The 55,664-nt window shown below is 69.6% G+C and carries 57 protein-coding genes and 1 pseudogene (2 of these 58 only partly in view); 29 read left to right on the top strand and 29 right to left on the bottom strand.

All coding sequences use genetic code 11. The features are described 5' to 3' along the window. On the top strand, positions 1-1,484 hold the end of the coding sequence (locus ABD156_RS35775; protein WP_344284467.1) for a TcdA/TcdB catalytic glycosyltransferase domain-containing protein. Its footprint begins 9,451 nt before the window's first position; the window shows 1,484 of its 10,935 coding nt (coding positions 9,452-10,935); its start codon lies off the left edge, out of view; it ends in the stop codon at positions 1,482-1,484. Beyond that, positions 1,477-2,058, top strand: a complete 582-nt coding sequence (locus ABD156_RS35770; protein ID WP_344284464.1) for a type VII secretion system-associated protein — start codon at positions 1,477-1,479, stop codon at positions 2,056-2,058. Before ABD156_RS35775 ends, ABD156_RS35770 begins: the two co-directional genes overlap by 8 nt. 21 nt (positions 2,059-2,079) lie before the next feature. Here the strand turns inward: ABD156_RS35770 and ABD156_RS35765 are convergent, their stop codons facing one another. Beyond that, positions 2,080-3,090 (bottom strand): helix-turn-helix domain-containing protein, encoded by a 1,011-nt coding sequence (locus ABD156_RS35765; RefSeq protein WP_344284461.1) that lies wholly within the window; start codon positions 3,088-3,090, stop codon positions 2,080-2,082. A gap of 168 nt (positions 3,091-3,258) precedes the next feature. On the opposite strand from ABD156_RS35765, the gene ABD156_RS35760 reads away from it, so the two are divergent. Beyond that, on the top strand, positions 3,259-5,151 hold the full coding sequence (locus ABD156_RS35760) for a putative Ig domain-containing protein (RefSeq protein WP_344284458.1): 1,893 nt from the start codon (positions 3,259-3,261) through the stop codon (positions 5,149-5,151). Positions 5,152-5,273: 122 nt separating this feature from the next. Continuing rightward, on the top strand, positions 5,274-5,558 hold the full coding sequence (locus ABD156_RS35755; protein WP_344284455.1) for a hypothetical protein: 285 nt from the start codon (positions 5,274-5,276) through the stop codon (positions 5,556-5,558). A gap of 18 nt (positions 5,559-5,576) precedes the next feature. On the opposite strand, the gene ABD156_RS35750 is transcribed toward ABD156_RS35755, so the two are convergent. Further along, positions 5,577-6,551 carry an ArsR/SmtB family transcription factor gene (locus tag ABD156_RS35750; RefSeq protein ID WP_344284452.1) on the bottom strand — a complete coding sequence of 325 codons (975 nt, stop codon included), beginning with the start codon at positions 6,549-6,551 and terminating at the stop codon, positions 5,577-5,579. A 175-nt stretch (positions 6,552-6,726) separates the two neighbouring features. On the opposite strand from ABD156_RS35750, the gene ABD156_RS35745 reads away from it, so the two are divergent. Further along, positions 6,727-7,308, top strand: a complete 582-nt coding sequence (locus ABD156_RS35745) for a hypothetical protein (protein ID WP_344284449.1) — start codon at positions 6,727-6,729, stop codon at positions 7,306-7,308. Between the two features lie 39 nt (positions 7,309-7,347). Here the strand turns inward: ABD156_RS35745 and ABD156_RS35740 are convergent, their stop codons facing one another. The 4 genes from ABD156_RS35740 to ABD156_RS35725 are packed head-to-tail and all read right to left on the bottom strand — an operon-like array spanning position 7,348 to position 11,068. Next, positions 7,348-8,265 (bottom strand): ribokinase, encoded by a 918-nt coding sequence (locus tag ABD156_RS35740; protein WP_344284446.1) that lies wholly within the window; start codon positions 8,263-8,265, stop codon positions 7,348-7,350. Next, entirely contained in the window at positions 8,262-9,296 is a 1,035-nt protein-coding gene (locus ABD156_RS35735) for a phosphotriesterase family protein (protein WP_344284443.1), read from the bottom strand. Before ABD156_RS35735 ends, ABD156_RS35740 begins: the two co-directional genes overlap by 4 nt. After that, the gene (locus ABD156_RS35730) at positions 9,289-10,284 is read right to left on the bottom strand and encodes a DMT family transporter (RefSeq protein WP_344284440.1); all 996 of its coding nucleotides are present in this window, start codon (positions 10,282-10,284) and stop codon (positions 9,289-9,291) included. The genes ABD156_RS35735 and ABD156_RS35730 overlap by 8 nt, the downstream gene beginning before the upstream one ends. A gap of 31 nt (positions 10,285-10,315) precedes the next feature. Next, entirely contained in the window at positions 10,316-11,068 is a 753-nt protein-coding gene (locus ABD156_RS35725) for a glutamine amidotransferase (protein ID WP_344284437.1), read from the bottom strand. A 113-nt stretch (positions 11,069-11,181) separates the two neighbouring features. Between ABD156_RS35725 and ABD156_RS35720 the strand changes: the two genes are divergently transcribed. From ABD156_RS35720 to ABD156_RS35705, 5 genes and pseudogenes are all read left to right on the top strand, one after another. Next, positions 11,182-12,171, top strand: a complete 990-nt coding sequence (locus ABD156_RS35720) for a LacI family DNA-binding transcriptional regulator (protein ID WP_344284434.1) — start codon at positions 11,182-11,184, stop codon at positions 12,169-12,171. Continuing rightward, positions 12,168-13,226, top strand: a complete 1,059-nt coding sequence (locus ABD156_RS35715) for a M20 family metallopeptidase (RefSeq protein ID WP_344284431.1) — start codon at positions 12,168-12,170, stop codon at positions 13,224-13,226. Before ABD156_RS35720 ends, ABD156_RS35715 begins: the two co-directional genes overlap by 4 nt. Positions 13,227-13,601: 375 nt before the next feature. Then, positions 13,602-13,703 (top strand): annotated as a pseudogene (locus ABD156_RS47905) (hypothetical protein); the annotation flags it as partial. A 58-nt stretch (positions 13,704-13,761) separates the two neighbouring features. Beyond that, positions 13,762-14,592, top strand: a complete 831-nt coding sequence (locus ABD156_RS35710) for an aldo/keto reductase (RefSeq protein ID WP_344284429.1) — start codon at positions 13,762-13,764, stop codon at positions 14,590-14,592. Between the two features lie 15 nt (positions 14,593-14,607). Then, positions 14,608-15,027, top strand: a complete 420-nt coding sequence (locus tag ABD156_RS35705) for an SRPBCC family protein (RefSeq protein ID WP_344284426.1) — start codon at positions 14,608-14,610, stop codon at positions 15,025-15,027. A 40-nt stretch (positions 15,028-15,067) separates the two neighbouring features. Here ABD156_RS35705 and ABD156_RS35700 read toward each other — a convergent pair whose 3' ends face one another. From ABD156_RS35700 to ABD156_RS35665, 8 genes are all read right to left on the bottom strand, one after another. Further along, on the bottom strand, positions 15,068-16,165 hold the full coding sequence (locus ABD156_RS35700) for an NAD(P)/FAD-dependent oxidoreductase (RefSeq protein ID WP_344284423.1): 1,098 nt from the start codon (positions 16,163-16,165) through the stop codon (positions 15,068-15,070). A gap of 35 nt (positions 16,166-16,200) precedes the next feature. Continuing rightward, the gene (locus ABD156_RS35695) at positions 16,201-17,664 is read right to left on the bottom strand and encodes a peptide MFS transporter (protein WP_344284420.1); all 1,464 of its coding nucleotides are present in this window, start codon (positions 17,662-17,664) and stop codon (positions 16,201-16,203) included. A 64-nt stretch (positions 17,665-17,728) separates the two neighbouring features. Beyond that, a complete protein-coding gene (locus ABD156_RS35690; RefSeq protein ID WP_344284417.1) occupies positions 17,729-18,319 on the bottom strand; it encodes a helix-turn-helix domain-containing protein in 591 nt (196 codons plus the stop codon). A gap of 313 nt (positions 18,320-18,632) precedes the next feature. Beyond that, positions 18,633-19,301, bottom strand: coding sequence for a GntR family transcriptional regulator (locus ABD156_RS35685; protein WP_344284414.1), 669 nt, complete (start codon positions 19,299-19,301; stop codon positions 18,633-18,635). 39 nt (positions 19,302-19,340) lie between these two features. Then, positions 19,341-20,507 carry an NAD(P)/FAD-dependent oxidoreductase gene (locus ABD156_RS35680; protein ID WP_344284411.1) on the bottom strand — a complete coding sequence of 389 codons (1,167 nt, stop codon included), beginning with the start codon at positions 20,505-20,507 and terminating at the stop codon, positions 19,341-19,343. Between the two features lie 32 nt (positions 20,508-20,539). Next, a complete protein-coding gene (locus ABD156_RS35675) occupies positions 20,540-21,325 on the bottom strand; it encodes an amino acid ABC transporter ATP-binding protein (protein WP_377927101.1) in 786 nt (261 codons plus the stop codon). Continuing rightward, entirely contained in the window at positions 21,322-22,215 is an 894-nt protein-coding gene (locus tag ABD156_RS35670) for an amino acid ABC transporter permease (RefSeq protein ID WP_344284408.1), read from the bottom strand. Before ABD156_RS35670 ends, ABD156_RS35675 begins: the two co-directional genes overlap by 4 nt. Before the next feature lie 36 nt (positions 22,216-22,251). Next, positions 22,252-23,175 (bottom strand): ABC transporter substrate-binding protein, encoded by a 924-nt coding sequence (locus tag ABD156_RS35665; protein WP_344284405.1) that lies wholly within the window; start codon positions 23,173-23,175, stop codon positions 22,252-22,254. A 224-nt stretch (positions 23,176-23,399) separates the two neighbouring features. Between ABD156_RS35665 and ABD156_RS35660 the strand changes: the two genes are divergently transcribed. Further along, complete coding sequence (locus ABD156_RS35660; protein ID WP_344284402.1) at positions 23,400-24,197, top strand: GAF domain-containing protein; 798 nt, start codon at positions 23,400-23,402, stop codon at positions 24,195-24,197. Between the two features lie 82 nt (positions 24,198-24,279). On the opposite strand, the gene ABD156_RS35655 is transcribed toward ABD156_RS35660, so the two are convergent. After that, the gene (locus ABD156_RS35655) at positions 24,280-24,549 is read right to left on the bottom strand and encodes a hypothetical protein (RefSeq protein WP_344284399.1); all 270 of its coding nucleotides are present in this window, start codon (positions 24,547-24,549) and stop codon (positions 24,280-24,282) included. Between ABD156_RS35655 and ABD156_RS35650 the strand changes: the two genes are divergently transcribed. From ABD156_RS35650 to ABD156_RS35635, 4 genes are all read left to right on the top strand, one after another. Next, complete coding sequence (locus ABD156_RS35650; protein WP_344284396.1) at positions 24,544-25,071, top strand: hypothetical protein; 528 nt, start codon at positions 24,544-24,546, stop codon at positions 25,069-25,071. The two genes, ABD156_RS35655 and ABD156_RS35650, sit on opposite strands and share 6 nt — an antisense overlap. Before the next feature lie 57 nt (positions 25,072-25,128). After that, entirely contained in the window at positions 25,129-25,263 is a 135-nt protein-coding gene (locus tag ABD156_RS35645; RefSeq protein WP_344284393.1) for a hypothetical protein, read from the top strand. Continuing rightward, complete coding sequence (locus tag ABD156_RS35640) at positions 25,263-26,660, top strand: DUF7125 family protein (RefSeq protein WP_344284390.1); 1,398 nt, start codon at positions 25,263-25,265, stop codon at positions 26,658-26,660. Before ABD156_RS35645 ends, ABD156_RS35640 begins: the two co-directional genes overlap by 1 nt. Positions 26,661-27,210: 550 nt before the next feature. Continuing rightward, positions 27,211-28,005, top strand: a complete 795-nt coding sequence (locus tag ABD156_RS35635) for a hypothetical protein (protein WP_344284387.1) — start codon at positions 27,211-27,213, stop codon at positions 28,003-28,005. A 10-nt stretch (positions 28,006-28,015) separates the two neighbouring features. On the opposite strand, the gene ABD156_RS35630 is transcribed toward ABD156_RS35635, so the two are convergent. Then, positions 28,016-28,921, bottom strand: coding sequence for a helix-turn-helix transcriptional regulator (locus ABD156_RS35630; protein WP_344284384.1), 906 nt, complete (start codon positions 28,919-28,921; stop codon positions 28,016-28,018). Positions 28,922-29,058: 137 nt separating this feature from the next. On the opposite strand from ABD156_RS35630, the gene ABD156_RS35625 reads away from it, so the two are divergent. The 4 genes from ABD156_RS35625 to ABD156_RS35610 all read left to right on the top strand — a co-directional run bounded on the left by ABD156_RS35625 (position 29,059) and on the right by ABD156_RS35610 (position 32,797). Beyond that, the gene (locus ABD156_RS35625; RefSeq protein WP_344284381.1) at positions 29,059-29,997 is read left to right on the top strand and encodes an aldo/keto reductase; all 939 of its coding nucleotides are present in this window, start codon (positions 29,059-29,061) and stop codon (positions 29,995-29,997) included. A gap of 91 nt (positions 29,998-30,088) precedes the next feature. Beyond that, complete coding sequence (locus tag ABD156_RS35620) at positions 30,089-30,301, top strand: hypothetical protein (protein WP_344284378.1); 213 nt, start codon at positions 30,089-30,091, stop codon at positions 30,299-30,301. A gap of 75 nt (positions 30,302-30,376) precedes the next feature. Then, positions 30,377-31,438 carry a serine hydrolase domain-containing protein gene (locus ABD156_RS35615; protein ID WP_344284375.1) on the top strand — a complete coding sequence of 354 codons (1,062 nt, stop codon included), beginning with the start codon at positions 30,377-30,379 and terminating at the stop codon, positions 31,436-31,438. Between the two features lie 135 nt (positions 31,439-31,573). After that, positions 31,574-32,797, top strand: a complete 1,224-nt coding sequence (locus ABD156_RS35610; RefSeq protein ID WP_344284372.1) for an LppP/LprE family lipoprotein — start codon at positions 31,574-31,576, stop codon at positions 32,795-32,797. Positions 32,798-32,883: 86 nt separating this feature from the next. On the opposite strand, the gene ABD156_RS35605 is transcribed toward ABD156_RS35610, so the two are convergent. From ABD156_RS35605 to ABD156_RS35585, 5 genes are all read right to left on the bottom strand, one after another. Beyond that, the gene (locus ABD156_RS35605) at positions 32,884-33,513 is read right to left on the bottom strand and encodes a cupredoxin domain-containing protein (RefSeq protein ID WP_344284369.1); all 630 of its coding nucleotides are present in this window, start codon (positions 33,511-33,513) and stop codon (positions 32,884-32,886) included. After that, on the bottom strand, positions 33,510-34,016 hold the full coding sequence (locus ABD156_RS35600; RefSeq protein WP_344284366.1) for a hypothetical protein: 507 nt from the start codon (positions 34,014-34,016) through the stop codon (positions 33,510-33,512). Before ABD156_RS35600 ends, ABD156_RS35605 begins: the two co-directional genes overlap by 4 nt. A 70-nt stretch (positions 34,017-34,086) precedes the next feature. Beyond that, on the bottom strand, positions 34,087-35,088 hold the full coding sequence (locus tag ABD156_RS35595) for a cupredoxin domain-containing protein (protein WP_344284363.1): 1,002 nt from the start codon (positions 35,086-35,088) through the stop codon (positions 34,087-34,089). Between the two features lie 29 nt (positions 35,089-35,117). Continuing rightward, positions 35,118-36,032 carry a copper resistance D family protein gene (locus ABD156_RS35590; RefSeq protein WP_344284360.1) on the bottom strand — a complete coding sequence of 305 codons (915 nt, stop codon included), beginning with the start codon at positions 36,030-36,032 and terminating at the stop codon, positions 35,118-35,120. A gap of 4 nt (positions 36,033-36,036) precedes the next feature. After that, positions 36,037-36,648, bottom strand: coding sequence for a hypothetical protein (locus ABD156_RS35585; protein WP_344284357.1), 612 nt, complete (start codon positions 36,646-36,648; stop codon positions 36,037-36,039). A 104-nt stretch (positions 36,649-36,752) separates the two neighbouring features. Here ABD156_RS35585 and ABD156_RS35580 point away from each other — a divergent pair, with 104 nt between their 5' ends. Together ABD156_RS35580 and ABD156_RS35575 are read left to right on the top strand one after the other, a co-directional pair. Then, a complete protein-coding gene (locus ABD156_RS35580; protein WP_344284354.1) occupies positions 36,753-37,523 on the top strand; it encodes a copper resistance CopC family protein in 771 nt (256 codons plus the stop codon). Positions 37,524-37,680: 157 nt separating this feature from the next. Then, a complete protein-coding gene (locus ABD156_RS35575) occupies positions 37,681-38,532 on the top strand; it encodes a formate/nitrite transporter family protein (protein ID WP_344284352.1) in 852 nt (283 codons plus the stop codon). A gap of 66 nt (positions 38,533-38,598) precedes the next feature. On the opposite strand, the gene ABD156_RS35570 is transcribed toward ABD156_RS35575, so the two are convergent. Further along, positions 38,599-39,969, bottom strand: a complete 1,371-nt coding sequence (locus tag ABD156_RS35570; protein WP_344284350.1) for an MFS transporter — start codon at positions 39,967-39,969, stop codon at positions 38,599-38,601. Between the two features lie 141 nt (positions 39,970-40,110). Continuing rightward, positions 40,111-40,770, bottom strand: coding sequence for a TetR/AcrR family transcriptional regulator (locus tag ABD156_RS35565; RefSeq protein ID WP_344284347.1), 660 nt, complete (start codon positions 40,768-40,770; stop codon positions 40,111-40,113). A 121-nt stretch (positions 40,771-40,891) separates the two neighbouring features. On the opposite strand from ABD156_RS35565, the gene ABD156_RS35560 reads away from it, so the two are divergent. Then, the gene (locus ABD156_RS35560; protein WP_344284345.1) at positions 40,892-41,791 is read left to right on the top strand and encodes a shikimate dehydrogenase; all 900 of its coding nucleotides are present in this window, start codon (positions 40,892-40,894) and stop codon (positions 41,789-41,791) included. Continuing rightward, positions 41,781-43,583, top strand: a complete 1,803-nt coding sequence (locus tag ABD156_RS35555; protein WP_344284342.1) for a sugar phosphate isomerase/epimerase and 4-hydroxyphenylpyruvate domain-containing protein — start codon at positions 41,781-41,783, stop codon at positions 43,581-43,583. Before ABD156_RS35560 ends, ABD156_RS35555 begins: the two co-directional genes overlap by 11 nt. 94 nt (positions 43,584-43,677) lie before the next feature. Here the strand turns inward: ABD156_RS35555 and ABD156_RS35550 are convergent, their stop codons facing one another. Next, positions 43,678-44,541, bottom strand: a complete 864-nt coding sequence (locus ABD156_RS35550; RefSeq protein ID WP_344284339.1) for a LysR family transcriptional regulator — start codon at positions 44,539-44,541, stop codon at positions 43,678-43,680. Positions 44,542-44,617: 76 nt separating this feature from the next. Between ABD156_RS35550 and ABD156_RS35545 the strand changes: the two genes are divergently transcribed. Continuing rightward, positions 44,618-45,796 (top strand): MFS transporter, encoded by a 1,179-nt coding sequence (locus ABD156_RS35545; RefSeq protein ID WP_344284336.1) that lies wholly within the window; start codon positions 44,618-44,620, stop codon positions 45,794-45,796. 6 nt (positions 45,797-45,802) lie between these two features. Here the strand turns inward: ABD156_RS35545 and ABD156_RS35540 are convergent, their stop codons facing one another. From ABD156_RS35540 to ABD156_RS35530, 3 genes are all read right to left on the bottom strand, one after another. Continuing rightward, positions 45,803-47,416, bottom strand: a complete 1,614-nt coding sequence (locus ABD156_RS35540) for a DHA2 family efflux MFS transporter permease subunit (RefSeq protein ID WP_344284334.1) — start codon at positions 47,414-47,416, stop codon at positions 45,803-45,805. A gap of 213 nt (positions 47,417-47,629) precedes the next feature. Continuing rightward, positions 47,630-48,451, bottom strand: a complete 822-nt coding sequence (locus ABD156_RS35535; protein WP_344284331.1) for an MBL fold metallo-hydrolase — start codon at positions 48,449-48,451, stop codon at positions 47,630-47,632. A gap of 228 nt (positions 48,452-48,679) precedes the next feature. Continuing rightward, on the bottom strand, positions 48,680-49,069 hold the full coding sequence (locus tag ABD156_RS35530; protein ID WP_344284328.1) for a nuclear transport factor 2 family protein: 390 nt from the start codon (positions 49,067-49,069) through the stop codon (positions 48,680-48,682). Positions 49,070-49,137: 68 nt separating this feature from the next. On the opposite strand from ABD156_RS35530, the gene ABD156_RS35525 reads away from it, so the two are divergent. Both ABD156_RS35525 and ABD156_RS35520 read left to right on the top strand, forming a co-directional pair. After that, the gene (locus ABD156_RS35525; RefSeq protein WP_344284325.1) at positions 49,138-49,713 is read left to right on the top strand and encodes a PadR family transcriptional regulator; all 576 of its coding nucleotides are present in this window, start codon (positions 49,138-49,140) and stop codon (positions 49,711-49,713) included. Between the two features lie 84 nt (positions 49,714-49,797). Continuing rightward, a complete protein-coding gene (locus ABD156_RS35520) occupies positions 49,798-50,625 on the top strand; it encodes a DUF1932 domain-containing protein (RefSeq protein ID WP_344284322.1) in 828 nt (275 codons plus the stop codon). A gap of 353 nt (positions 50,626-50,978) precedes the next feature. Here ABD156_RS35520 and ABD156_RS35515 read toward each other — a convergent pair whose 3' ends face one another. Together ABD156_RS35515 and ABD156_RS35510 are read right to left on the bottom strand one after the other, a co-directional pair. Continuing rightward, complete coding sequence (locus ABD156_RS35515) at positions 50,979-51,950, bottom strand: amidohydrolase family protein (RefSeq protein ID WP_344284319.1); 972 nt, start codon at positions 51,948-51,950, stop codon at positions 50,979-50,981. A 25-nt stretch (positions 51,951-51,975) separates the two neighbouring features. Then, positions 51,976-52,587 (bottom strand): TetR/AcrR family transcriptional regulator, encoded by a 612-nt coding sequence (locus ABD156_RS35510; protein WP_344284316.1) that lies wholly within the window; start codon positions 52,585-52,587, stop codon positions 51,976-51,978. Between the two features lie 172 nt (positions 52,588-52,759). Here ABD156_RS35510 and ABD156_RS35505 point away from each other — a divergent pair, with 172 nt between their 5' ends. The 3 genes in view from ABD156_RS35505 to ABD156_RS35495 are tightly spaced (at most 30 nt apart) and all read left to right on the top strand, a layout consistent with a single transcriptional unit that may run on beyond the window. Beyond that, positions 52,760-53,638 (top strand): alpha/beta fold hydrolase, encoded by an 879-nt coding sequence (locus ABD156_RS35505; RefSeq protein ID WP_344284314.1) that lies wholly within the window; start codon positions 52,760-52,762, stop codon positions 53,636-53,638. Then, a complete protein-coding gene (locus ABD156_RS35500; RefSeq protein WP_344284311.1) occupies positions 53,635-54,669 on the top strand; it encodes a VOC family protein in 1,035 nt (344 codons plus the stop codon). The genes ABD156_RS35505 and ABD156_RS35500 overlap by 4 nt, the downstream gene beginning before the upstream one ends. Before the next feature lie 30 nt (positions 54,670-54,699). Next, positions 54,700-55,664: the 5' portion of a bifunctional 3-(3-hydroxy-phenyl)propionate/3-hydroxycinnamic acid hydroxylase gene (locus ABD156_RS35495; RefSeq protein WP_344284308.1), read on the top strand. It continues 598 nt past the right edge of the window; only the first 965 of its 1,563 coding nucleotides appear in the window; the start codon lies at positions 54,700-54,702; its stop codon lies off the right edge, out of view.

Raw genomic sequence — 55,664 nt, 5'->3', positions numbered from 1 at the left:
ACATCGCGGCCGATCCGAAACTGTCGTCTCTCGTCCGCACAGTCACCGACCGCAGCAGCTACACCGGCGAGGTGCACGATGTCCCGCTGCCGCCGGCCGCCCGCGCGCTCCTGACCATCGACGACAGCCGCGTGCACTACCACCTCGGCGAGGTCCAGCGCGCCGCCACGATGCATGCCGCCGACGCCGTCCTGGTCGCGGATACCCCGCTGGAAAACCTGATCTCCCGTCTTCGTTCGACGGACGGCCCGGTCCCGCCGATCGAGGTCACCGGAACCGGGCCGGACGGCCGCGCGCACGCCACCGCCGCGGCTCGCGAACTCGCCGGGAACCTCGCCGATGCACTGGGCCCCGAGGTGCTGGACCGTGTCCCGGTGAAGATCCGAGTGTCCGAAGGGGACGGTCGCGTCAAGATCTCCCTCCCCACTGTCGAGATGTCGACTGGCACGCCACGGGTCTTCCGCGGCCTGGACGACGGCGCGGCAACCGCGACACCTCGGCCCTGGACGCACCGCGGCCGTACCATCGGAGTGCATTACGCACAGTCCGATGTGTCCGTCCCCAATGGACCGTCCATCTTGACCACCGACGCGACAGCCGTCCGAAACTTCACCGAGCAGTTGCGCACCGACGGCACCGACCGTCCAGCGGACGCGGTCACCGTCCGGCCGTCGGCTGCGGCACACCCGACCGCGGACTACTTGCTCAACGGAACCGCCGAAACGGACCTGCTGCTCCAAGAGCTGGTGCGAACCGCGACGCACCGCTGGTGGTTCCGCCCGACCCCGCCAACTGGGCCGATCGCGCTGAGCGACCGGGACGGCACCGCCAAACTGCTCGGCTGGGTCCTCGCGGAACTCGGCCGCGGCGAATCGGCGGCTTCGCTCACCGAGGACGTCGCCCGGCACGAACGGCCGGACCTGATCTGGACCGCCGCCCGCGAACTCGCCGCGCTCCAGGACGACCTCACCGAGCAGCACGCCGTCCTCCACCTGCACGGCGTGACCGACACGTTGCTGGGCAAGCCGGACGCCACCGAAGTCCTCTCCGACCTGGCCAAAGCGACCCGAGACGGCGCTGACGTCACCCGAATCGCCGAAGCTGTCGAGGTCCTGGAACGACACGGCACCCTGGACGCCGTCCTGAGCGCCCCCGGCGGCCGGGCCTTGCTGCTCGAAGAAATCGCCAGGATCAACGACCGTCCGAACCCCGACGGTTACGCCCGGGACCTGGCCACCGTCGTCCAGAAACTGACGGCGGAAGACCTGCCCGCGGACGCCTTCCGCACCGCACTGCGGAAGGCCCTCGACGGCCCGAGGACGCGGCCGACCCTGCACCGGCTGAGCGTCGTCGGCCTGGGCTGGCTGGACCGCTGGCACACGGCCGCCGCCATCCGCCGGTACCAGGCGGAGGAGCGCGCGGCGTCCGCTCGCCAGGCCGCTGAACTGGCCGAACTGGCGAACGGAGGTCCCGGCCATGAATGAGCCCAGGCCGGTAGATTCACCGGACAAGAAGGACAAGGAGGAGGTGCCGGCGATGCCCGAGGACCAGTGGGTGCTGCTGGTCGACCCGGCGTGGCAACCAGCGTCGACGGCCGACGGGGCCGAGGTCCCGAGCCCGCCGCCGCAGGCCGTGGTGGGCGGCTGGCTGGCGCGCGAGGACGGCTCGGTCAGCCGTTTCGAGCCCAACCCGTCCTACGAACCGGCGGCGGAGGACTCCCCGACCGACCCGCTGGACGCCGTGCTCCGCCTGACCGCCCGCGGCGAAGCCGACTTCGACCAACTGGCCGCAGTCTTCCGCGAATCGGCCTTCGCGGTGGCCGTGGACACCGGCGAATCCCCGCTCGTCGCGCCTTCGCCGGACAACATCCCGTGCCTGCTCGTGACGACCGCCCCGGCGCACCGCCGCCGAGTCCGCGCCGCCGGGTGGCGTCCGGCCGGACCCGCGGATCTGGTCCGGTTGCTGGACAGTTACGAGGACGTCGATCTGCTGCTCAACCCGGGCGCGCCGGGGTGCCTCCGGCTGCTGGCCGACAGCGTCCGGGAGATCACCGGCTGACCGGCACTGGCCAGCGGAGCCTCACAGCGGAACCGACCGGACCGGCGAGACGCCGGGCTGGCTGTCCACCGAAAGCCAATCATTCCGCGTCGCATGCAACGCCAGCTGAAACCGGTTCGCCGCCCCCGTCCTGGCCATCAGGTTCTCCAGGTACCGGAACATCGTCCGCCTGCTCACGCCGAGCACTCGGGCCACCTGGTCGTCCGTGAGCCCGGCGGCGAGCAGTGCGAGGAGCCGTCGTTCGCTGGGTCGGATCGCGGGGCCGGAGGTGTCGTCGGCGAGGCCCAGCGGCAGTGCGACCTGCCAGCACATGTCGAACAAGCCGGCCAGCGCGTCGAACAGGCCGCACGAGCGGATCAGCAACACCGTGCGGTCCGCGCCGGACAGGGCGGCGCAGTCGTCGACGATCAGGAGCTTCACCGGGACCTCGGGCAGGACCCGCGCCTCCTCGCCGCTTTTGCCGCAGGGCCGGATGTTCTCCGCGACGTACTCCGGCCGCTCCAGCGCGAGCCTGCCGTAGACGGCGCGGTAGCGGATGCCGCGGGCCAGGTTCTCCAACTCGATCTCGTTGGCGTCCGCGTCGGCGTAGTACGGCGGGGAGTCCAGTCCGCGGACCTCCGTGCGCGCCGATCGCTCCAGCTGCTGCACCCGTTCGGCCGCCGTGGTTCCGCTGACTACCTCGATCATCGGGTTGGCGTCGTCGCGGACCGAGTGTCTTCGGTATTGCTCGTACAGCCGGGTCATCGCCGCTCTCGCGCCGGCCAGTTCGGCTTCGCGTTGCCTGGTCAGCACCTCCAGCACCGGTTCCGGGCGCAGGGCGGACATCGGCGAACCGGGGCCGTCGACCGGGCCGGCCAGTCCGATTCCGGCCAGTACCGCCAGGACGCGGCGCACCTCGCCGGGGTCGCGGCCGGTGTCGCGCGCTAGCCGATCAGGCGGAACCGGTCCCGACGAAAGTAGGTCCAGATAGATTTCTGCTTCGTCCGCTTTCAGCCCGAGAGTCAGGAGATGGCCGATTGCTTCGGGAACCATTCGGAGGCACCTCCATCGGGCTGGCCGACACCATTGCGCCACTGGCACCAGCGCGTCACCGCCAGGGCTGAACGAACTGTAGACAACGGGGCACCGAATGGCCCGACGCCGTTCGCAGGAAATTCCCTGGGAGGGATCGTGTCCCGTTCAGCCCGAAGAATCCTTGCCATGGCCGGTTTCGCGGCCTTGGCCTTGACCGCCCCGGCCCTGCCGGCCGTGGCCTCGCCCGCCGCGGCGCATCCGACCGCCCGGGTCTGCGCCGAGAAGGCGAAGCCCGGCATGGTCACCTGTTTCGCCGAACGCCAGACCGACACCATGCGCGCGTTCCTCACGCCGGGCGCGCTGCCCGGCGGGTTCGGTCCTTCGGACCTGCGTTCCGCCTACAACCTCACCGCCGCGGGCAGCGCGTCGGCCACCGTGGCGATCGTCGACTCCAACGACGACCCGAATGCTGAATCGGACCTCGCGAGCTATCGCTCCACCTACGGGCTCCCGGCGTGCACCACCGCGAACGGCTGCTTCAAAAAGGTGAACGAAAACGGGCAAACCAGTCCTCTTCCGGCCGCGGATTCCGGCTGGGCGGGCGAAATCTCGCTCGACGTCGACATGGTTTCGGCGATCTGCCCGAATTGCCACATTCTGCTCGTCGAAGCGAATCAGCCGAGCATGGCCGATCTCGGCACCGCGGTGAACACCGCCGTGTCGATGGGCGCGAAGTACGTGTCCAACAGCTACGGCGGCGGCGAAGACGGCACCGAACCCTCCTCCGACTCCAGCTACTTCCACCACCCCGGCGTCGCGATCACCGCGAGCACCGGCGACAGCGGCTACGGCATCAGCTACCCGGCCTCGTCGCAGTACGTGACCGCGGTCGGCGGCACCTCGCTGAGCCGCAACAGCAGCGCACGCGGCTGGGGCGAAACCGCTTGGAGCGGCGCGGGAAGCGGTTGCTCGGGCTACGTGGCCAAGCCGTCGTTCCAGAACGTCACGACCAGCTGCGGCAAGCGCGCCGCCGCTGACGTCTCGGCCGTGGCCGACCCGCAGACCGGCGTCGCGGTGTACCAGACCTACGGCGGCAGCGGCTGGGCCGTCTACGGCGGCACCAGCGCGTCCGCCCCGATCATCGCGTCCGTCTACGCCCTCGCCGGCACGCCCGGCGCGTCCGACACCCCCGCCGCCTACCCGTACTCGCACACCGGCAACCTCAACGACGTGACCTCCGGCAGCAACGGCAGCTGCTCCGCCTCGGTGCAGTGCAACGCCGGCCCCGGCTGGGACGGCCCGACCGGTCTCGGCACCCCCAACGGCACCGCGGCGTTCAGCGCGGGCGCCCCGAGCGGCGGCGTCACCGCGGCCAACCCGGGCAGCCAGAACGGCGTCGTCGGCACCGCGGCGAGCCTGCAGCTGTCCGCGTCCGGCGGCAGCGGCGGTTACACCTGGACCGCCAGCGGCCTGCCCACCGGGCTGTCGATCAGCTCGGGCGGCCTGATCTCCGGCACGCCGACCACCGCGGGCACGTACTCGGTGACCGCGACCGCCAAGGACTCCTCCGGCGCGACCGGCTCCACCACGTTCAGCTGGACGATCGCCCCGACCGGCGGCGGCACCTGCTCCGGGCAGAAGCTGGGCAACCCCGGCTTCGAGAGCGGCACCAGCCCGTGGACCGCGTCCAGCGGCGTGATCAGCACGTCGTCGAACGGCGAACCCCCGCACAGCGGCACGTACCTCGCCTACCTCGACGGCTACGGCAGCGCGCACACCGACACGGTCTCGCAGTCGGTGAGCATCCCCTCCGGCTGCCACGCCACGCTCAGCTACTACCTGCACGTCGACACCGCCGAGACGACCACCTCGACGGCCTACGACAAGCTGACCGTCAAGGCCGGTTCGACCACGCTGGCCTCGTACTCGAACCTGAACCAGGCGACCGGATACCAGCTGCACACCGTTGACATGTCGGCCTACGCCGGCCAGACGGTGACGCTGACCTTCACCGGCACCGAGGACTCGAGCCTGCAGACGTCGTTCTGCCTCGACGACACGTCGCTGACCGTCAGCTGAAGCTGAACCACGAGGAGAGGCCGTCCCGTACGCGGGGCGGCCTTTTCCGGCTGCGCGAGGCTAAGGTTGGGCAGGCCCCTCGACGATCGGACTGGACCGGCATGACGGATTCGTTTTCGATCATGGAGGAGGCTGTCGCGTGGACCTCCGCTCGCCGCGAGGTGCTCGAAAATCGCGGGATGACCGTCGCTGTGGATGTGCGCCCTCCTAGGCGGGCCGTGTCGATCTCCATCGATCACCGGCATCTCCTCAGTCAATTGATCGTCTGGGAGAGCGGCGAAGCGCAGCTGATGCGGGCGAACATCCTTGACGACACGAACAGCGACGAGCACAGGGAAATCAGCTCGCGGGCCGACCTGACGCGGCTAGTGGACGAATTCGCAGCCTGGACCTCCCCAGTCAGCTGATCCGCGCGGCCTAGAACATCACCCGCCAGTACGCGGCGGCTCCGCGGCAAGCAGATCGAGCCCGAGCGGAGTGCACTCGTGGCACACCGCCTTGCCCTCCCGGCGCGACACAATCAGGCCCGCCTCCCGCAAAGTCTTGGCGTGCAAAGACGCCGCCGCGACCGACACGGACAGCTCGCGCGCCAGACCGGTCGTCGTGCGCCCGGTGATCAAGGACCGCAGCGCCCCCGCGCGGGTGGTGCCGAGCAGGGCGCACAGCGGGTCTGGTGCCCTGGCCGGAGCGAGCAGGGGCAGCGGGGTGAGAGCGGGATAGATCAGCGTGGTTGGCCGGTCGGCGTAGTAGGCCACCAGCGGGTATCCCGACCACAGCAGGGTGGGCCGCAGAACTAGGCCGTGGCCATGCAGGGTCAGGTCGAGGTGGCGGGGGAAATCCGCTTCCAGGGTCAGGCCGTTCCAGCGGAGCGTCGGGCGGAGGCTGGCGAACAGCGCACTGATGCCTTGGCGCGCAAGGATTTTCGCTCGCCACGCTGTTTCGGCGTCGAAGCCTGCCCGCAGGCTGTGCCAGCGTTCGGCGAGGACGCTCCGGTAGCCGGTGCGGAGGGCCTGGTCCAGCATTTTCCACGCCTCGCGGTCCTGCTCGGCGAGGCGCTTCGTCCAGGAGGTCAGCGGCCGGTCGATCGCGCATACCCGCTTCAGTTCGGCTCGCACCTCGGCGCGCGGGGTGGACAGCACTCGGTCCAGCCCCTCTTCCACGGTGCGGCTGGGCGGGTCGAGGAACATCGGGCCCGCGCCGGAGGGCGAGACGAGTTGCAGCAGCCGCCTGCCCTCGGCCGGCAGCTGGCGCGCGATCTGCTCGCGCCACGGGACGAACGCGGGATCCGGGTCGCGGCGCTGCAGCATCTGCATCGCGAGGGTCAGCTCGCCGAGCGGCGCCGGATGTTCGGCGATCGACACGTGCAGAAGATCCTCGGTCGTGCAGCGCAGCCGAAGCACGGAAACCCCCTTGTTTTGAGTTCTAGCTTAAACCATCGCGTCCGCGCGTCCGGGTGCGCAAATATTGGTTTTCCGGCAGGGGGCCGGGAAATCACCGGGCGGCAGCATCGCATTCGGCCTATCGGAATACGCCGTTCGCGGCCTCCTGGACAAATCCAGCGGAAGAGGGGTTTCCATGCGAGTAAAAATCGGCGCGATGCTCGGGGCGGCATTGGTTTCGCTTGCCGCCGCGGCAACGCAGGCGGACGCGTCTCCCGCCAGCACGTCGGCGGGCTTTGCCGCGCAACTGCGGGCCGCGGGGTTCACGGCCCAGCAGACCGCTGCGTTGCAAGGCGAGATCGACCGGGACCTGGCGACGCTGCACGGCAGACAGGTCGCGCCTAATCAAATCGTTACGGGCGACAATTCAGTCATCACTTATCCTTTGCCCGGCGATAAGTACGCGCACGCGTTCGGCGACGGGTCGAACGGCAACGACCCGCGCACTCCGTACGAACTCTGTTCCTACGGCGCGTTCTGCGGCTGGAAGGAAGCGAACTACGAAGGAAAGGGATTCACGCACGCGGCCTGCGGCGATTTCTACGAAATCCCGAACGGCTTCAACAGCGGCGGGTCCTGGATGAACAACCAGACGCACCACTACACGACCTCGTTCTGGGGCAAGGGATACACCTACCTGTCCACCTCGCCGAAGGCGTACTACGCCCAGCCGCACGGGAACTGGCATCCCGTGTGGTACATCTCGAACGACTGCTGACTGACGGCGGCGGCATCCGGCGAGGATGCCGCCGCCGGGTCACGCGTCGAGGACCTCGGCCAAGGTCGGCAGGGAAGGATGCGCTCCGTGCCGCGTCACGACGACGGCGGCTACTTTGGCCGCGAAACCACAAGCTGCCACCACGTCCGCGGTCGTCGGCTCGCCGGGGATTTCCGCGAGCCGCGCGGCCAGCGCGCCGACGAACGAATCTCCGGCAGCAGTGGTGTCCACGGCGCGTACGGCAACCGCGGGGATGTGCGCGGACGACGACGCGTCGAGGACCGCGCATCCCTCGGCCCCGAGCGTCACGATCACCCACCGGCATCCCGCAGCGAACAGTTCGGCACTGCCGTGCCGCAGCCCGCCGGCCGGGTCCTGGCCGGTGAGCTGCCGGAACTCGATTTCGTTCGCCACCACCACATCGCTGAGCGGCAGCAGCTTCCCGGCTAGGTCGTCAACGGGCGCGGTGTTGAGCACCGTCAGCACGCCACGCTGACGAGCAGCCGCGAACGCGCGTTCCGTCGCGTCGACCGCCGCCTCCAACTGGCCCACGACAACCCGAAGCCCCGGCAATTCGCCGATCGCCGCTTCGGCCGCCGCAGCCGGAATGTCGGCGTTCGCCCCGGCCACGACGACGATCGAGTTGACGCCCTCCGCGTCGACGGTGATCGCCGCCCGCCCGGTCGGCAGCGCGGACCTGCGCAGGTGCGCGACGTCCACGCCCTCCGCGAGCAGGGCTTGCCGGTATTCGTCGCCGTCCTCGTCCTGGCCGACACACCCGATCACCGCGACTTCCGCGCCGAGCCGGGCGGCGGCGACCGCTTGGTTGCCGCCTTTTCCGCCCAGCTCCCGGCTCGTCGAGAAGCCCATCAGGGTCTCTCCCGGCTCCGGGATGCGCGGGGCCTGGACGATGTGGTCGACGTTGAGCGACGCGACGACCGCTACCGCTGGGCTCATGCGGCCAGCCATCGAGCCGGGACGTCCCGCATCAGCCGGGCCACCGCGTCGGCCGCCACGCCCTCGGCTTCGAGCAGATCGGCGAAGATCGTCGGCACGAACACGAGCCCGTTCCCGCCGTTGTGCGTCCACATCTGCTTCAGGAACAGGTCGTGCGACACCATGATCTGCTCCCCGAAGCCCTCGTGCACCCACCGCGCCACCGCGCGAGCGGTCTGGGCGACCGTCGGGGCGACGCCTTCGCCGGGGAACGAAATGTCGAGGCCGATCATGTCGAACTCCAGCAGCACGCCGCGTTCGAGAAGCTCGCGCTGGTAGCCCGGATCGTCGCCGGACGGATCGCTGTGTGCCAGCGCCACTTTCGCCGGCACCGCACCGCATTCCTCCAGTACCAGGTCGAGCACCTCGGGCCCGCGGCGTTGCCAGCCCGGCATGTGGATGTTGAGCCCGACGCCCGGCCGCTCCGCCTGCGCGAGGGCCGCGGCACGCAAGGAAGCCCGCTCTCCGTCGGTGAAAAGCGGAGAGACGCCGACCTCGCCGATGACCCCGGCCCGGATTCCCGTTTCGCCGACGCCCTCGTCCAACTCCGCGAGAATGCGCGCGGTCTGCGCTTCGACGGTGACCGCGGTGATGCGCTCGCCCTCGAACTTCTCCAGGTACGCACCGGTGCCCATGATGACGTTGACCCCGGTCGCCTCCGCCACCGCCGCCAGCGCTCGCGGATTCCGGCCGATCGCGGCGCTGCCGGTGGCGTCGACAACCGTGCCGCCGCCGGCCGCGGCGAACGCGGTCACCTCGCGCACGACGCTCGCGTGATCCTTCGCCGCCACGTTGTCAGCGCAGCAGTAGGGATCCTGGCGGAGCAGGAACTGCCAGCCTGGCCCCACTTCCGCCTCGACCAGCCGCCGCGTGGAGGCGTACGAGGGCTCGGCGACCGCGGACGACAGGTCGTTGAAGAGGTGCTCGTGCGGCAGCACCAGCCCGAGGTCCGCGGCGTCGACCGCACCGAGGACGCCGCGCACCTCAGCCACGATGCACCTCGGCTGGCTGGGCAAGCACTGCCGGTTCGGCGGTGTGCCGGGACGGGATCATCGCGATCGCCGCGGCCGCCAGTGCCACGCCGGCACCGAGGACGGTGACCAGATGCAGGCTGGAACCCGCCGCGGGAGCCACGATTTCGAGCAGCAGCGACCCGATGAGCTGGCCCGCGGTGGACGCCAGGCCCAGCAGCAGGAGCCCCAAACCGCGCACCAGCAAGGCCATCAGCGCGATCGACAGGAGGCCGAGCGGTCCGCCGAAGTACATCCACCACGTGCCCGGCAAGGCGAAGTGCGCGCCCGCGGTCGCCATCCGCACCACGTACACGAGGCCGAGCGCCACGAAGCCGATGAGGAAGTTCCAGGTGATGGAGATGAACATCGAGCCGGACAGCAGGCCGATCTCCGAGTTGCCCGCGGGCTGCCAGCCGGCGAGCAGACCGCCGACGAACGGCATGATCGCCAGCGCGATCATGTGCGGGGCCGACCAGTTCGGGGAAACGACCAGCACCGTGGCGCAGATGGCCAGGATCGCCCCGGCGACGCGCGGCGCGCTCATCGCCTGCTTGAACGGGACGCCGATGCCGAGCCGGTCGCACACCACGCCGGAGATGACCATGCCGGAGATCAGCGAGGTCTGGAAGATCGCCACCCCGAGGAAGCCGACCGTGACGCCTTCGGAGAGCACGATCACCGCACCGCACAGGCCTGCGAAGAAGTTCCACCGCGGGATCTCGCCGCGCACCAGCTGACCCGGCAGCCGGAAGAACGCGGCACGCGTCCGGGCGCGCGCCAGCACGATGATCAGCATCAGCACGAGACCGGTGCCGAAGGACACCAGCGCGGCGGCGTGCCCGTCGCCGAGCGCGGTGCCGAGATGTCCGTTGACCAGCGACTGCAACGGGCCGAGCATTCCGGCGAAGACGGTCGCGATCGTCAGCACGACGGCCGAGGTCGCGCGGCGGGTGGGTGACGTACTCATCGAATCCTCCTTGATCCCGAGTGCGCGCGGCTCAGATTTCGCGTCCGGCAAGCCAGGTCAGCGCCTGCGCGAAGAGCTTGCCGTAGCCGTTCCAGCTCATGAACTCCTCCGGAGCCCAGTGCGGGGAGATGTCCGAGGTGAAGGCGAGGGTGCGGCCCTGCCCGACCTGGCGGGCGGCCAGCATGACGTCGCCCTCGACGGTGGCGAGCAGTTCGGCGTCCGGCTTCAGCGTGGTGTGCTGGTAGCCCAGCAGGATCGGCCACTCCTGGTCGAGACCGGCGACCACGGGGTGGCCGGACCGCACGACCTGCGCGCGGACGCCCTCCGGAGTCTCGACGCGGTCGTCGAACGGGTCGATGTCGACCGGGAGGATCTCCTCGATCGGCGTCCGGTGGTAGTTGGCCTTGCCCTCGAAGCCCTGGAAGCTCAGGTAGCCGCCGGCCATCATCAGGCCGCCGCCGCCCTGGACCCACTCCCGCAAGAGCTTGAGCCGGTTGGGAGCCGGACGGCCGCGGGTGAACGTGTCCGGGTGCAGCAGCAGGGTGTTGGAGCCGACGTCGGAGAGCAGGACGACGTCGTAGGCCTCGAGTTCCGCCAGCGTCTGCGGGAACTTCTCGGCCACGTCGTGCGAGCGCAGGTGAGTCACCTCGACCCCTTCCGCCGCCAGCGCCGCCAGCAGCCGCTCGCACCCGATCTCCACCTGCGTGTGCGCGAACGGGTCGTATCCCTTGTGGTCGATCGTCGCACTGACCCACGACTCCCCGGCTAGCAGGACCTTGACCATCGACGACTCCTTCGGGGCGAAAGTGCTTAGCGCGTGTTGCGCAACGTAGCGCAACAACGCCAATATAGGATGCGGTCGCAGTCGCCGTCAACGCTCGAACGGGGAGGAGCCGGATGTCGCTGGCGAAGGTGGCCCGAGAGGCCGGAGTGGCCGTGTCGACGGTGTCGAGGTATGTCCGGGGGGAGCTCCATGTCGCCTCCGAGACGGCCCGGCGCATCGACGCCGCGCTGTCCGCCGAAGGGCATCCGCCCGTGCAGAAACAGGTGACCGGGCTCAGCCTCGGCCTGGTCGTCCCGTCGCTGGACAACCCGTATTTCTCCACGCTGGCGGACGCGGTGGCCGACGCCGCGGCGGCGGACGGCATCGACGTGTTCACCGCGCTCACCGGGTCGTCGCCGTCGCGGGAGCGCGCGAGCGTCGAACGCCTCATGCGGGTGCCGGACGTGGGCGGACTGATCTATCTGGGGATGAACACCACCAACGAGGCCTTCGCGAACCGGCTGGCCGGCGACTTCCCGGTGGTCTTCCTCGACGAGTACGTCGAGGCCGCCGGGCCGCGGATCGCGCACGTCACCGCGAACAGCTTCGGCGGCGCCTACCAGGCGACCACCCACCTGATCTCCCAGGGCCACCGGCTCATCGCCCACGTCGGCGGCCCGGCCGGGCTGCGGACGGCCGACCAGCGCGAGGCCGGATACCGGGCGGCCCTGAAGGCGCACGGGATCGAGGCCGACGAATCGATGATCGTGCGCGGCGCCTTCAGCTCGGCTTTCGGCATGAACTTCTTCGCGCACATGGCCCGGGCCGGCGCCTCGCCGACCGCCGTGTTCACCGCCAGCGACATCGCCGCGGTCGGCCTGCTCGAAGCCGCCCGCCGCGCGGGGGTCTCGGTGCCGGGAGACCTGTCGGTGATCGGCTGCGACGGAATCACCCTCGGCGAATGGACGTCGCCGCGGCTGACCACGGTCGCGCAGCCGACCGAGCAGATGGCGCGCAAGGCGGTCGACGAGATCACCCGCCTCGCGGCCGGCACCAGCCCCGCGGACCACGTGCTCTCCATGCAGCTCGTCGTCCGCGAATCGACCCGGGAGTACTCCGCATGACCGACGACGCCCTCGCACTGTTGCGCGACCTGCTGCGCCAGGACACAACTTCCGGGGACAGCGCCGCGCAGGCAGCCGCGCAGGAGCTGGCCGTCTCCTACGCCACCGCGACCACGGGCGTACGCGTGCTGCAGCGCTCCGCCGCAGGTCGGCCGTGGGTGCTGCTCGGCACCGGTTCGGGCGACGGGGCGCTGTTCGTGTGCCACATCGACACCGTCCCAGTCGGCTCTCCCGACCGGTGGGAGCGCGCCCCGTTCTCCGCGGACGTCGACGAGGAGTTCCTGCACGGCCGTGGCAGCGTCGACATGAAAGGCGGGCTGGTCGCCGCCTTGGCCGCGTTGCGCAACGCCGCGGAAGCCGGTGCCGACGCGCAAGTCCTCATCACCAGCGACGAAGAGATCGGCTGCCGGGGTGCGGCGGAGGCTTCGGCTTCGCTGGATCTCACGCCGCGGATCGTCGTGGTCCCGGAGGCGACGCAGAACCGCGTCTCGCTCGGTCATCGAGGAGCCACGTGGCTGCGTCTCGCCGCGACGGGCAAGGCCGCGCACGGGTCCACGCCCCAGCTCGGACGCAACGCGATCCAGCTGCTCGCCGACCGGGCTCTTGGCGCGCTCGATTCCCTCCCGTTGTCCACAGAGGACTATCTGGGCGAGGAAACCGTCAACGTCGGCACGTTCGAGGGCGGGACCGCGACGAATATCGTTCCCGCGTCGGCTGTTCTGACGCTGGACGTGCGCACTGTGGACGGTGGCGCGCCGGTGATCGCTTGGGCCTCCGCGCTCGATCCGGCGATCAGTGCCGAGGTGGATCTCGACCTGCCCGCGGTTCGGACCGCACGGTTGCCGGACGCGCTCGCCGATCAAGCCGCCGCCCCTGCCGCCACGTATTTCACGGACGCTTCGGCCTTGGCCGGGTCGGTGGGCAGTGCGCCGATCGTGATCTGGGGTCCGGGAGATCCCCGGCAGATGCACGCGGCGAACGAGAAGCTGGAACTGGAGTCGTGGCGGCAGGCGTTGCGCAACTACCGCGAGCTGGTGTTGTCCGCCGCGCGCTGAACAACCCCGCGAAAGTCCTATGTGGACTCACTTACCGGACCGCGCCGCACGGAGACGAGGCGGGGATTCCGCGCATCCCAACACCGGATTGCGCGGCCGCGACAGCCTCGCTCAGGAGCAGCCGACCGCTCGCCGCAAGCGCCACCAGACTCCCCGTGACCGGCATCCTCGAACGCATCGATCACCCAGCCCTGCGCGCCGCCGCCGAAGACCTCCGCTGACCAGGCGAGGGACCACTCCGTTCCACCCGCACCGGTGACCCGGCACACTTCTCTTTTCCATACCAAGCGCGTGCAACTATTGTCAACGCATGTAACCGGCTGAGACAACCCAGTCGCGAACACGTCAAGCAGTACGCGAGAGAGAAGAAAACCCATGTCGCTCACCCACATTCTCCCCGGCCGGCTCGGGTTCGGGACCGCTCCTCTCGGGAACATGTTCCGCGCCATTCCCGAGGACGAGGCCCTCGCGACCGTCGAGGCCGCCTGGGAGCAGGGCATCCGCTACTTCGACACCGCGCCGTTCTACGCGGCCGGTGCTGGCGGGCAAGCCGCGCGATTCCTATGTCCTGTCGACCAAGGTGGGGCGCGTCGTTCTCGACGAGCACGAGCACCAGGACGCCGCGGACGAACTGGGCGAGAAGGGCGGCCTGTTCGAGCACGGCAACCCCAACAAGCTCCTCCACGAGTGGACCGCCGACGCGACCGAACGCTCCATTGAGGACAGTCTGAAACGGCTCGGCACCGACCGGCTCGACATCGTCTGGGTGCACGACATCGCCAAGGACTTCCACGGCGACCTCTGGCTGCGGAAGTTCGAGGAGGCCCGCACCGGAGCGTTCCGCGTGCTGTCGCGGCTGCGCGACGAGGGCGTCATCAAGGCGTGGGGGCTCGGCGTCAACAAGACCGAGCCGATCGAGCTGACCCTCGACCTCGACGAGCCCCGCCCGGACGGTTTCCTGCTCGCCGGGCGCTACACGCTCCTCGACCACGAGCACGCCCTCCAGCGGCTGCTGCCGATGGCGCGGGAGCACAACGTCAGCATGGTGATCGGCGGACCGTACAGCTCCGGTGTCCTCGCCGGCGGCACTCACTTCGAGTACCAGCAGGCTCCGCCGGAAATCCTCGAGCGCGTCGAGCGGCTCAAGGCACTTGTCGCGCGGCACGGCATCAGCATCAAGGCCGCCGCGCTGCAGTTCTCGCTCGCACATCCGGTCGCCGCCGCCGCGATTCCCGGGGCCACCCGGCCCAGCCGCATCGCCGAGGACACCGCCGCGCTGGCCGAAAACGTCCCGGCCGAGTTCTGGCACGACCTGCGCGCCGCCGGTCTCGTCCACCCCGCCGCACCGCTTCCCGACCACGCCTGAAACCGGAGCACCACCATGGCATCCACCTCAGTCAGCCGCACCGTGCCCGCCTCGCCGCAGCAGGTCTGGGACCTCATCGGCGGATTCGCCTCCCTGCCCGAGTGGCTCCCCTACATCCCGGAGAGCACCGCGCTCGACGGCGGCCGCACCCGGCGGCTCACCAACCCGGAGGGCGAAACCATCGTCGAGCGTCTGGTGGGATTCAGCGACACCGAACGCCATTACACCTACGCCATCCTCGAAGCGCCGTTCCCGGTCACCGGCTACCTCTCGACGCTGCGCGTCCACGCCATCCCCGGCCAGGACAACGCTGCCGAGGTGCAGTGGTCCGGCAGCTTCATCCCCGACGGCGTCACCGAGGAGGAAGCGGCCGAGCTGTTCACCGGCATCTATCGCAACGGCCTCGACGCGCTGTACCAGACGCTCGCAGCCTGACGACGCGCCGACTGGGCTTCCCGGTCGGCGCGCATCCCTGTCACCGCAACGGGTCGTAAGCCTTCAGGTCGATCCCCGGGTCGGCTTCCCGCGCCACCCGAGCCGCGATCGAACCCGCGTACGGCCCCATCGTCAGCCCCGACGCGCCGAGCCCGTTGGCCACCACCAGCCCCTTCACCTGCGGCACCGCACCGAGCAGCGGCCGGATATCCGGTCCGGCGGGCCGGAAGCCGACCCGGGTCTCCACATACGTCGCGTCCGCCAGCCCCGGCGCCACCGCCAGCGCCTCGCCCAGCACCTCCGCCAACCCGGCCGCCGTGACCCGGTTGTCGAAGCCGGCCCCGTCCTCCCGCGTCGCGCCGACCACGATCCTCGAATCGTCGAAGGCGAGCAGGTAGTGCCGCGACTGGGGCAGCACCACCGGCCACCGCGAGGTTTCCGTCCCCGGCAACCGAAGATGGACGATCTGCCCGCGCTGCGGCTCGACCCGGACCTCGACCCCGAGCGGGCCCAGCAACGCGGGCGACCACGCCCCCGCCGCCGCGATCACCGCGTCCGCGCCGATGAACTCCTCGCCGACCAGCACCCCGCGAACCGCTCCGTCCGCGACGATCGACGCCGTGCCTTCCACGATCCGCGCCCCGCGCCGCACCGCGGCCCGCCGCATCGCGTCGCGGACCAGCCGCCCGTCCAGCCGGGCCGCGCCTGGGATGTGGATCGCCGGACCGTCGTGCGCGAGCGGCGGGAACAGTTCCTGAGCCTGGCGTGCGTCGATCAACTCGACGTCCCCGGCCAGCGGCGCTTCCCTCGCCCGATCCGCCACCCGCTGAAACGCTTGCGCCGCTTCGTCTTCGGAGACCAGCCGCAGCGAACCGACCCGCCGGTAGCCGAGCTCCGTCTCCCCGTCCTCGGCCAGCGCCGCCCGCAATCCCTCGTAGTGCTCCGCCCCGCCGGCCGCCATCCGGTACCAGTCCGGATCGTCCACAGCGGACGACCACGGACAGATGATGCCCGCCCCCGCCGACGTCGCCCGGCCACTGGCCGCACCGTCGACCAGCACCGTGTCCACTCCGGCCCGGACCAGTTCATACCCGGCTGCCGCACCGACAATCCCGCCGCCGACCACGACCACACGCATTTCGCCCCGCTCCTTCGCTGCTGTTTGTCTTCCGCTCACCGCACACCGCTCATCCGCCGCTGCACCCACGGCGCGAGCAGCAGCAAGACGACACCCGCCGCCATCACCGAAGCGCCGACGCCGGCGAAATAGCCGATCTCCGTGTCCGCGCTGTACAACTGCACCAGTTGCGCATTGATCCCGCTCGCCGCCGCGGACGCCAGGAACCACAAACTCATCATCTGGGCAAGAAACGCCCGCGGCGCAAGCTTCGTCGTCGCGGAAAGCCCTACCGGCGACAAGCACATCGACCCGCAGATCACCACAAAGTAACTCGCGACCAGCCACCACGGACTCGCCGGCGCCTCGACCCCGTGCAACAACCCCGGCCCAGCCATCAGCACAAAAGACGCGCCGCCCAGCAACAACCCGAGCGCGAACTTCCGCGGCGTCGCGGGCTGCCGGTCCCCCAGCTTGATCCACAGCCAGGCGAATGTCGGAGCCAGCACGAGCGTCGCGATCGGGTTGAGCGACTGGAACCACGAGGACGGCACCGAAAACCCGAGAATCTCCAAATCCGTCCGCTTGTCCGCGAATTGCGCCAGCACCGAACTGGTCTGCTCGTTCACCACCCAATAACACACCGCGCCGAGGAACAGCGGAATATACGCGATCAGCCGAGACCGCTCGACCGCGTCCGTCCGCGGGCTGCGCAGCATCATCGCCAGGTACGCCGCCGGCAACACCACCGCCAGCACCGTCACCGAGTTGATCAACGTGCGAACGGTCAGCGCCCCCGCGATCCCGAGCACCCCGACGAGCACCGCCAGCGCGACAATCCCGATCCCGGCCCGAACCGCGACCCGCCGCCGCTCGCCGTCCCGAAGCGGATTCGTCGGCGCCTCCCCGGCGTCGCCCAGTTGCCGCCGCCCGCGAGCGAACACCAGCAACCCGGCCGCCATCCCCACCGCGGCGAGCCCGAACCCGAGGTGATAGCCGACCTTCTGCCCCAACGTCCCCACGAGGTACGGCGCGAGGAACGCCCCGAGGTTGATTCCCATGTAGAATACGGAAAACCCCGCGTCGCGCCGGTTGTCCTTCATCGAATAGAGCTCACCGACCAAACTGGACACATTGGGCTTCAGCAACCCGGTGCCGGCAACGATCAGCACCATCGACACCAACAGCGCGGGCAACCCGCCCGGAACCGCGAGCGCCAGATGCCCGCACATGATCAGCGCCCCGCCGACCTGCACCGCACGCCGCATGCCGAGCACCCGGTCGGCCAGCCACCCGCCGCCGACGCCCGACATGAACACCAGCGCACCGTAAATCGACACCAGCGCCGAGGAGGTCGCCCTGTCGAGCCCGAGCCCGCCCTCGGAAGTCCGATCGTACAAGTAGTAAAGGAGAATCGCGGACATCCCGTAATAGGAGAACCGCTCCCACATCTCCACGAAGAATAATGTCGCCAACCCGCGAGGATGCCCGAAAAACCGTCGATCACGTGCGGACGTCATTGTCTGCTCGTTCATAGCCGCCTTTCGATAAAATGGCGCTGGGAACGACGAAAGAAGAAGCTGATCAGCAGGAAGCGCCCGGCCGCCGCAACAACGGGCGGTCGACAGTCCACAACACCTCGGCGACCGTGTCGCCCTGGTTGTGCACCGCGTGCGGAGTCGCGGATTTGAAGTGAATCGAATCCCCCGCCGCGAGAACGACAGACTCGTCCGGCAGCAGGAAAGTCAGCTCACCGCTCAGCACGTAACAGAATTCCTCGCCGTCATGCTGAGTAACCGGCGACGAATCACTGGTCGGCTGAATCTTGGTGGCCAGCACCTCAAGACGCTGATCCGGCAGCTCGGCAGTGAGCACCCGATGCTCCCGCTCACCCATCACCACCCGAGCAGCCCGCACATCATCACGCCGGCTGACCGCATACTCGGCCCGCCTCCGCTGCCCGGCCGCCCCGAGCAACTCGACCGCGTCCACCTCAAGAGCACCAGCAATCGCGAACAACGAGGTCAACGAAATCGCATTGACACCACGCTCAGCCAACGAGAGAAACCCAGGCGAAAGCCCGCAACGCTCAGCCAGCTCGCGCAACGTCATGCCCCGCGAAGACCGAACCCGCTTGATCGCCGCCCCAACCTGAAGGGCCGGATCACTCTCCACCACAGCTCCAGCCTCCTTCCGTCTGCCACGAGTTTAGTAGGACAAAACAGAGCCAGTCAATACTAAACAAGAGGGCCAATCACAGAATTTCCCTTACCAGCCAAGAAAATCCCGCACCGAAGCACCAAACCATCGAGGCACCCAGCCCCTCCCCCAACCCCGATACGAAGCCTCCCTGCGGTCTGGGGGTGCTTGTCAAGGCATCTTTCCCGCCTTGACAAGCACCCCCAGACCGTCAGCACAATCAAACTTCGGGGTGCCCCACGCAACCACCACGGCAATGTCGCCGCCAGGCGACGAGCCGCCCCCTCACTCACCCCCCACCAGCAGCCTCCGCCGCAACAACCTCCTCCGCATCCTCAAGCCGAGCAGCCAAATTAGCCCGAGCCCTCCCCACTTCCCCCGCCACCAGCAACTCGGCGAACTCCTTATGCACAGCCAACCGTTCCTTGAGGTTCTCCCGAACCAACGCCTCCTGCTGCTCGGTAGCCGTGATCACCAACCGCAGCTTCTCCATCAAATGCCGATGCGCGTCAGTCAAATGCCGCGACCCCAGCAGCTCCACAACCTCGACATGACACCGAATATCAGCCTGCACAAACCCGGTCACATCGTGCGAGTGGACAGTCTTCTCCAACTCCCGCACCGCATCGGCGACCCGCTCCAACTGCTCCGCCGAAGCATGCGCGGCCGCCTCCACCCCGCCGAGCTCCAGGAACCGCCGAGCCCGATAGATGTCCCGGACTTCCTCAGGACTCAACGTGGTCACCTGAAGCACCCGAGTAGCCGGATGCCGGGTAAGCAAACCGTCCATCAGCAAGGTATTGAGCGCCTGCCGGATCGTCGCCCGCGAGGCCCCGAGATCCTCGGCGACCGCGTCCTCGGTCACCGGCGTCCCCGGGCTCAGCTCCCCGCCGAGAATGCGCTCCCGCAAAATCGCCGCACTCTTCTCGGCGACTGTCTCCCGCTGAATTCGGCCCATACCCCCCGGTTCCCTTCTCGAACAAACGTAGATTCGATCCTACTGCTCACCCGGCCGGCGAGGCGGCTGTGCGGGGGCGTGCCGGACCCCGGACGCGAGCAGCCGATCCGGCCGAAACTCCGCGAGCAGGTCCTGAACCACGCCGTCGTACACCTCCGCGGCCACCAAATCGCCCAGCAACGGCGCGAGCGTCACCCCGCTGTGCGTAGCGACCACGTAAAGCCACGGGCGGGAAGGCACCGGCCCGGCGACAGTCAGCCCGTCCGAGGGAAGCGCCCGCTGCCCGACCCGCAACTCCGACACCGTCGCGGCCCGGCTGTGCCGCAGCACGCCCGCGAGCCGGTCGAGCAGTTCCTCGGCAAGCGGCGAATCCGTCGCAGGAACAGCCCGGGGATCCGCGGTCTGATCCAGGTCGAGCGCCTGCAACTGCAACCGTCCCGCGCCGTCCGGACGGACGTTGAGCCGCGACGTAGTGAGCAATCCGGACAACGCCACCGGCACCGGACTGGTGACCGCGAGGTATCCGACCGTCGCATCCCCGGGACGGGTGAACGTCTCCATCGCCAGCGGAATCTCCGCCTGCGCCAGCAGCTCCCCGGTCCACCGCCCGACACAGCTGACCACCCGATCGCAGCCGAGCGCCGTGCCGTCGGCGAGGCGCAGCACCGGCCGTCCGGCGTCGAAGTCGAACGCCTTCACCTGCGCCCCGCTGACCACCTGCACGCCAAGGTCCTCGGCCGCCGTGAGCAGATGAGCCAGGTAGAGCTGCGGATAGCAATGCGCTTCGCTGGGGAAGTAAACGATCGGGCCGGCGTCGAGCGGAACCAGCAGGTCCGGGACAAGCTGCCGCGCACGTTCCGCGGTGACCTGTTCGACCGCGTACCCGTGACCGGTCAACCGCGCCGTCCGCTGTTCCAGCTCGGCCGCATGCGCCGGGTCGGTCGCGACCTCGAGGTGCCCGCCGGTGTTGAGCCAGCCGCCGCCGGTGGCTTCGGCGAGACGCCGGTGCGCCTCCATCCCCGCGAGGTTGAGGTCGTAGTAGGCCTGGGGTTCCTTCTTGTTCGCGTTGACCCAGGCATAGCTGGTCGACGACGTGCCCGCGCCGGGCACGTGCTGGTCCACGACGGTGACCCGGGCGCCGCGGCGGGCGAGCTCGGTGGCGACGGACAGGCCGATCACCCCGGCCCCGATGACGACGATCTGCACGGAACGCAGCCCCTTTCCAGGCGCGGAGGAATTCACAGGACTTTCCCGAGAAATGCTTTCGTCCGCGGATGTCGCGGATCCGTCAGCATCTGTGCCGGATTTCCGCTCTCGACCACGACCCCGCCGTCGATGAACACCGCGTGGTCGGCGACCTCCCGCGCGAAGCCGATCTCGTGAGTGACCACGACCATCGTCATGCCCGAGCGGGCGAGGTCCTTCATCACGTCGAGGACCTCGCCGACGAGTTCCGGGTCGAGCGCGGACGTCGGTTCGTCGAACAGCATCAGTTTCGGTTGCATGGCAAGGGCTCGCGCGATCGCGACCCGTTGCTGCTGGCCGCCCGAGAGCGCGCTGGGATACGACGAGGCCTTGTCGGCGAGCCCGACCCGGTCGAGCAATTCCAGCGCCCGTTTCCGGACGGCTTCCCGTTTCTCCCGCCGGACGCCGACCGGAGCCTCCATGACGTTCTGCAACGCGGTCATGTGCGCGAAAAGGTTGAACCGCTGGAACACCATGCCGATCTCGGCACGCCGCCGCTGGACCGCGGAAGGCGGCAGTTCGTGCAGCCGCCCGTTGCGCTCGCTGTAGCCGACCAGTTGCCCGTCGACGTACAGGCGGCCCGCGCTCAGCGTTTCCAGATGATTGATCAGCCGGAGAAAGGTGGACTTCCCGGATCCCGAAGGCCCTAGCAGCGTCATCACCTCGCCGCGGCGCACTTCCAGATCAATTCCCTTCAACACGGCGGCGGAACCGAAACTCTTGCAGACGTTCACCGCCTCGACCATCGGTGCTTCGCGGCTCGTCTCGACGGCGGTCATCGGCCCTCCGAAGGGATCTCGGCCGCCGCGCGCCGGGATACGGCCCGCTCGCTGCGGTTGAACCGGCGTTCCAGGAAATGCTGGCCGACGTTGAGCACCGACGTCATCAGCAGATACCACAGCGACGCGGTGATCAACAGCGGAATGGTCTTGAAGTTCGTGGAATAGACGAGCTGCGCCGAGTACAGCAATTCCGGGAAGGCCAGCACGCTCACCAGGGACGTCGTTTTGAGCATGGTGATCACCTGGTTGCCGGTCGGCGGGATGATCACCCGCATCGCCTGCGGCAGCACGACGCGGCGCAAGGTGCGCAGCCGCGACATGCCGAGCGCCTGCGCCGCCTCGGTCTGGCCGCGATCGACCGACAGGATCCCCGCCCGGACGACCTCGGCCATGTAGGCGCCCTCGTTCAATCCCAGCCCCAGAATCGCCGCGATGAACGGCGTGATCAGGACATTGGTCGGCGCGGACACGAACTGCGGCCCGAACGGGATGCCGATCCCGAGCCGCGGGTACAGCGCCGAGGCATAGCCCCAGAACAGCAACTGGACAAATACCGGCGTGCCGCGGAAGAACCAGATGTAAAGGGAGGCAAAGCCTTTCATCGCCGGATTCGCCGACAGCCGCAGCACCGCGAGCACGACGCCGAGCACGATCCCGATCGCCATCGCGATCACCGTCAGCTCGATCGTTTTCCCCAGCCCGGCAAGGATTTCGCCGGATCCGAGGTAGTTCCCGACGACGTCCCAGCCGAAGTTCTTGTTGGTGAGCAGGGTGTGGACGAACATCGCCGCCAGCACCGCCGCGACCGCGTAGGTGACCCAGCGCCCGGGACGGCGCAGCGGCACTACCGGTTCTTCCTGGATCCGTGGCGCACTTATCGCTGTCATGTTCCCGTTTCCCTTCCGGGGTCGACGATTTCGCGGCTACGACTGCGCGCCGTTGATCTCCGACTTGTCGATCGCGATCTTCTCCAGGTTCCACTTCTTCAGAATCGCCTGGTAAGTGCCGTTCTTGAGCAGCACTCCGATCGCCTCGTGCACCGGTTCCACCAGCTTGCTCCCCTTGGGGAAGGCGACCCCGCCCGGATTCGGATTGCGGAAGAACGGCCCGGCGGTCTCGAAAACGTCCTTCTGCCGCGCCGCGACCTCCAGCAGCGGCGGAGCGTCCTCCATGACGCCGTCGATGCGCCCGCTCTGCAGCGCGAGCTGCGCCTGCGGCCCGTTCTGGTAGACCTCGACCTTCGCGGCCTGCTTCCCGGCAGCCGCGCACTTCGCCGCCTGCGACGGCAGGAAACTGGTCTGCTGCAGGGATCCCCGGATCACGCCGACGCGCGCGCCGCACACCTGGTCGGCCTTGAGCTGCGCCGGATTCCCGGATTTCACCAGCACCAGCGTGCCGTTCCAGTAGTAGGTGGCCAGGTCGATCGTGCGCTCGCGTTCTTTGGTGTCGCCGATCGACGACATCGCGAGGTCGACCTTGTTCGACGTCAGCGACGGAATGATCGCGTCGAACGACGTGTTGACGAATTCCACCCGGACCCCCAGCACGCCGCCGATCGCGTTCGCCAGATCCGGGTCGAGCCCCACGATCTTGCCCGCCTGAACCGATTCGAACGGCGGATACGTCTCGTCCATCGCCACCCGGAGCACCCCCGCGCTCCGGATCTCCGCGGGAAGCTTGGCCGCCAGCGCCGCGTCCTTGGCGACCGCCGGAATGGCGACCTCCGAAGACGACGCTGCCGGCCCGGCCGCGTCCCCGCCTGCCGAAGAACTCGCTCCGCACCCCGTCAGCGCAGCGCAAACAGCGACAGCGCCAGTGACGAGCAGGGCGACTCCACGTCGGTTCATACTGTCTCCTTGTCATTCTGTCTCACTGTCTGACAGGAGACTCTCCATGACGAGACCCCACGGGTCAAGAAGCAAAAAGTCGATCTGGGAAAGCGGGATTCGCGCCGGAGACCGGTTCGAGGGCCGGAAGCCTCCCATTCCCGGGCACTGTTCCTCTGGCCACGATGGACGCCCGCTTCTAGCGTCGCGGTTCGTGCAATCCTCCGGAAGGAGTGACGCCGACTGTGGTGATCGAGCAGGAGCTGGCCAAGATCTACGAAGCGATCCGGACCCGCGCGCTGGCCGAGGGTTCGCCGGTGTCGTTGCGGCATGTCGCCCAGGTGTGCCGGGACGTGCTGGCGGCCGACGGGGTCGGGGTGCGGCTGGCCGACCGGCTCGGTCTCGGCGAACCCGCCTACGCCACCGACCCGCGCGCCGAACGGCTGCTCGAACTCCAAGTGACAGTGGGAGAAGGTCCGGGGCTGACGGCGCTGCGGCGCAGGTTCGCGGTGCTGTCCGCGGATCTGGACGAGCCGCGGCGTTTCCGGCAGTGGCCGATGTTCGCGCCCGCCGCGGTCGAGGAGGGACTGCGCGCGGTGTTCGCGTTCCCGCTGACCACCGGGGCGGCGTCGCTGGGGGTGCTGGAGTTCTACCGCGAGGCCGGGCGGTCCCTGTCCGACGCCGAACTCGACCTGGCGCTCACGATGGTCCAGATCATGACCGGCCATCTGCTCGCCCGGGTGGCGCTCGCGTCGTCGGGCGAGGCGGAAGCCATGGTCGACGAGGGGCTTTACCGCCGCTGGCGCGCCGTGCACAGCGCCACGGGAAGGGTCGCGGCGCAACTGGGCTGCCCGGTCACCGAGGCGTTGCTGCGGTTGCGGGCCTACGCGTACGTCAGCGGCCAGCGGTTGTCCAAGGCGGCCGACGACGTGAACGCGGGCGTGCTGCGGCTGTCCCCAGATCATCCGTCGTGGCGCCGCGACGACGACCGCGGGGACGAAGGCACCGGCCAGGACGGCGAAAGCGGGAGGCGGACGGAATGAACGAACTGAGCGGCGAGTGGGTCCCGATTCTGCTGGAGGCGGCCCGGACGGTGACCGCCCGGCGGGCCGGGCTGGACGCGGCCTACCTGCTCACCGGCATCTGCACCCGATTGCCCGGCGTGGACGAGGCGATCGTGCTGCTGCCCGCGGCCGCGGCCGCGGGATCCCGCTCGCCGGGACCGATTGGCCGCTGTTCGACGATCTGCTCGCTTTCCGGGCCGACGAGGACCTGTGCGGGGCGGCCGCGGAAGGCGAAGAGGAAGCCACCGTTCACCTCGACCTCGCTGGTCAGGGCGGCCGGTGGCCAGTACTCGCGCGGTTCGCCGCCGCACACGGGATCGTCGCCGTGCACACGGTCCCGATGGAGGCGTTCGGCGCGGTCGTCGGAACGGTCGTGCTGACCAGCCGCGAGCACCGGACGCTGTCCGCCGGAGAAATCGCGTTCGTACGAGGCTGCGCCGGGATCGCCGCGGCGGGCCTGCTTGCCGACGCCGTCGCCGAAACCCTGCCGTCCGCCGTCCTCCGGCTGACGCGCCACACCGCGCAGCAGGACCAGATCGCGGTCTGGCAGGCCGTCGGAATGCTCGCCACCCGCCGCGGCGTGGACCTCGCCGCGGCGGAGGCGATGCTGCGCGCGCACGCCCGGGGCCTGGCCGAGCCGCTCGTGCACAGCGCCGAGCGAGTGGCGGGCGGCGGCGCGGACGAGGTCGCCGGTCCCGGGCACGACACCCGGATCCTGGTGGTGGACCCGGACCGCTTCACGGTCAGCTGTTTGTCGGACGCGTTGCGCGCAGCCGGATTCGACGTCACCGCAGTCGTTTCCGCGGCAGCGGCGCCAACCGCGGCTCCTCCTCCCGTGGCGATCATCGACTAGACGGCCGCAGGCGCGAGCGACCTGATCCGGGCGCTCTCCGAAGGACCGGGCACGCAGGTGATCGTGATCTCGCCGGCGGCGGTCCGGCAGACACCGCCCGCCTCCGCCCGGCTGCTGCCCAAACCGGTCCACCCGTCGCAGGTACTGGCCCTGGAGCGCGATCTGCACCCCGCCGCCCGGCGAGCCGCGTGATGAAACAGCGACTGGCCAGCGGATGCGAACGGCTGGACACGATCCTGGGCGGCGGGCTGATCGACCCGTCGATCACGCTGCTGGCGGGAGCACCCGGCTCCGGCAAGACCGTGCTGGCCCAGCAGTACGCCTTCGCCAACGCCGACCCCGCCCGTCCGGTGGTGTACTTCAGCACCCTCACCGAGCCACTGACGAAGATCACCCAGTTCCTCGACGGTCTCGCGTTCTGCGCGCCGGACCGGATCGGGACCTCGGTGCTGTTCGAGGACCTCGGCGACGTGGTGACCGAGGGCGGGCTGAACGCCGGGCTCGCCCGGCTCGCCGAGGTCGCGACCCGCACCCGGTGCGGGATCCTGGTCGTCGACAGCATCAAAGCCCTTCGCTACGCCGCCCTGGACCAGGCCGCCTACACGCGGTTCCTCTACGAACTCGCCGGACGGCTCAGCGCGCTGGCGACCAGCACCCTGTGGCTCGCCGAATACGACAGCGCCGAACTGGCGTCCTCGGCGGAATTCACCATCGCCGACGCCACCATCGCGCTGTCCACCCAGGCCACCGGCCAGCGCACCAACCGCGCCCTGCAGGTGCTCAAGCTCCGCGGCAGCACGTTTCTGCCGGGCTGGCACACTTACCGGATTTCCGAGGACGGGCTGGACGCCTTTCCCCGCCTCAGCGATCCCGGCGACGGCGACGGCACCGTCGACCCGGCGAGCACCGCACGCGCGAGTTCGGGCATTCTCGGCCTCGACGCCATGCTGGGCGGTGGATTCTGGCCCGGTTCGAGCACCATCGTGGCCGGGCCGCCCGGCTCCGGGAAGACCGTGATCGGCCTGCACTTCGCGTTCCACGGCACGGAACTGGGCCAGCACAGCACTTTCACGACGCTGCAGGAAAACCCGCTCCAGCTCAACCGGGCCATCCGCAGCCTGGGCTGGGACCCGAGGTCCGAGGCCGTCGCGCTGCGCTGCGAATCCCCCAACGACATCTACATCGACCAGTGGTTCTACGACCTGCTGGACTCGCTGACCGCGAGCCAGACCCGCAGGCTGGTCATCGACAGCCTCACCGACCTCGCCGCGGCGTGCGACGACGACCAGCGGTTCAACGAATTCCTGCACTCCCTGCTGGGCCGGTGCTCCCAGGTGGGCATCACGACGCTGCTCACCCTGGAGATCCCGGACCTGTACGGCCAGGCGGGCCTGTCCGGCACCGGGATCTCGCACCTGTCCGACAACGTGATCCTGCTGCAGTACCAGCGCACCGGGGCGCGCATCGACCGGGCGCTGACCGTGCTGAAAACCCGGGCCAGCCCGAACCTGCCCTACACCACCGCGTTCGAGGTCACCGGCAGCGGAATCGTCATGGACGGCAGGCCTGATCTGTCCGTGGCGCCTTAAGGCCGGTCGGCCTCGTCCGGCTGTGCGAGGGGTTCGGCCAGGTCCAGCTCGAGCCGGACGTTCGCGGGAATCCCTTCCGCTGTTGGAGATTCCGGTGCCCTCGGCTAGATGTGCGGTGCCTGCCCTGAAGCGACCCGCAGATCGGATGCGCTGCTTCCGCACCCCGGCAGTTCCCGGAACAGCAACGCATTCCGGCCAGTTCGCCGGAGGCCGCACCGCCTCCCGGACCCGACCTGCGCGCCGTTCCGGAAACGGCGCGGTCCCGCCGGGCTCCCACTCGGCCGGTGCGGTACCCGGAGCTGATCGACCGGGTGGAGCTGTTGCGCGGCGTCGCGGAAGGCCGCGGGGGTCCGGCTGGATCTGGACGTGCTGATGCGGGTGGACCAACTGCTGGGCAGCTTCGTGCAGACCGATCAGCGGCCGGGCCGGTTAACTGAATCGTGACAGGCGGTGCCGCCAGCGGTAAACGGGCGCCGCGACGCTGGCGGGCATAAAAGCAGCCGAGAGCCGGAAGCGTTCGGTCAACCGGGAACTGGTCGAACTGGCGGCGTTGTTCTTCGCCACCGGGATCGCCGATCTGTTCGTCAGCACCCTCTCGAACAACCGCGTCGGGCCAGCGCTGCTGTTCGCGTTGGGCGGGCTGTTCATCGTCTCCGCCACCTTGCGGCACCGCTGGAGCCACCGGCGGCCTCGGCGCGCCACCGTGCCCGAATCGGCCGACGCGACGGAATGGCGTCTCCGCGCGACCGTGCGCGACGTGCCGGGAAGCCTGGCCGCCCTCACCGCGACCCTGGCCGCGCACCGCTACGACATCGCGGCCATGCAAGTCCTCGCCGTGCCCGACGGCGCCGTCGACGAATTCCTCCTCCGCGCCCCGGACGGCACGACCGGAGCCGACCTCGCCGAAGCGGCCCGGTCCGGCGGCGGCGACCACGTCTGGGTCGTGCGAGCGGACGTGCACGAACTCGTCGACCTCCCGACCCGGATGCTCGCCCTCGCCGGACAGGCGGCCGCCCCGGGAGCCGATCTCGCCCAGCTGATCGGCACGCTGCTCGGCCCGTCCTGCACGGTCCGGCGGAAGGCCGGCCGCCGCGGGCGGGACGAGCGCTTGACCGGCACCACCATGCTGCTGCACGGCCGCGCCGGCGAACTCCTCGAAGCGCACCGTCCTTCGCTGCCGTTCACCCCCGCCGAATTCGCCCGGGCCCAAGCTCTCGTCCGCGTGTACCGCCAGTCCGTCTCCCGCGCCGAACACGCTCCCCCGTCCGATGCAGACCCCTTGCCGCGCACAGGAAATCCCGCACCGATCGGCTGTCTCGCGCCGGGCCGTCCCGACGAGCAGTGACCGCGAGGGATCAGAGCGACCGAGGCAAGTCGCGAGTGGGTTCTGCCGCCTGGGATTGCGTGGCTGCCCAGCTGGCGAGGAGTTTGAGCCGGTCCTCCGATTCGGTGCCGGGTTCGGCGGTGTAGGTGATCAGGTCGTGCTTGGCAGGGCCGGACAGCGGCAGGTCGAGGGATTGGAAGGTCAACTCCAGGCGGCCGACTTCAGGGTGGTGAAGCCGTTTGACGCCGTCGTGGCGGATCAGGACGTCGTGCGCGGCCCATTGCTCGCGGAACTCGGGGCTGAGGGTGCACAACTCGCCGACGAGTTCGCGCAGTGCCCGGTCGCGGGGCTCGCGCCCGGCCTCGGCGCGCAGGAGGGCGGCGGTGGCGTTGCCGGCGGCGTCCCAGTCGACGAAGAAGTAGTGCGCGCCGGGGTCGAGGAAGATGTAGCGGGCGATGTTGGGGCGGCCGCGCTGGTCGACGGTGGCACTGTCGAACATCGGCGCGTAAAGGGCTCGGGCCAGCGGGTTCCTAGCGACGAGGTCGGTGCGGCCGTTGCGCACGAACGCCGAAGACATCGTCATGGAGTCGAGCAGCCACTGGACCCGGGGCAGCACCTCGACGTCCTTGCGCCGCGACGGTGCGCGGCTCGCGGACCTGGCCAGGTCGAACAGGTAGGTGCGTTCGTCGTCGTCCAGCCGCAGCGCGCGGGCGACCGCGTCGAGGACGGCGTCGGACACGCCGCCGATGTGCCCCTTCTCCAGCCGCGTGTACCACTCCGTGCTCACGCCGGCCAGTACCGCGACCTCCTCGCGGCGCAGCCCGGGGACCCGGCGTCGGGCGCTGGTCGGCAGCCCGGCCTCCGCCGGGGTGATCTTGGCGCGCCGGCTGGCCAGGAAGTGCCGGATTTCGCCGCGGTTTCCGGGCTGCTGCTCCATGCCTTCCACGGTAGCCGCCGGTCGCGGCGCGAAGGGGGTCGAAGTCCTACCCCCGATAAGCACGCCCTTCTCCGGCGACGGCCGGCGCAGTCTCCTGAAGCTCGAACGATCCCAGTGGCGAAATGGAGTCAGCGGACATGACGAGCAAGACGGTGGCACTGGGCACGTGGGCCTGGGGAGACAGCGGAGAGACGGGCGACGGCTATTTCGGCAGCCAGCTGACCGCGTCCGGCCTGCGAGAGGTCGTCGAGAAGGCACACGCGAACGGCTTCACCCTGTGGGACACCGCGGTGGTCTACGGCATGGGCCGATCCGAGACGGTCCTCGCTCAGGCGCTGAAAGGCTACGCCCGCAGCGAGTACCAGCTGTCGACGAAGTTCACCCCGCAGATCGCGGGCGACGGCGACAATCCGGTCGCGGACATGCTGGAGCAAAGCCTCGACCGGCTGGGCACGGACTACGTGGATCTGTACTGGATCCACAATCCCGCCGATGTGGCCCGCTGGACGCCCCTGCTGATCCCGCTGCTGCGGAGCGGCCGGATCAAGCAGGTCGGCGTCTCGAACCACAACCGGAAGGAGATCGCGCTCGCCGACCAGATTCTCGGCGAAGCCGGCTTCCGGGTGGAGGCGGTCCAGAACCACTACAGCCTCCTGTACCGGAACTCCGAGCGCGCGGGCATTCTCGAACACTGCCGCGAACACGACGTGCAGTTCTTCTCCTACATGGTCCTCGAGCAAGGGGCGCTGACCGGCAAATACAGCCCGACCCGTCCGTTGCCAGCGGGCAGCAGCCGGGCGGCTGTGTACAACGACCTCCTGCCGCGACTGCAGGCGCTCACGGACCGAATGGGAGCGATCGGCGCGGACCGGGACGCGTCTGCTGCCGACGTCGCCACCGCGTGGGCCATCGCCAAGGGGACCACGCCGATCATCGGGGTCACGAAGGCGGGTTACCTCGACGGACTGGTCCGCGCTCAAGGCATCGCGCTCGCCGACGAGGAGATCGCGGAACTGGAGTCGCTGGCCGATGCCGCGGACGTCGACACGCGCGGCAGCTGGGAGCACGACATGTAGGGAATGCGGCTTCACGGTAGCGCTGGCGCTACCGTGAAGCCGGGGGCTGAAGGCATGTTGGCGGGCGCCGCCGGTTTCTAGTGTCGTCGGCATGGAAACTTCCCGCAGCCGCCAAGCCGGCGGCCCGGCCGTCACGACCCTGCTCGGCCTGTTCTTCGTCGCCGGCGCCGCCACGAACTCGATCGGCGGCTTCACCGGGCTGGACCCCATGTTCCGGATGACTTCCGGTGCGATCGCGGTGGCTTGCCTGCTGATCCTGATCGTGCGCTTCGTCTTGCGCCGCAAGGACGAACGCCGGTGTTGACCAAGGTGCCAGCCGCGTTGCCGCCGTCGCGTTCCAGTCTTCGCCGTTGAATGCCAACACTGAACGAGGAAACCCATGATCACCGCTGTGCCCTTCGTCCTGACCGCCGCGCTGCTCTCGCCCGCCGCACCGGCCGCGGCTGACCCCGTTCGCGCCGTCGCGCAAGAAACGGTCTCGGCAGGCGCGACCGGCGTGCAGATCCGGACAGTCCACAACGGACGATCTCGCACGGTGACCGCCGGAGTGTCCGAACTGGACTCCCGGCGGCCGGTCTCGCCGACCGGCCGGTTCCGGATCGGCAGCACGACCAAGTCCTTTGTGGCCACTGTGGTCTTGCAACTCGCCGCCGAACACCGGATCGGGCTCGACACCTCCGTCGAGGAATACCTTCCCGGGCTCCTGCCGCACGGCAACGAAATCACCGTGCGGATGCTCCTGCAGCACACCAGCGGCCTCTACAACTATCTCCGGACGATCTCGCTGACGGGCACCGAGCTGGAGAAAATCCGCTACCAGCACCATTCGCCGGAGTCGCTGGTGGCCATCGCGACCGCGCGGCCGCTCGATTTCCCGCCGGGGAGCGAATTCTCGTATTCCAATACCAATTACCTCGTGCTCGGCATGCTCATCGAGCGGACCACCGGGCATGCCTGGGGCGACGAGGCGGTCAAGCGGATCCTGCGCCCGCTCGGCATGCACCAGACGGTGATCCCCGGCGACCGCACTCGGATTCCCGGTCCGCACGCACACGGATACCAGGAGATGAACGAGCAGCTCGTCGACGTCACCGAACTGAACCCCAGCATCGCCGGCGCCTCGGGCGAGATGATCTCCACCACCGCGGATCTGGACAAATTCGTCCACGCACTCGCGCTGGGCCGGCTGGTGCCCCCGGCGCTGCTGGGGCAGATGACCACCCCGCGATCGGCGGCCGAGGAGTACGGGCTGGGATTGCAGACCCGGACCACTCCGTGCGGGATCCCGGTTTTCGGGCACACCGGCGGGATTCCCGGGTACGGAACGATCGCGTTCACCAGCGCCGACGGGAAGCACCGGGTGGAAGCTTCGCTGACGCTCGGGCGCGGGCCGTCGAATGACGCCTTCTACTCGTTGATCGACAAGGTGATCTGCGCCTGAGCCAGGCAGGGGCATCGGTCTCGCAGGCATCGATCCGCGTCCCGAGAAACGATCGAACGGCACGAGTAATTCAACGCTCGGTAACGCGATCCGGGATCCCGCCGTCTGTCCTGGTACAGACGAGGAGTTCACGCGATGACCGATTCCCCTTCCGGCGGCCCCGCGCCGTGGCCGGGCGCTCCGCCCGCCGCGTTCCCGTGCCCGTACTGCGCGCAACCCGTCCCGGCGGGCACGGTGCTGTGCTGGCGATGCGGCAACCGGCTGGTTCCGGCGGCCGCGGCTGGCGACACCGTTCGGCGGTTCGCCGCTGCGACCGGGCTTGCCGCGGGCGGCGTGCTGGTCGGGGTGTCGCCGGTCCTGCCGTGGTTTCAGGCGGCGCTGCTGGGGAACGCGAGCCTGTTCGACGTCGCTGGCCTGGCGAGCAGCCGGACCGTGCCGCTCGTCTTTCTTCCGGTGGCTCTCGCGGTCTGTGGGGCCGCCGCGATCGTCGCGGCTGTCGTGCTGCGGGAGGGCGTCGCGGCCCGAGCGACAGGCTTCGTCCTGTTCGGCGTCTCCGGAGTCCTGGGCGGACTGCTCCTCGTCGGTCTGCTGAGCGGTGTCGCCAGCGCCGGCGGCCTCCTGCGCATCGGGCTGGGCCCCTGGGTCAGCGTCGCCGGCGCGCTCTTGATGCTCGTCGGCGCGATGGTGCCGCAGCCCGCCACCCGACCGCCGAGCGCTTCCGGCCACGCCGTCTTCTCCAGCATCGCCTGCACGGTCGCTATCGTGGTCGCCGCACTGGGATTGACTGCCGCCACGGGCATCGACAGAGCGACCCATGCCACCGCGGACAGCACGACAGAACCGGCCCTGACCACTCCTTCGTCGTCGGAACCCGCGCTCCCGGCACCGTCCACCAGCGAACCGCAGCCCAGCACCCCGACCTCCACCACGACTTCCACCGCGACCGAGGAATCAGAGCCGCCGGCCGCCCCGCGCACCACCCTCGCCGACGCCGAAGCGGTCGTCCAGGCGAAGGGATACCGCCCCTATCCAGGCACCTCCTGGGAATCGGCCGACGGACTGCAGGTCATCCTCGCCACCATCGCCGAGTCAGGCGACGGCTACGCGAACCGAGCCTTCTTCTTCCACGACGGCAAATACCTCGGCACCGACACCTCGGTCGACAGCGCCGGCATCCAAGAGGTGTGGTCCACCGACACCACCGTCGCCCTCTCCTACGAGCTCTACAACGCCGAAGACCCGCTCTGCTGCCCGACCGCCAACACGGCGACGGTCCGCTACCACTGGACCGGAACCCGCCTCGTCCCCCTCGACGCGATACCGCCCTCCGACCCCACCGCAAGCCCGAGCCGCCGCTGACCACCGAGCTCAGCCACGAGCAGGCCAGCCGGATCCAGAAAACTCTGCGGGATACCTGGTCAAGACCGGCCCAGTTCCCACTGCTGTCAGGCTTTCCGCGAACTCAAGAGCAGCAGGCAGCCGATCGCGACCGCCGTCACGAGACCGGCGACGAGCAGCTTGGGATCGAGGCTGGTGGTCGCGGCAGCCTGAGCGACCGGCGATGCCGCAGCCGACGTCGAAGGGACCGCCGACTGGCTTGGCATCGCTGAAGTGGCCACTGTGGACGGTGGAGTCGTAGCGGTCGGCACAACCGGAGGCGCTGCCACAGCGGTACGGCTGGGAGCGGCACGCGAAGCAGGTGCGGCAGAAGTGGTTCGCGGCGGAGACGGCGGCTGAGTGGCCGCAGGCTGGACGATGACCTGCGCTCGCATGTCCGGATGCACCGAGCAGTAGTACGAGTAAGTGCCGGGCGTGCGAAAGGTGTAGTTCCAGGTTTGCCCCTGGGACAGCTGCGGGCTGCGGAACGCGACGGGCGCGCTGGTGGTGACCACGTCGTGCGGAGCGGTGTCGTGCTGGATCCAGGTCACAGTGTCGCCGACGTGCACGGTCAGCGACGCGGGCGAGTAGGCGTAGTCCTGCATCATCACGGTCTGAGCCGCCGCGGCCGACGCCGTCACCGGAGCCGCGAGCGTAAGCAGGACCACGGCGGCAAACAGAACGAGAAAGCGTTTCATTGAACGAACTCCCCGGCGAACTCGACGCGGATCGGCAGCCGGACGAGCAGTCGCGCGAACCGGCCGGAAGTCCTCAGTGGACGCCGTGGCGGCGGCAAGGTCCCGCGCAGCCACAGGATGACGCGATCCGGTCCGGCCTCGCGAAGGTCGCCGCCGAGCACCAGATCGCGCGATGAGTCTCCGAAGTCGAGCCGTCCGGCGAATTCGACCGGCGGCCGTTCGGTGATTTCCTCGCCGGTGAAGTGCGCCTCGCCCAGTTCCCGAGTGACCATTGAGGACGGAAGCGGGAAGGCGGACCGGAAGGACGCGCCGTCGATTTCCGCGGTGAGGCCGCTGCCTTCCGGGTCGCGGGTGAACGTGGCCCGGCGGACGGTCAATCGCCCGCGCAGCACGGGGATTCCGAGCAGCCGCTGCGTCAGTTCCAGGACGCAGCGGTCGGGCCGGATCCGGTGGACGGCGGGGTCGGCGCCGGCCGAGGGCAGGAACCGGGTGTCAGTGGGCACGAAGTCCTCCGGGGATCGAGGTGGTCCGGGGCGGGCGCGGCGGCCCGCCCCGGACCGGGTCGGGCACGCCTCAGCAGGACGCCTGGTTCAGCAGCGGCGTCAGGACGCTTTCGAGCCAGACGGTGTGCGTCTTGATGTACTGGTCCAGATTCAGCAGGTCAGTAACCTGCTGGCCCGGCGACTCCTCAAGATGCGCGGCCTTGATGTGCGCGATGATCGGCGCGAGCGTGTCGGTGACGACCTTGCCGGCCGAACCGTCGAGGACCGGCTTGAGCACGCTTTCCAGCCACACCGTGTGCGTCTTGATGTACTGGTCCAGATTCAGCAGATCGGTGACCTGCTGGCCCGGCGACTCCTCCAGGTGCGCGGCTTTGACGTGGTCGAGGATCGGCTGCAGCACGCCCTTGGGCACGCAGTTTCCGGGCGGAGTGTCGGTGGGCATCGGCATCGTGTGCGTCGGGCTGGACGGCGCGGTCGGCATCGAGGACGACGACGGCGGGGCGGTCGGCGAGGACGGCGGCGGCGCGGGCGTGCCTTGGACGGTCACGGTCGCCTTCATGTCGGGATGGATCGAACAGTAGTAGGAGTAGGTGCCCGCCTTGGTGAAGGTGTGCGAGAAGGTGCCGCCGGTCTGCATGGTCGGCGACGTGAATTTCTCCGGCCCGTCGGTGACGACGACGTTGTGCGGCGCGGAATCGTGATTGGTCCACGTCACGGTGTCACCCGCGGAGATGGTCAAGCTGGCCGGGGAGAACTTGTACCCGCTCATCTCGACCGATTTGGCGGAGCCGGCCGCGGCGGGCGCGGCGCCTCCTTGCTGCCGCGCCAGCCCTTGGTAGAGCGGCACGGCGAGCGGGCTCTGCTTCGCCAGCGCCGCGAGATCGACCCGCGGCGAGGCAGGCGCGGCGACCGGAGCCGTCTGCTGTCCCGTGCGCAGGGTGGTGAGACTGACCAGGGCCAGCGCCAGTGCGACGACCGCGGCCGCGATCGGCCACCGGCGCCGGCGAGCCGCCTCGGGCGGGGCTTCCGGCCGCGTTCCGGCGGCGGCAGAGGTGGGTTCCGGGTTGTCCATCAAGGAGATTCCTTTCCGGGGTGGGACGTTCACCGGCCGGGACTGGCGGTGACGAGGAGGCTCGCCGCGAACAGCACCACGACGACGAGCGTGGCTTCCGCGGCGACGGAATAGACGAACGGACGGACCGCGCCGGCGTCTCCGCGCAGCACCACCGCGAAGTCGAGCCGCCGCGCGACCCAGCTCTTGCTCGCCTGCGCGAACAGCAGCACCACGGCGAGCGCCGCGAGTTTCGTCAGCAGGATCCGGCCGTAGCCGGTGGTGAACACCCGCCCGACGTCGCCGAGCGTCCCGAGCGCGAGCACGGCGCCCGCGACGATCACCAGGAGCACCGATGTGAGGGCGAGTTTCGAATAGCGGGGTACGACTTCGGCGAGTTCGCCGGGATCGCGGCGGGACAGCACGCCGAACAGCAGCATCGCGAGCCCGCCGATCCACGCGCAGATTCCCGCCAGGTGCCCGAAATCCGCGAGCTGGCTCAGCAGCGGATGTGCGCTCTCCGCGGAATGCCCGGTCAGGCCGGTCGTGCGCAGCAGCCCGGCGGCGACCACTCCCGCGCCGACCCGCCAGCCCAGCGAAACCGCGGCGCGACGGCCGCGTTGCAGCACATCGGCGAGCACCACTCCGGCCAGCACCCACCCGAGCGCCTTGGCGAACCAGATCCGGCCGAACTGGCTGTCGAGGACCTGCGCGAGCAGATCCGGATCGAGCAGATCAGCCGGGGACCGCTGGGTCACCCACGCGCCCTGCAACCCGAGCCCGGCCACCGTCCCGGCGAACCCGAGCACCCAGCCGGTCACCAGCACCCCGCGCGCCCGGCGATGGTCCGCTCCCGCAGGCCACAGCAGGGCGAGAAAGAGCAGCCCGCCGGCGAACAACGCGAGCCCGGAGTAGTCCACGCAGCGCGCGAGGACGTACCAGAATTTCGCGGAACCGAGGTCCATGGGCTCAGCCGCCGCTCGACGGAATCGCCGGAGGCGCCGCGGGTTGCGCCGGAGCTGCCGGGCAGGAACCGATGATCGTCGCGAGGAGCCCGTCCGGCCCGGTCACCGCGAGCCCGGTCGTGAGACCGCCGACGAGCGGCAGCCCGCTCACTGTGTCGAGCACCGGCTGGACTGCGCTGGGCTGGCACGTCGGCGTCTCCGTCGGCGGAGGAGTTCCGGTCGGGGTCTGCGGCGGTGTTTCCGGCGGGGCGGGCGGCATCGGATCACCGGTCGGCTGCGGGATGTCCCCGGTCGGCGGCGGGATTTCGCCGGACGGCACGTCGGCCACCGGTTCCGCCGGCGGAGGCGCGTCGACCGGCGGGATCCCGCCGCCGGGCATCGGCGGCATCGGCTGCACCGCACCAGGAGGAGGCAGTTCGCCGTTGGGCAGAACCGGTTGCGGCGCGGGCGCTGCCTGTGCGGGAGGCTGATCCGGAGCGACCGGACTGCTCGCCGCTGTCGTCTTCAACCCGATTCCCGAGGCGTACCCCACCACGACCACGACCGCGCCCGCCAGACAGGCCGCGACCACCTGGTCCCGCCGCGATCCGCGTCCCACTGAAGCCACCACAAGCATTTCCTTCCCCGACGCCTGCCGCCGACCCGGCCGGATCACGACGGGGAGCACCACATCAAACCGCGCGTTTCGGCGGACGATTGAATCATGACAGGAACGTAAAATTGATCTCCGAACAACAATCGGCAAACAGTGAATTCGCCACCGCGACCAGCTGTGCGAACTATTTAACCTTCCCGTTTCGCATTCGACCCGCCGCCGACCACACAGCACCGAAACCATCTCGCTCCGACACCTGTCCCTCCAGCAAAGCAGGGTTCATGCGACCATCCTCCGGAATTCCCGGCCCCGTCCGCCGCCAGCCGAGCCGGCGCGCGCTTCTTGTGCGCACCCTCGCGGTTATCGCGTTCAGTCTCTTGGCAACGTTTTTCCCCACCTCGGCAGCCGAGGCGCACAGCTTCGTGGAATCGAGCACCCCCGCGAAGGATTCCGAACTCTCCTCCGCCCCCGAGAAAATTGTGCTCACCTTCAACGAACCACTGGACCGCGGTTTCACCGAATTGGCGGTACTCGGACCGGACGGCGCGACACATTGGGAGTCGGCAGCCGCCGCGGTCACCGGCCCGACCCTTTCCGCGCCCGTGAAACCGCTCGGCCCGGCCGGGAAATACACCGTGGAATACCGGGTCGTGTCAGCCGACGGGCATCCGGTATCCGGCTCCTATTCCTTCACCCTCACCAAGGCAGGCTCCGGCGTCGCACCAGTCGCCGCTCCCCCGTCCGCGGCGCAGGCCCCGCACGCCGCACCGGCCGCCACCGCCGACGACGCGAGCGGCGGGATACCGGTCTGGGTATGGATCGCCGCGACCGCGGTGCTGCTGATCGCGGGCGGAATCGTCGCGGCGCGGATCAGCCGGGTTCCCGAACGGGATTGAGCGACTGTCCGAAATGGTCCTCGGCGCGGCAATTCACCCGTGCGGGCCGCGGACTGTGCGCACTCGGATACCCGTTGCTGATCACCGCGCTACCGGAGCGAAGAATCCGCGCGGTCGAATGCCCGGGTACCTGACCTCACCGGAAGGCTTTTCTCCCATGCCGATTCCCGTGTCCGATGCCCTCGACCTGCAAGCAGACGTCGCCGACGGGAAGATCGACGACCTGCGCCGCCCTGGCCGCTACCTGGTGAGTTCGATGCTCGCCGGGGCTTTCATCGGGGTGGCGGTCGTGCTGCTGCTTTCCGCGACCGGGCCGCTCAACGCGGCGAGTTCCCCCTGGACCAAGGTGGTCCAAGGGCTGGTGTTCGGGATCGCCCTGACCGCCGTCGTGTTCGCCGGCGCGGAACTGTCCACCGGCAACATGATGACCATGGTCCAGGGAGTCCTGGTCCGGCGGCGCGGCGCCGGCGCGGCGGCCGCGGTCGTCGTGGTGTCGTTCGTCGGCAACCTGCTCGGTTCGATCGTGTTCGCGTGGCTGGTCCACGAAGGCGGGGTGCTGTCGATCGGCGGCGCCGGAGGCCACGCCGGGCCGGGAGCGGCCCTGCTCGCGAGCCTGGTCAAGACTAAGGCCGCGGAGTCCGCCAGCGCGCTGTTCTTCCGCGGCGTGCTGTGCAACTTCCTGGTGTGCCTCGCGGTGTGGATGGCCGCGCGCACGAAGTCGGACGGGGCCAAGCTGGCGCTGATCTTCTGGTGCCTGCTGGCCTTCATCAGCTCCGGGTTCGAGCACGTGGTCGCCAACATGACGACGTTCTCGCTCGGCCTGATGGACGGCGTCCCCGGTGCCACCGTCAGCGAATTCGGCCGCAACCTGCTGTTCGTGGGCCTGGGTAACCTGGTCGGCGGCGGCCTCCTGGTCGGGGCCGCCTACTCCCTGCTGGGCAAGCGCTCCCGCCCGGAACGCCCCGCCACGGCACCCGCCCCGGAAGAACTCGCCACGGCTGGCAGCTGACTGAGCCGGCTCCGACGCTGCGGCAGACGACGGGTCTGTCGCAGCGTCGGCGTTTCCGGAAACGCGTCAGGCCGCCACTGCCCGGCTTTCGCCCGCCGCACGCGGCGCTCGCTGGCCCAATTCTTCAAGCGGCGTCCGGTAAGTCTCGCGCATCGTCAGCACCGCGAGCCCCGCGACCACTGCCGCTCCGGCGGTCAGACCGGCGACCGGCAGCCAGTTCTTCAGGTCCGCTCCGGCAAGCGCCGCGGCGATGGACGGCGCGAAACCGCCGAGAGCGAAGCCCAGCTGCGTGCCGACGGCGACCCCGGACATCCGCACCTTCGTGCCGAACTGCTCAGTCCACAAGGCATACCCGACCCCGCCGTAGGCGCTGTAGACGACTCCCGACAGCAGGATCCCGAACACGAACACCAGCACGACGTTCGCCTGGCTGATCGACCAGATGAACGGCCAGATCAGCACCGCGACGCCCAGCGAGGCGACGGCGAAGACGGGTTTGCGGCCGAACCGGTCGCCCGCCTTGCCCCACAACGGAATGGCGGCCAGCGCCACTACGTTGCTCAGCATGATCATCCACAGCATCGAACTGCGGGACAGACCGATCGTGGTCGCTCCGTAGGTGAGCGAGTAGATGCTGACGATCGTGCTGGTGACCGAAATCAGCGCGCTCACCACGATCTTGAGCACGTCGGGCGTGTGGTGCCGCAAAAGCACCAGCAGCGGCGCCTTGGGAACGGTGTTCTGCTTGCGCGCGGCGGCGAATTCGGGGCTTTCCTGCAGCGAACGCCGGATCCACCACCCGGCGACGGTGACCAGCGCGCTGAGCAGGAACGGGATCCGCCAGCCCCACGACAGCAACGCGGAGGTCGGCATCGAGGACAGCGGGAGGAACACCGCGGTCGCGAGGATCAGGCCGAATTGCGTGCCCGCCAAGGTAAAACTCGTGAAGTAGGCGCGCTTGCCGGGCGGCGCGTGTTCCAGCGTGGCGGACCCGGCGCTGGACTGTTCGCCGGCGACCGCGAGCCCTTGGACGAGGCGCAGCGCGACCAGCAGGATCGGGGCGGCGACGCCGATCGTGCCGTACCCGGGCAGGACGCCGATCAGGAACGTCGCCGCGCCCATGCCGAGCAGGGTCAGCAGCAGCACGCGCTTGCGGCCCAGCGTGTCGCCGAGGTGCCCGAGGATGAACGAACCGACGGGACGGGCGACGTAGGCGACCCCGAAGGTCGCGAGCGACGCGATCGTCGCGGTCGCGGCGTTGCCCGCCGGGAAGAACACCTTCGGGAAGATCAGCGCCGCGGCGGTGCCGTAGATGAAGAAGTCGTAGTACTCCAGCGCGCTGCCGATCCACGAGGACACCGCGGCCTGGCGCGGGGTGCGGCGGGCGGCGCCGGGCGATGCGGGATCGTGCTCCTGGCGCGGGACAGCGTCGTCCACGTCAGCCTCCTTGATGACCGCGGCGGCGGTCGACGGGGTCCGTCCGGCCGGAATGGACCGGCTGGCTATGTACCGGATAGTGAGTTAGCCGCCGCAGGCGTGTCAAGTCTTTCGGTGCGATCCGGATGCGATCCGGTCCGGTCAGGCCCGCCCGACGTGCGCGGTCAGGTACTCGAGGACCAGGTCTCCCAGCATCCGCCGGTAGTGGTCGCGACGGGAGGGATCCAGCAGGTCACGGTCGAAGATGACCTGGAAGGTGTGCTGGTTCGCGGTCCGGAAGACGCAGAACGCGCTGATCATCATGTGGATGTCGAGCGCGTCGACGTCGTCGCGGAACAGGCCGGCGGCGCGGCCGCGCTCGAGGATGCCGGCGAGCACGTCGACCGCGGGCGCGGCGAGGCCGGACAGGATCGGCGAGGTGCGCAGGTGCCGCGCGTGGTGGATGTTCTCGATCCCGACCAGCCGGATGAACGCGGGATGCGATTCGTGGTGGTCGAAGGTCAGCTCGGCGAGCGCCCGCATGGCGCGCGCGGGGTCGAGGTGATCGACGTCGAGCTGCTGTTCCAGCGCCCGGATCCCCTGGTAGGCGCGCTCCAGGACGGCGACGTACAGCCCTTCTTTGCTGCCGAAGTAGTAGTAGAGCATCCGCTTGGTGGTCCGGGTGCGGGCGGCGATCTCGTCGACGCGGGCGCCGTCGTAGCCGCGGTCGGCGAACTCGCCGGTCGCGACGTCGAGGATCTCGGCGCGGGTGCGTTCGGCGTCGCGCTGCCGCTCCGGCGCGTCGGAGGGTTCAGCGCTCACGGGATCGTCCTCGCTGCTCGGCTCACGTGGCCGAGGATATCCGGCTGCCGCTTCCCTTTCGCGTTCGGACACGGTACAAGTAACTAACTAGTACATTCATTGACTGCGAGGAGCCGCGCGCATGTCCCCCGACCGCACCGTGCCCGGCCGGCTGCTGACCGGCCTCGTCGGGACCGGGATCGGCCCGTCGCTCTCCCCCGCGCTGCACGAGCGCGAGGCGCGCGAGCTCGGCCTCGAGTGCACCTACACCCGGTTCGACCTCGACGTGCTCGGCGTTCCGGCCGGCGCCGTCGGCGAGCTGCTCGCCCAGGCCCGCGCGGAGGGCCTGGCCGGGGTCAACGTCACGCATCCGTGCAAGCAGCTGGTGATCCCGCATCTGGATGAGCTGTCGCCAGACGCGGCGGCGATCGGCGCGGTCAACACCGTCGTCTTCGACGGCCAGCGGACGGTCGGGCACAACACCGACTGGTCCGGGTTCCGCGACGGTTTCGTCGCCGGACTGCCGGACGCTCCGCTCCGCCGAGTCGTGCTGCTGGGCGCGGGCGGAGCGGGCGCGGCCGCCGCGCACGCGCTGCTGACGCTCGGCGCTGAATCGCTAGCCGTACTCGACACCGACACCACCCGCGCGGTCCGGCTCGCCGACGATCTCGCCATGCGGTTCGGACCCGGCCGGGTCTGGGCCGGACGCGGTCTTGAGCGGGAACTTTCCGAAGCCGGCGGTTTGGTGCACGCGACCCCCGTCGGGATGGCCGGCCATCCCGGCCTGCCGCTGCCGATGTCGTTGCTGCGCAAGGAACTCTGGGTCGCCGAGATCGTCTACCGGCCGTTGGAGACCGCGCTGCTGCGCGCCGCCCGCGCGCTCGGCTGCCGCACCCTCGACGGCGGCCCGATGGCCGTGCACCAAGCCGCCGCGGCGCTGAAACTGTTCTGCGGCCGCGAACCCGATCCGGCGCGGATGCTGCGCCACCTCACCGAACTGGTCAGTGCCGAAACCCCGGGAGGCACCAGCCGTGTCGCGTGAACCCCGCACCGGAATCGCCACCGTCTGCCTCTCCGGAACGCTCGACGACAAGCTTCGCGCCGCCGCGGCGGCCGGATTCGACGGCGTCGAGATCTTCGAGCCCGACCTCGTCGCCTCCCCCCTGCCGCCCGGCGAAGTACGGCTGCGCTGCGCGGACCTCGGCCTGTCGATCGACCTCTACCAGCCCTTCCGCGACCTGGACTCCACCGACCCGGACCGGTTCGCGGCGAACCTGCGCCGCGCGGAACGCAAGTTCGACCTCATGGAAGAACTCGGCGCCGACACCATCCTGGTCTGCTCCTCGGTGGCCGACGACGCGGTCGCCGACCTCGACCGGCTCGCCGAGCAGCTGCACACACTCGGCGAACGAGCCGGCGCTCGCGGGCTGCGGATCGCTTACGAGGCACTGGCTTGGGGCAAGGAAGTGTCCACTTACGACCGTTCCTGGGAGGCCGTGCGCCGCGCCGATCACCCGGCGCTCGGCCTGTGCCTGGACAGCTTCCACATCCTCTCGCGCGGCTCGGACCCCGCCGCCATCGCCGACATCCCCGGGGACAAGCTGTTCTTCCTCCAGCTCGCCGACGCGCCGCACCTGTCGATGGACGTGCTGCAGTGGAGCCGCCACCACCGGCTCTTCCCCGGGCAAGGCGCGTTCGACCTGCCCGGCTTCCTCGCTCCGGTGCTCGCCGCCGGATACGCCGGACCGCTGTCGCTCGAAGTGTTCAACGACGTCTTCCGCCAGGCCGATCCCGACCGCGCCGCGATCGACGCACACCGGTCCCTGCTTGCGCTCACCGAAGCGACCAGCCCCGTCGCGCAGCCCGCACCAGAAGTCCGCGGACCAGCCTTCGTCGAACTCTCCGCAGGCGACTCGCTGGCCCCGGTCCTGTCCGCACTCGGCTTCGCCCGCACCGGAATCCACCGTACGAAACCCGTGGAACGCTGGGAACAAGGCACCGCACGGATCCTCGTCAACCGCTCCGGCGGCCCAGCAGCCGTCGCCGCCCTCGCCGTCGAATCCGCCGACCCCGCTGCCGCCGCCCGCCGGGCCGTCCGACTCGACGCGAAACGCCTGCCACGAGAACACGGCCCCGCCGAAGCGGATCTCGCCGCCGTCACCGCTCCGGACGGAACAGCGTTGTTCTTCTGCCGCAACGGAAACGACGACTGGACCGGAGATTTCGTGCCCACCGGCGAATCCGCCGACGGCATCGGGATCACCGGCATCGACCACATTGGACTGGCACAGCCCTTCGACCACTTCGACGAAGCCGCCCTCTTCTACCGCACCGTACTCGGCCTAGAACCCGCCGCGACCGGCGAATTCGCCGCCCCCTTCGGCCTGGTCCGCAGCCGAGCCGTCGCCGACCCGCACCGCCGGATCCGCCTCGCACTCACAGTTTCCCTGCTGCGCCGCGGCGAATGGGCGCCCGGAGTGTCCGAACCGCAGTACATCGCGCTCGCCGTCGACGACATCCTCACCGCGACCCAGGGAGCCCGCGCCGCCGGCGCTCCCCTGCTTGCCATCCCGGACAACTACTACGCCGACCTAGACGCCCGCCTGAACCTGCCCGCAGACCGGCTCGCCGCCTACCGGGACCTCGGTGTACTGCACGAACGCACCCCGGAAGGCGACTACCTGCAAACCTGCACCGAAGTCCTCGGCGGCCGAGTATTCCTCGCACTGGTCCAACGCCTCGGCAACCACGACGGCTACGGCTGGAGCGACGCCCCAGTCCGCATGGCCGCACACCGCCGCCGCCGCATCGCCCGGGCGCACGTGCCGGCCTGAACGCGAGCCGTTCCTGGGTTGAGCTCGCCGAGCCGGAGACTTGGGCGGCAGATCTTCGCCGGTAGATCCACAGTAGACCGTCCTGCCGCAGTCATCAGCGAGGAAGCAGGGCGAGGAACGCCGCCGCGGCGGGAGTCGGCGGCCGGGTGGCCGCGTGGACCGCGACGACCTCGCGCTCGATGCTCGGGTCGGTGGCCAGCGTGCGGACTTCGGGATGGTGCCGCACCGTTTCCGGCGGGACGAGCGCGATGCCGATTCCCTCGCCGACGACGTCCAGGAGGTCGTGGACGGTGTCGACCTCGCAGACGCTGCGCCGGGACAGTCCGATGTGGTCACAAGCGGCGTCGATCCGGTTGCGCAGAGCCGAATCCGCGCGGTATTCGACAAAGTCGCGATCGGACAGTTCCGCGAGGGCGACGTGATCGCGTCCGGCGAGCGGGTCGGCGGCCTTGACCGCCAGCACCAGCGATTGGGCGGCCAGCGCGCGGTGCTCGACATGCCGGGTGTCGAAGGGGCGGTCCACGAAGGCGAGGTCGAGTTCGCCGTCCACGACGTCGCGGATCAGCCGGGGCACCGAATCGTGGCGCAGGTGGAGGTGCACTGCCGGGTGGCGGGCGTGGAAGCGGGCCAGCAGACGGGGCAAGGGCACGCCGCCCATCGCTTGGACGGCGCCGACCCGCACTCGGCCGCGCAGCACTCCGAGGACGGCGGCCACCGCGTCCTCGCCCTCTTCGGCCGCGGCCACCGCTCGGCGTGCGGACGGCAGCAGGGCACGGCCGGCTTCGGTCAGCTCCACCTTCCGCCGGGAGCGGGTGAACAGTGCGGCGCCCAGTTCGCGTTCCAGCGCGGCGATCGAACTGGACAGGCTCGACTGCACCAGGTGGGCGCGGGCCGCGGCGCGGGTGAAATGCAGTTCGTCGGCGAGCACGAGGAAGTGTCCGAGCTGGCGCAACTCCATGGATCGACTGTATCGATCGATGGCACGGAAAGCATCTGTTGGACTGGTCACGGGCTTCCAGGCGAGGCTGGACGGCATGAAAGTTCAGCAGGCAGTGGGTTTCTGGGGCGTGGCGTTCGCCTTCGGGGTGACGATGGCGGGCACGACGTTGCCGACGCCGCTGTATCCGTTGTTACAGCGGGAGTTCGGGTTCGGCGAGCTCGCGAGCACGCTGCTTTACGCCGTCTACGCGGGCGGGGTGATCGCGGCGCTGGTGCTGTTCGGCCGCGCCTCGGACGTGCTCGGCCGGCGGCGGGTGCTGCTCGCGGGAACGGCCTGCGCCGCGTTGTCGGCAGCCGCTTTCCTGAGCGGTGCCGGGATCGCAGCGCTGCTGGCCGGTCGCGTGCTGTCCGGGTTCTCGGCCGGGCTGGTCACCGGCACGGCGACCGCGGCGCTCGGCGAACTGCACCCGCGCGGGAACCAGGCGCACGCCGGGCTGGTCGCGACCGTCGCCAACATGCTCGGGCTGGGGTGCGGGCCGCTGCTCAGCGGGGTGCTGGCCGCCGTCGCGCCCGCGCCGCTGCAACTGTCTTTTCTCGTACACCTCGCGCTGCTGGCACCCGCCGCAGGCATCGTGTGGCGGACGCGCGAATCGCGCCCCGCCGAGGCCGGGGCGCGCTTCCGGATAGTGCGGCCGGTGCTGCCCGCCGAGGTCCGGCCGGTGTTCCTGCCCGCGGCCACCGCGATGTTCGCCGCGTTCGCGGTGTTCGGTCTCGTCGCCGCCGTCGAGCCCTCGATGCTGGTGCGGCTGCTCGACGTGCACAGCCCGGTGGCGCCGGGACTGGTCGTGTTCGCGATGTTCGCCGCGTCGGCCGGCGGGCAGATCGTCTCCCGGCGCGTGCCCGCCGCCCGCGCGTTGCCGATCGGCTGCGCGGTGGTGCTGGCCGGGGTCGCCGGGCTGGCCGCCGCGATCGGCATGGAATCCGCGGCCGTGCTGGCGGCCGCGACGATCGTGATCGGCGCCGGGCAGGGAGTGGCGTTCCGCGGCGCGGTGGCCGCTGTCGGCTCGCGCACCCCCGATGACCAGCGAGCCGGGACGATGTCCAGCTTCTTCCTGGTGGTCTACCTCGGCATCTCGGTCCCGGTGGTGCTGGCCGGCGCCGCGTCCGCCCGGTGGGGCCTGCGTGCCTCGGCGCTGGCCTTCGCCGGAGTCGTCGCCGTCCTTCTCGTGGCAGCGCTGCTCGCGACGGGTTCCCGCGCCCGCAGTGCGGCTTGAAGCGCTTCACCCGGCCGCGGACGTGCCGGCATCGGCTGGTTCTCGCACCTGATCGGTCGCGCGGCGCCGGACCAGAAGGCACGAGACGGCGCCAACCGCGATCACCGCGACAGGCAGCGCCAAGGTCGGCCGCATCGCGTCGACCACCCCCTGCCCGAACACCGAGGCGGCAGCCTGCTGAACGTCGTGGACCACCGAGGCCGGCGTCCCCGGCGGCAGCGGGACCGCGGCGCCGGACTGCCCAGTGCCGATGTCCGTCCCGCTCCGGGCCGCGTGCTCGAACGCCGCCGTGAACCGGTCGCGGACGGTCTCCGGAAGAGCGGCGGCCCGCGTGGCTGCCTCCTCCCGGAGCGAGACGGCGAGCCGGTTCTGCAGCACCGCACCGACCGCCGCGCTGCCGATGACCGTGCCGATCTGCCGGATCGAATTCAGCACGCCGGAAGCGGCTCCGGCCATCGCGGGCTCGACGCGGTACATCGCGACCGTGACCATCGGACCGAACAGGCCGCCGATGCCCACCCCGACGACGAGCAGCGCGGGCTGGAACTCCCACCACTCACGCCCGACGCCGGCCGCGGCCGCCAGCCACGCCATTCCGGCCGCGAACAGGGCCAGGCCGGTCATCAGGACGTACTTGCCGCCGAGCCGGTCGGCCAGCCTGCCCGCGACCGGGGACAGCACCGCCGAGACCACCATCGCCGGAGCCATCACCAGCCCGGCCTCGACCGCGCTGAAGCGCAGCACGGACTGCAAGTAGATCATCACCGGCAGGAACAGGCCGATCATTCCCACTTGGACAGTCGCGGACACGAAACTCATCACCGCGAAACCGCGGTCGCGGAACAGCACGAATGGAAGCAGCGGGTCGACGTGCTGTCGTTTCCGTTGCTGCACAAGGAATACCGCCAGCAGCAGCACGCCCGCGCCCAGCAGGCACCAGATCGTCGCGTTCCACTCGTACCGCTGCCCCTCGGTGAGCGCGAACGTCAGGCACGCGAGCGCGGCCGCCGCGAACACGACGCCCAGCACGTCCACCCGACGGCGGGCGCCGTGCCGCAGATCCGGCACCAGCAGCAGGGCCAGCACGAGCACGAGCAGGCCGATCGGAACGTTGACGACGAAGATCCACCGCCACCCGGCCGAGCTGACCAGCAGCCCGCCCAAGGTCGGCCCCGCGATCGTGGCCACCCCGGCCACCGCTCCCCACACGCCGAGCGCCGTGCCGCGGCGGGCAGGCGGGAACGTGCCGATGATGATCGTCATCGTCTGCGGCGCCAGCGCGGCGGCCCCCAGCCCCTGCACCGCCCGGGCCGCGATGAGCTGCGCCGGATCCCCCGACAGCGCACACAGGACGGACGCCGCCGTGAACACCGCGGTGCCCGCGACGAACATGGCGCGCGGCCCGAACACGTCCCCCAGCCTGCCGAACGCGATCAGCAGTGCGGCGAGGACGAGGATGTAGACGTTGATCACCCACAAGACCTCGTCCAGCGAGGCGCCCATGGTCTCGATCATGCTGGGGATCGCGACGTTGACCGCCGTCAAATCCAGCAGGGTCAGGAAAAATCCCAGGCTGAGCGTCACCAGCACCGCCCAGGGATTGCCGCGCCAGCGGTTCATTCGCGTTCCTCCCAGAAATCCGCGTCCCGCCTGAGCCGCCCGGCGGAAACCGGTCGCCGGGAGCTGGCTCAGGTCGTCTCGCTAGAATGCTAGCATCCTAATAAGCTAAGCGGCCTCGGAGACGGGGCGTGAGATCCGGCGGCAGAGCGGCTGGTCGGATCGGAGAGGACGGCGGCGCGCAGCTGGCGACGACGCGCCGCCCTCCGGTACGGGTCAGGTCAAATGGTCGAATTCCCCGCTGACCCAACGAATGTGCGCCTCAGCGGAGCGCTGCACGACGTCCTTGGCATTCGCGTCGACGGCGTCGCCGCCGAGCGTGTACAACCGGTCGTAGGACCAGCCGTCGAGCCGGTCCACGATCCGCTGGACCACCGCGGCGGACAGCGGGATGTGCTTCGGGAAATTGCGCTGGAACGACACCCAGTTCGGCGCCAGGCCGCCGCTGATCGTGTCGCCGGAAAGGAGCGTGCCGTCCGGGGTGCGCAGCACAGCGCTGCCCAACATGTGGCCGCCGACCTCGATCAACTCGACCCCGGGCACCGGCTCGGCGTGCTCCGTCCAGAACTCGAGCACCGGGTCGGTGCGGCCCAGCCATTCCCGGCCCGCGGCGTTGACCAACACTGGAACCCGCCCGAACGCGTGGCTCCAGCTGACCTGGGCCGCGAACATGTGCGGATGGCTGGTCGCCACCGCCGCGACCTCGCCGAGCGCCCGAACCGCGGCGAGCGTGTCGGGCTCGATAGAAGTCGGCGGATCCCACAGGACGTTCCCCCGCGCGGTCCGCACGACGAACGACCACTGCCCGATGCCCACCACCGGTTCCCGCCGCAGGCTGTGCACTCCGCGGCCGTGGTCCCGCTGCCGCACCACATGCGGTTCGGCGGCAAGCTGTTCGTGAGTACGCCAACTCCCGGAATGCGGGCCCAGATCCCCGCGCTCCTCGATGCCGACTTCGCCGCGGTCCATCACACAGTGCGGAGGCTCGGGGGAACCGGGCTGCTCGATGCCGCATCGGTCGCAGATCCATAGTGTCATGATCGCGATTCTCAAACCTCGATCTTGGTAGAGGTCAACCATTAGCCAGGAGCCGTGCCACCGGCGCGAGGCGGCTCCGCCCGAGCCCGCGGAATCAGACCCGGGATCCGCGGGTGTCGAGCGGACGCCCGCGCGGCCTCACTTCACGACGGGGCCAACCACCCCCGCGCGTCAGTCCGGACCTCTTCCTCTAGCGAGCCGATCGGCGAACCGGTCCGTAACGAACGGTCACGCACCGGCCTCCTGTTTGATCTGCTCGAACCGGGCGGCCATCGCCTCGCCGAGCGCCGTCGCCGCGGAGAGCGGGCGCACCATGACCGTGAAGTCGTCGATCAGCCCGTTTTCGTTGGTGTGCAGGAAATCGCAGCCGTTGATCTCCTTCTCCCCCACCCGCGCGGTGAAGATCAGCGCGTGGTCGCGGCCGTCGGCGCTGGAGATCTCCCGGACGTAGCGGAAGTCGGCGAAGACCCCGCTCACGGCGCGCAGGATGGCCGCGGTGATCGGCTTGCCGGGGTACGGCCGGTACGCGACCGGACTGGTGAAGGTCACGTCGTCGGCGAGGAGGGCTTCGACGGCGGCGTGGTCGTTGTTCTCGACGGCCTCGCGGAGCGGGTGCATGCAGCCTCCTAGTAACTTTTTTGATTAGGTGCTGATGAGATTAATCGCCCCAATGCTACGGTGTCCAGGTGTCCTTGAAGTTCGCGATCCTCGCGGCCCTGCTGGAGGGCGAGTTTTCCGGCTACGACCTGGCCAAGTCGTTCGACGCGTCGGTCGCCAACTTCTGGCAGACGACCCCGCAGCAGCTCTACCGCGAACTCGAACGGCTCTCGGCCGACGGCATGATCGCGGCGCGCGTCGTCGAGCAGGAACGCCGGCCCAACAAGCGGATGTTCAGCCTCACTCCCGCCGGGCGCCACGCCCTGCACGAGTTCACCGCGACGCCGGTCCAGCCCACCACGATCCGGGACGACCTCCTGGTCAAGGTGCAGGGCAGCGACGCGGGCGACGTCGAAGCGGTGATCACCGCCGTCGAGGAACGCATGGAGTGGAGCCGAGCCAAGCTCGCCCGCTTCGAACGGCTGCGCGAGCGCATGCTGGACGGCCGGACGGAAAGCGGCTATCTGCGCGACAACGACCGGGTCGGACCCTATCTGACGCTGCTGCGCGGCATCTCGTTCGAGCAGGAGAACCTGCGGTGGGGCGAGCACGCCGCGCGGATCCTCAGGCAGCGCGCCAAATCTGGCGTTTCCAGGCCCGCCTAGCGCGAAACGGCCGAGCCCGCGGCGATCGTCGCCGGCGACCGGCCGAGGTGGCGGAACCGTCCCGGTTGACGTATACCCCTTGCTGTGGCGGCTTCGACGATTGGACTGTTGCATCCGGGCCGGATGGGTTCGGCCATCGCGGCGCAACTGATCGCGGGCGGGCACCAGGTGCTGTGGTGCCCGGCCGGACGGTCCGCGGGAACGGCGCGCCGAGCCGCGGAGACCGGGTTGACGGCGGTGGAAACGGTTCCGCGGCTCCTCGACCGGAGCGCGGTCGTGTTCTCGATCTGCCCGCCCGCCGCGGCCGAGGAGGTCGCCGAGGACATCGGGGACTACAGCGGGATCTACGTCGAGGCGAACGCGATCAGTCCACAAAGGATGATCGCGATCGCCGACCGGCTCCGCGCGACCGTGGTGGACGGATCGATCATCGGGCCGCCCCCGGACGAGCATTCGACCGCGCGGGTCTACCTGTCCGGTCCGGAGAACGCCGTCGAACGGGTACGGGGTCTGCTGACCGCAGGCAACGCCGAACCGGTGCCGCTGGCAAACCGCGTCGGCGCGGCGAGCGCGTTGAAGATGGCCTACGGCTCGTTCCAGAAGACCTCGCGTGCGCTGGCCGCGGTCAGCCATGCGATCGCCGGCGACTACGGCGTCGGCGAACACCTGCTCAGGGAGGCGGCTGCCTTCGACGGCAACGCGCTGGCGGATCCGGACGGGCTGCCGTCCACTGCCGCGCGCGCTTGGCGCTGGGCGCCGGAAATGCTGGAGGTCGCGGAAACCGCGCGGGAGCTCGGCCTTCCGGATGCGCTCGCCACCGCCTCGGCCGAGGTGCTGTCGCGCTGGGCGGACGACAAGGACGACTTCGACCTCGACCTTCCGACCACGCTGCGCCACCTGCATCGCGAATAGCGCTGCGCCTTTGTCCGTCGGCGCAGAACCGCTCGCGGGAGTGCTGACGGGGTCAGATGCCCGGCGACCACAGTCTCCTCGCGACGAAGGGTGCCGTCGTGAAGCCACCCGCTCGCCAGCCCTCCCGAACTGCTTACCCTGCACCTGGCCGGCACCGCACTAGCCCAACTCGTGGACGACGCCGGCAAGACCCGCCCTGCCCGCGAACTCCTGGCCTCGCTCCCCGGATACTCCGAACCACGCGCAGTCGGTCGAGGGTGGCACACCTACGACCTGCCATCCCGCATCCCTCTCCCGAACACCAACCGGCGACCGGAAGACCACAACCCCCGACGCTGCTCCTACGGGCCCAGTCAGCCTTTAAGACGAGGGAACAACTTCTCCGAATTCCCGCGGTCGATCGCCGCCCGCAGGCCGTCGCCCAAGGGGTAGCGTTCGAAGGTCTTGTTCATGAAGCCGACGGCTACTGCGGGAGCGAACGGGAAATCGCTGCCATACGTGATGTGGTCCGGATCCGCCACCTCCAAAAGGCTCGGCAAGGCCGAAGGCGAAGCCGAAAGGGCGATGTCGTAGTAGAACTGCCGCAGAACGGCGAGCTGCTTAGGGACCTGATGCTTCTGGTCGAGCAGCGCCCACGCTTGCTGTGCCTTGTTCTTCGTGTTCAGCATCGTGAGCAGGATGCGGTAAGAAATGTAGGGCACGAACCCGCCCGCGTGGGCGAGGATGAATTTGATCCCCGGGTACTTTTCCATCGATCCCGACAGGATCAGGCTGATCGCGGTGCGCGTGGTGTCGAGCAGGAAGTCCGCGGTGAAGGTGGGGATTCCGGGCACCTCCGGGCCGGGTAGTTCGCCTGGGTGGACGAAGACCGGCGTCTGGCGTTCGTGGAGGAACTGCAGCAGCGGCTCGAATCCGGGGTCGCCGAGGTAGCGGCCGTCGTTGTTGGCCAGCAGGACGATTCCGTCGGCGTGCAATGTGTCGAGTGCGTACTCGGCCTCGGCGAGTGCGCCTTCGACGTCGGGCAGCGTGAGGGTGGCGAAGAATCCGAATCGATCCGGGCGGTCGGTGACGACTTCGGCGGTGTACTCGTTCACGTCGCGCGCCCAGCGGCGGGCCTCCGGGACGTCTCCGAAGTAGACCCCGGGCGTGGAAAGGGACAGGATTCCGGTGGCGATTCCGTGGCCGTCCATGAACTTCAGCGCGGCTGAAGGCGACCAGGACGGCAGGTCGACGCCTCCGGGGCGAATTCCCTTGTCCCCCATCCACTTCGCGTAGCGGGGCGGCACCAGGTGCTGGTGGGTGTCGATGCGCTGGGCACGGCTCATCGGGGGCATCCTTTCTCGGGGCGGATCAGCGAAGCCGGGCAGCGAGGTCGAATACCGCCTGGGCGTGCAGCTCGAACAAGCGCATCAGGTCCACGCTGTCGCCGCCGATTTCCTTCGCGACGAACAGTCCGTCGGCGCCGGCCATGGCGTACGTCGTGAGCAGTTCGACGGAGGCGGAGTCCAGTTCCGGCATGAATTCAGCGACCATGGCCGCGACGCGTTCGTGCGCGACTCCGCGCACTTGCAGGAACATCGTGCGGGCACTGGGTTCTTCGGGGCGGCGTTCGAGGGTCAGCATGAGGCCGAGGCGCAAGAAATCCGGAGCATCGAGCAGCGCCTTCGCGACCTGCTGCGCCAGCCCGGTCATGCGCGCCAGCGGCGTTCCGTCTTCCTCCGGCAGGGACAACGCGGCGAGCCAGCTGTCGAAACTGCGCTCGATGACCGCGGCGATCAGGTCGTCTTTGTCCTTGAAATGCCAGTAAATCGAGCTCGCCGGGAGCCCGCATTTCTTGCTCACCAGCGCGATGCTGGTGCCCTCGTAACCGCGTTCCCCGGCGACCTCGACGGTCGCGTCGAGGATCTTCCGGCGCGACTCCTCGCCGTTCGCTCGACGGCGTCGCGTACCTCGTTCGTTCACACTCGCACCTTACCGTATCGGTCACTACAGGAAGGGGTTGACCACGCTGCCGGCTCAGCTTACCGTATCGATCGATCCAATTGTAGTGATGACTACAGGAACACTGTTCCCGACTCGACGTGGAGGCCCCGTGCCGTCGACCGGCTCACCATCGTCCGCTGCGCCCACAAGCATGGTGCGGCGCACTGAGAGCACTGTCCGGGTCGGTGCCCGCGACATCTTCCTCACCGAGATCACCGCCGCGGCGAACCCAGCGAAAGCGACGCCGGTGGTCCTGCTCCATGGCGGCGGCCCGGGCGCGACGGGCGCGTCCAACTACGCCCGCAACGCCGACGCGCTCGCGGCGGCCGGCAACCGCGTGCTGGTTCCGGACATGCCCGGATACGGGCAGTCGTCGAAGGAACTGGACCATGCCGACCCGTTCGGCGACCTCGCGATCTTCGTGCGCGGCTTGCTCGACGCGCGGGACATCGAGAAGGCGCATGTGGTCGGCAACTCCTATGGCGGCGCGGCTGCGCTGCGGCTGGCACTCGACCGCCCGGACCGGGTGGAGACGCTCGTGCTGATGGGGCCCGGCGGCGTCGGCACGACTCGTCGGCCGCCGACCAAGGGATTGAACGCGCTGCTGGGTTACTACGGCGGCGAAGGCCCGTCCCGAGCGAAGTTGACCTCGTTCATCCGCGAGCACTTGGTCTTCGACGCGTCCGCAGTGCCGGAAGAACTGATCGAACTGCGCTATCAGGCCAGCATCGACCCGGAAGTGGTGGCGAATCCGCCCCTGCGCCGCCCGTCCGGGCGCGGAGCGCTGCGCACGTTGTGGCGCATGGACTTCACCCGCGACCGCGACCGGCTCGCGCGCTGCCAAGTGCCCACGCTGGTCGTGTGGGGCACCCACGACAAGGTCAACCGCCCGTCCGGCGGACCGTGGCTGGCCCGCACCATGCCGCACTGCGACCTGCACCTTTTCGCCCGCACTGGCCACTGGGCCCAATACGAACAGGCCGAGCGGTTCAACCGGCTGCTGCTCGACTGGCTCGGAGAGGTCAGGTGACCATTGTGGACACCGAAATCCGCCCGGACGTCTTCGGCGCCGCGCGGCTGGGGTACATCGTCGTCGAGTCGCGGCGGCTGACCGACTGGAACCGTTTCGGGGCCGACGCGATCGGCTTGCACGTCGACGAACTCACCCGCGACACCCTGCGTTTCCGCCTCGACGACCGCGAATGCCGGTTCCTCGTCCAGCGCGGCCCGGCCGAGGACGTCATCGCCGCAGGCTGGGAAATCGACGACCACGAAACCTTCGAAATCGTACTGGGACGGGTCGCCGCCGCCGGGCTTCCCGTCACCGAAGGCTCCCCGGAGGAGGCCGCCCTGCGCGGGGTCGAACGGCTGTGGCGATTCCCCGGCCCGAAAGGCATCGCCACCGAGGTCTTCACCCGCGCCCGCACCACCGCCGCGCCGTTGCGGATGCGCAACACCGCCTTCGTCACCGGCCGCTCCGGCATGGGACACCTGGCGATCACCACCACCCGGCCCGAGCAGCTGCACACCTACTGGAACAACCTGCTGGACCTGCGCCTGTCGGACCGGATCGTCGAACGCGTCGGCCCGGCGAAACTGAACATCCGGTTCCTGCGCAGCGGGCAGCGCCACCACTCCATCGCGCTCGCCAACGTCGCCGGGCTGGCGCTCGACCCGGTCCGCACCTCCGTGCAGCACGTCAACATCGAGATCGCCACCCTCGAAGATCTCCTCGCCGGCTTTCACCGGGTCACCGAACTCGGCTTCGCCATGGCCTGGTCGATCGGCCAGCACACCAACGACCGCGAACTGTCCTACTACTGCGTCACCCCGTCGGGATTCGAACTCGAGGTCGGCTGGAACCCGGTCGTCGTAACCCCCGAACGGGAGGAGACCTGGGAACCCGCTACGTACCAAGGCATTTCGCTTTGGGGGCACACCACGGCCGGCGCAGGCGTCGCCGCCCTCATGTCGCGTTTCCAAGCCGCGGTCCGGTCGCTGCGCGAGCAGGAGGAGACCGTCCCGGCGCTGTCCTCCACCGCATTGGGTTCCCATCGCTGACATCCGTCTCAGCCAAGGAGGCACACGGAAGTGTCCGAAATCCCCCGCTACGACGTGGCCGTGATCGGGTACGGGCCCACCGGGGTCACTGCCGCCAATCTGCTTGGCGCGCAAGGCTTGAAGGTGGTCGTCGTCGAACGCGACGCCGAGGTCTACACCCGCGCCCGCGCCATCTCCACCGACGAGGAGGTGCTGCGCGTCTGGCAACAGGTCGGCCTCGCCGACGAGCTGCGGCGCGACATGCTGGCCGGGCTGCCGATCGACTTCGTCGATCACCGCGGGCGGTCGTTCCTGTCCGCGTCCTTCGACTCGGCAGGCCATGGCTACCCGCCTCAGCTGTTCATCTACCAACCGGTCCTGGAAGCCACCCTGCGCAAGGGCGTCACGAGGTTCCCGAACGTCGACCTGCTGCTGGCTCACGAATGCCTCCGGGTACGCCAGGACACCGGCGGCGCGGAACTGCTGCTGGCCGAGGACGGCGGCGAGCACCTCAAACGGGTGCGCGCCTCCTGGGTCATCGCCGCGGACGGCGGTTCCAGCCCGACCCGCGGCCAGCTCGGCGTCGGTTTCGACGGCCGCACCTACGAAACCCGCTGGGTGGTCATCGACACCGAGGTCAAGCGCGAGTGGCCCGGTCACGACCGGCTGCGCTTCCACTGCGACCCGCTCCGCCCCGCCGTGGACTGCCCCACCCCGCTGGGACACCACCGCTGGGAATTCCCCGTCCTTCCCGGCGACGACGAAAACGACCTCGTCACCGACGCGGCGGTCTGGCGTCTGCTGAGCCGCCAAGGCATCACTCGCGACGAGGTGACCGTGCTGCGGGCCGTGGTCTACAGCCACCACGTCCGCGCCGCAGCCCGCTGGCGCGTGGGCCGCGTCTTCCTCGCCGGCGACTCGGCCCACGCCATGCCGCCGTGGATCGGCCAGGGCATGGCCGCCGGGGTGCGCGACGCGGCCAACCTGTGCTGGAAGCTCGCCGCCGTCATCCGCGG

This window comes from Amycolatopsis albidoflavus (assembly GCF_039525725.1).
Taxonomy (GTDB): domain Bacteria; phylum Actinomycetota; class Actinomycetes; order Mycobacteriales; family Pseudonocardiaceae; genus Amycolatopsis; species Amycolatopsis albidoflava.
Note: the sequence above shows the minus strand (reverse complement) of the source record. Positions and strands in the feature narration are given on the sequence as shown.

What these genes read in the sequence shown, in the direction of transcription:
- ABD156_RS35770 (WP_344284464.1), top strand. Translation starts at nt 1,477, where the DNA reads ATGAATGAGCCCAGGCCGGTAGATTCACCGGACAAGAAGGACAAGGAG.
- ABD156_RS35765 (WP_344284461.1), bottom strand. Translation starts at nt 3,090, where the DNA reads ATGGTTCCCGAAGCAATCGGCCATCTCCTGACTCTCGGGCTGAAAGCG.
- ABD156_RS35760 (WP_344284458.1), top strand. Translation starts at nt 3,259, where the DNA reads ATGGCCGGTTTCGCGGCCTTGGCCTTGACCGCCCCGGCCCTGCCGGCC.
- ABD156_RS35755 (WP_344284455.1), top strand. Translation starts at nt 5,274, where the DNA reads ATGGAGGAGGCTGTCGCGTGGACCTCCGCTCGCCGCGAGGTGCTCGAA.
- ABD156_RS35745 (WP_344284449.1), top strand. Translation starts at nt 6,727, where the DNA reads ATGCGAGTAAAAATCGGCGCGATGCTCGGGGCGGCATTGGTTTCGCTT.
- ABD156_RS35740 (WP_344284446.1), bottom strand. Translation starts at nt 8,265, where the DNA reads ATGAGCCCAGCGGTAGCGGTCGTCGCGTCGCTCAACGTCGACCACATC.
- ABD156_RS35730 (WP_344284440.1), bottom strand. Translation starts at nt 10,284, where the DNA reads ATGAGTACGTCACCCACCCGCCGCGCGACCTCGGCCGTCGTGCTGACG.
- ABD156_RS35725 (WP_344284437.1), bottom strand. Translation starts at nt 11,068, where the DNA reads ATGGTCAAGGTCCTGCTAGCCGGGGAGTCGTGGGTCAGTGCGACGATC.
- ABD156_RS35720 (WP_344284434.1), top strand. Translation starts at nt 11,182, where the DNA reads ATGTCGCTGGCGAAGGTGGCCCGAGAGGCCGGAGTGGCCGTGTCGACG.
- ABD156_RS35715 (WP_344284431.1), top strand. Translation starts at nt 12,168, where the DNA reads ATGACCGACGACGCCCTCGCACTGTTGCGCGACCTGCTGCGCCAGGAC.
- ABD156_RS35705 (WP_344284426.1), top strand. Translation starts at nt 14,608, where the DNA reads ATGGCATCCACCTCAGTCAGCCGCACCGTGCCCGCCTCGCCGCAGCAG.
- ABD156_RS35700 (WP_344284423.1), bottom strand. Translation starts at nt 16,165, where the DNA reads ATGCGTGTGGTCGTGGTCGGCGGCGGGATTGTCGGTGCGGCAGCCGGG.
- ABD156_RS35695 (WP_344284420.1), bottom strand. Translation starts at nt 17,664, where the DNA reads ATGACGTCCGCACGTGATCGACGGTTTTTCGGGCATCCTCGCGGGTTG.
- ABD156_RS35685 (WP_344284414.1), bottom strand. Translation starts at nt 19,301, where the DNA reads ATGGGCCGAATTCAGCGGGAGACAGTCGCCGAGAAGAGTGCGGCGATT.
- ABD156_RS35675 (WP_377927101.1), bottom strand. Translation starts at nt 21,325, where the DNA reads ATGACCGCCGTCGAGACGAGCCGCGAAGCACCGATGGTCGAGGCGGTG.
- ABD156_RS35670 (WP_344284408.1), bottom strand. Translation starts at nt 22,215, where the DNA reads ATGACAGCGATAAGTGCGCCACGGATCCAGGAAGAACCGGTAGTGCCG.
- ABD156_RS35665 (WP_344284405.1), bottom strand. Translation starts at nt 23,175, where the DNA reads ATGAACCGACGTGGAGTCGCCCTGCTCGTCACTGGCGCTGTCGCTGTT.
- ABD156_RS35640 (WP_344284390.1), top strand. Translation starts at nt 25,263, where the DNA reads ATGAAACAGCGACTGGCCAGCGGATGCGAACGGCTGGACACGATCCTG.
- ABD156_RS35630 (WP_344284384.1), bottom strand. Translation starts at nt 28,921, where the DNA reads ATGGAGCAGCAGCCCGGAAACCGCGGCGAAATCCGGCACTTCCTGGCC.
- ABD156_RS35625 (WP_344284381.1), top strand. Translation starts at nt 29,059, where the DNA reads ATGACGAGCAAGACGGTGGCACTGGGCACGTGGGCCTGGGGAGACAGC.
- ABD156_RS35620 (WP_344284378.1), top strand. Translation starts at nt 30,089, where the DNA reads ATGGAAACTTCCCGCAGCCGCCAAGCCGGCGGCCCGGCCGTCACGACC.
- ABD156_RS35615 (WP_344284375.1), top strand. Translation starts at nt 30,377, where the DNA reads ATGATCACCGCTGTGCCCTTCGTCCTGACCGCCGCGCTGCTCTCGCCC.
- ABD156_RS35610 (WP_344284372.1), top strand. Translation starts at nt 31,574, where the DNA reads ATGACCGATTCCCCTTCCGGCGGCCCCGCGCCGTGGCCGGGCGCTCCG.
- ABD156_RS35605 (WP_344284369.1), bottom strand. Translation starts at nt 33,513, where the DNA reads ATGAAACGCTTTCTCGTTCTGTTTGCCGCCGTGGTCCTGCTTACGCTC.
- ABD156_RS35595 (WP_344284363.1), bottom strand. Translation starts at nt 35,088, where the DNA reads ATGGACAACCCGGAACCCACCTCTGCCGCCGCCGGAACGCGGCCGGAA.
- ABD156_RS35590 (WP_344284360.1), bottom strand. Translation starts at nt 36,032, where the DNA reads ATGGACCTCGGTTCCGCGAAATTCTGGTACGTCCTCGCGCGCTGCGTG.
- ABD156_RS35585 (WP_344284357.1), bottom strand. Translation starts at nt 36,648, where the DNA reads ATGCTTGTGGTGGCTTCAGTGGGACGCGGATCGCGGCGGGACCAGGTG.
- ABD156_RS35575 (WP_344284352.1), top strand. Translation starts at nt 37,681, where the DNA reads ATGCCGATTCCCGTGTCCGATGCCCTCGACCTGCAAGCAGACGTCGCC.
- ABD156_RS35560 (WP_344284345.1), top strand. Translation starts at nt 40,892, where the DNA reads ATGTCCCCCGACCGCACCGTGCCCGGCCGGCTGCTGACCGGCCTCGTC.
- ABD156_RS35550 (WP_344284339.1), bottom strand. Translation starts at nt 44,541, where the DNA reads ATGGAGTTGCGCCAGCTCGGACACTTCCTCGTGCTCGCCGACGAACTG.
- ABD156_RS35545 (WP_344284336.1), top strand. Translation starts at nt 44,618, where the DNA reads ATGAAAGTTCAGCAGGCAGTGGGTTTCTGGGGCGTGGCGTTCGCCTTC.
- ABD156_RS35540 (WP_344284334.1), bottom strand. Translation starts at nt 47,416, where the DNA reads ATGAACCGCTGGCGCGGCAATCCCTGGGCGGTGCTGGTGACGCTCAGC.
- ABD156_RS35535 (WP_344284331.1), bottom strand. Translation starts at nt 48,451, where the DNA reads ATGACACTATGGATCTGCGACCGATGCGGCATCGAGCAGCCCGGTTCC.
- ABD156_RS35530 (WP_344284328.1), bottom strand. Translation starts at nt 49,069, where the DNA reads ATGCACCCGCTCCGCGAGGCCGTCGAGAACAACGACCACGCCGCCGTC.
- ABD156_RS35515 (WP_344284319.1), bottom strand. Translation starts at nt 51,950, where the DNA reads ATGAGCCGTGCCCAGCGCATCGACACCCACCAGCACCTGGTGCCGCCC.
- ABD156_RS35505 (WP_344284314.1), top strand. Translation starts at nt 52,760, where the DNA reads ATGGTGCGGCGCACTGAGAGCACTGTCCGGGTCGGTGCCCGCGACATC.